Genomic DNA, 50,152 nt, shown 5'->3' on the forward strand with positions numbered 1-50,152 from the left:
ACCTTCCGCCACGGCCTTCAGTACTTCCAATCCATAGCACACGGCTGGAGCCTGCGAGATGTGTGAATCGCCTAGCCCACTACGTGGGGCGAGGAACCCAGGTTCTGAAAGGCGCCGGGCCGGCAAAGCCCTCAAAGCCCATCTAGCGGAAACTTCAAATACCGCCGGTCATTGGCTTCCGGTTCCGGCAGCCTCCCGCCATTCATGTTGACCTGCAACGCATGCAGGATCAACCGCGGCATCGGCAGCGTCCTGTCGCGAGCCTCGCGCAAGGCGACGAACTCGGTCTCGGTGCGCGCGGCGACAAGGTGGATATTGCTGGCCTTCTGCGCCGCCACCGTACTTTCCCATAAGGGCTCGCGGCCGCCTGCCTGATAGTCATGGCCGACAAAGACGCGCGTTTCGTCCGGCAATGCCAGGATGTCCTGGATCGAGCGCCAGAGCCGCGCGGCACTGCCGCCGGGAAAGTCCGTCCTCGCTGTGCCGCTGTCGGGCATGAACAGCGTGTCGTGGACGAAGGCGGCATCGCCGATGACATAGGTGATCGAGGCCAGCGTATGGCCAGGCGAGAACAGCACCTTGACCGGAAGCGTGCCGACCTTGAAGGTTTCGCCTTCACCAAACAGCCTGTCCCACTGCGAACCGTCGGCGGGAAAATCCGGCCAGTTGTAGATCGCCTTCCACAAATTCTGGACGTCGACGACCCTGTCGCCGATCGCTGTCGGCGCTCCGGTCTTCTCTCTCAAATAGTGCGCCGCCGAGAAATGGTCGGCATGCGGATGGGTGTCGAGGATCCATTCGACGCTCAGTCCCTGTTCGCTGACGAAGTCGAGCAGGACATCGGCATTCCTCGTTGCCGTAGCACCGGATTTCTCGTCGAAATCAAGGATCGGATCGATGATGGCGCATCGCTTCGTCGCCTGGTCGGCGACGACATACTGGATGGCCCCGGTCGGCTTGTCATAGAAGCCGCTGACCTGCGGCTTGGCCAAAGCTACGTCCAATTCCGGCTTCCCCAACTCTCGGTCGCCAGGAATGATTTTCTCTGACGACACCCGAGAGGAGCATGGTTGTCCGCTCGGGTGCGGCAGTCAAGTATCACTTGGCTCGCAAGGGCGAGAAGGCCAAAGATCGTTCCGAAGCGCCTGGGATCAGGCCGATGGCTGCTTGGTCTTCCGCAGATAGGGCAAAATGGTCTCGTAGGCGCCGAAGCGCTTGATCGCGTCTTCGTTGGAGACAGCAGCGGTGATGATAACGTCCTCGCCCTGCTTCCAATTCGCCGGTGTCGCCACCTGGTGCTTGGCGGTGAGCTGCATGGAATCGACCGCGCGCAGGATCTCATCGAAATTGCGCCCCGTGGTCATCGGGTAAGTCAGCACCAGCTTGATCTTCTTGTCAGGTCCGATGACGTAGACCGAGCGCACCGTGGCGTTGTCGGCGGGCGTGCGGCCCTCCGACGTCTCGCCGGCACCGCCTGGCAGCATGTCATAGAGCTTGGCGACCTTGAGGTCCTTGTCGCCGATCAGCGGATAGTTCACCGAATGGCCGGTCGCGGTCTTGATATCGGCCTGCCACTTGTCATGGCTCGCGACCGGATCGACGGAAATACCGATGATCTTGACGTTGCGTTTCTTGAATTCGCCTTCCAGCCCGGCCATCGTGCCAAGCTCGGTCGTGCAGACCGGCGTGAAATTCTTCGGGTGACTGAACAGGATCGCCCAGCCATCACCGATCCAGTCATGGAATTTGATCGTCCCTTGCGTTGTCTCGGCGCTGAAGTCCGGCGCAATGTCGTTGATACGAAGGCTCATGGCAAATCTCCCCTACAACAGATTCCGTCAGGAGCGAGGGCCACGGCAAACCATGCCGCCATCAAGGCATCCACGCTCCGGCGTCGCCGCATCTTAGCGCAAAAATCGTGACCGCGAGATAATATGAAACTCTTGTCGGCGGCAGAGCGAGCATTTTCATGCTGCCGGTCAAGCCAAAAGCGCAGGAAAGCCTTTTGGTTGAGCGAAGTGCCGCGCCGCTTCAGGTCTTGTTGACCGCGAGCGTCGCCGTCAGATCTTCCATGCGCTGCGCCAGCGCGCCAAGCGCGTTGGTCAGCACGCTATCGCTTTTGTCGGCCTTGGTCAGAGCCTCGTCGCGGGTCTTGCGCAGGGTCAGCACTTCGCTTTCCATGCCCTTGACGCGTTTCTGCAACTCCGAGAGTTCATCCATCACCATGATGCCGGCCATCACGGTCAGCCGCTGATCGCCGATCTCGCCGAACGAGTCCTTCAGGTGTGAAACATAGCGGTCGAAGCGCTCGGCGAGGTCGATCAGATGCTCTTCCTGGCCCTCGTCGCAGGCCATGCGATACTGCTTGCCGTCGATTGAAACCGTGACCTGTGCCATCGGGCCAGCTCCTATCTGTCCAACACGGCGCGGATGGTTTCCATGGCGGTCACCAAACGTCGCGAGACTTCCTTGTTGGCATCTTCCAGCCGTTCGGCACGCGCTTCGGAATTGTCGAGTTCCTGCGCCAGCCGCGAGCGATCGGCGTTCATCCGCTGCACCTCGGCCTCGGCTTCGGAGTAGTCGCGTTCATGCTCGAGCTTGGCCGCGACGGCGTTTTCCAGCCCCTCGATGGCTTTGCCCAGCCTCGCGATGACTTCCTTGAGTGTGGCTTCCCCGGTCATGGCCTTCGTCCTGTGCCCTGCCCATCACCGAATCGTTCACGTTCAGAACGCGTTATCTCTGAAACATTAGGCACCGGGTGAAGGCAACGTCAACAAAGCTCTCGCGACTGTCCCCCGCTAACGCTAATGTAGGTCCGCCGCCGGCATCACAAGACCGGCAAATGTGCACCCGATTTGTTGACTAAAAGCCCGCGCCTGCTATGTGTCGCGCACCCTTTTCAAGGGCTCTCCCAAGCCCCCAAACCCCCACTTCTGGAGGAACCATGACGTCGCGTGAACAACATGACCGGATGGCCAATGCGATCCGCTTTCTCTCCATGGACGCCGTCGAGAAGGCAAATTCCGGCCATCCCGGCCTGCCCATGGGCTGCGCCGATATCGCCACGGTGCTGTTCACGCGCTTCCTGAAATATGATCCCAGGGCCCCGCACTGGGCCGATCGCGACCGTTTCATCCTGTCGGCCGGCCATGGCTCGATGCTGCTCTATTCGCTGCTGCATCTGACCGGCTACGAAGACATGACCCTCGACCAGATCAAGCACTTCCGTCAGTTGGGCTCGAAGACCGCCGGCCATCCCGAATATGGCCATGCCGCCGGCATAGAGACGACGACGGGCCCGCTCGGCCAGGGTCTCGCCAATTCGGTCGGCTTCGCGCTCGGCGAGCGCATCGTGAACGCCGCCTTCGGCAACGATCTCGTCGATCATTACACCTATGTGCTGGCCGGCGACGGCTGCCTGATGGAAGGTGTTTCCCAGGAAGCCATCGCGCTTGCCGGCCATCTCAAGCTCAACAAGCTGATCGTCTTCTGGGACAACAACGACATCTCGATCGACGGCCCGGTCTCGCTGTCCGACAACACCGATCAGGTCGCTCGCTTCCAGGCCTCCGGTTGGAATGCCAGCCACATCGACGGCACCGATCCGGAAGCCATCGCTTATGCCATCGAAGCTGCCCGCCATTCCGACAAGCCGACGATGATCGCCTGCAAGACGACCATCGGCTTCGGCGCGCCAACCAAGGCTGGCACCAACAAGGCGCACGGCTCCCCCCTGGGCGCCGACGAAATCGCTGGAGCGCGCAAGTTCTTCAACTGGGATTCGCCGCCCTTCGAGATTCCAGCCGACATCCTCGACGCCTGGCGCACCGCCGGCAAGGCCGGCGTCAAGGCGCGTACAGACTGGGAAGGCCGCCTGGCCAAGGCCGATGCCAAGCTGAAGGCCGAGTTCGAGCGCCGCATCAGCGGCAAGCTGCCGTCCAATTTCGACGCCGTCATCGCTGATTACAAGAAGAAGCTGTCGGCCGACAAGCCGAAGGTCGCCACCCGCAAGTCTTCCGAGATGGCGCTGGAAGTCATCAACGGCGCCGTGCCCGAGACCATCGGCGGCTCCGCCGACCTGACCGGCTCCAACAACACCAAGACCAGCCAGACCAAGAACATCACGTCGGACGACTATGGCCAGCGCTATGTCCACTACGGCATCCGCGAGCATGGCATGGCGGCTGCGATCAACGGCCTGACGCTGCATGGCGGCCTCATCGCCTATGGCGGCACCTTCATGTGCTTCTCCGACTATGCCCGGCCGTCGATGCGGCTGGCCTCACTGATGGGCATCCGCTCGATCTTCGTCATGACCCATGATTCCATCGGTCTGGGCGAAGACGGCCCGACCCACCAGCCGGTCGAGCATCTGGCCGCATTGCGCGCCATTCCCAACCACAATGTCTTCCGCCCGGCCGACGCTGTGGAAACCGCCGAATGCTGGCAGATCGCCCTCGAGTCGGAAAAGACGCCGTCGACGCTGGCGCTGACACGCCAGAACCTGCCGACGGTACGCAACGAATTCGTTGCCAAGAACTTGAGCAGCCAGGGTGCCTATGAGCTGGCTGCCGCCAGCGGCGAGGCAGCGGTGACGATCTTCGCCACCGGCTCCGAGGTCGAGATCGCACTCGGCGCCCGCGACCTGCTGGAAAAGCACGGCCATCCGACCCGCGTCGTCTCGGTACCCTGCTTCGACCTGTTCGACCAGCAGAGCGACGACTACCGCAAGAAAACGATCGGCAACGCGCCAATCAAGATGGCGATCGAAGCCGGCATACGCCAGGGCTGGGATCATCTGATCGGCTCCGACGGCATCTTCGTCGGCATGACAGGCTTCGGCGCCTCGGGCACGATCGAGCAACTCTATCCGCATTTCGGCATTACCGCCGAAGCCGCGGCCAAGGCGGCGGAAGCCCGCCTGCATACCAAATAGGTTCAAGGTTCGGCGAAATCGCGTAAGGCGGTCTCGCCGGGCCGGCCCAACTTAATCGATTTAAATCCACGCCACCGCGGCTGGATTCTTTCTGCTTCCACAGCTATGAAACTGCGGACCCCTCATCCGCCCTCCAACTCCCAGGGAGAGAATTATGACCGTCAGAGTTGCCATCAACGGATTCGGCCGCATCGGCCGCAACATCCTGCGCGCCATCCATGAATCCGGCCGCAAGGACATCGACGTCGTCGCCGTCAACGACCTCGGCCCGGTCGAGACCAACGCGCACCTCTTGCGCTACGACAGCGTGCACGGCCGTTTCCCGCATGAAGTCTCGGTGTCCGGCGACCAGATCACCGTCGGCAAGGAGACGTTCAAGGTCACCGCCATCAAGGATCCGACGCAGCTGCCGTGGAAGGAACTGGGCATCGACATCGCGCTCGAATGCACCGGCATCTTCACCGCCCGCGACAAGGCGGCGGCACACCTGACCGCCGGCGCCAAGCGCGTCATCGTCTCGGCCCCGGCCGAAGGTGCCGACCTCACAGTCGTCTACGGCATCAACCACGATCAGCTGACCAAGGACCACATCGTCATCTCGAATGCCTCGTGCACCACCAACTGCCTGGCGCCGCTGGCAGCCGTGCTGCACGAGACGGTCGGCATCGAAAAGGGCATGATGACGACGATCCATTCCTACACCGGCGACCAGCCGACGCTGGACACCATGCACAAGGATCTCTACCGCGCCCGTGCCGCCGCCCTGTCGCAGATCCCGACCTCGACCGGTGCCGCCAAGGCCATCGGGCTGGTGCTGCCCGACCTGAAGGGCAAGCTCGACGGCATCTCGATCCGCGTGCCGACCCCGAACGTCTCGGTCGTCGACTTCAAGTTCATCGCCAGGCGTTCGACCACGGTGCAGGAGATCAACGACGCGGTGATCGCCGCCTCCAACGGCAAGCTGAAGGGCATTCTCGGCGTCACCCATCACCCGAATGTGTCGATCGACTTCAACCACGATCCGCGCTCTTCGATCATGGCGCTCGACCAGACCAAGGTGATGGACGGCAACTTCGTGTCGGTGCTGTCCTGGTACGACAATGAATGGGGGTTTTCCAACCGCATGGGCGACACATCGGTCGCCTTCGGCAAGACCATCGCCTGATCACAAAACTCTCTTTTCGAGACTTGGAACGCCCGGCTTTGCCCGGGCGTTTTTCATGAGCGCAGCTTGCGCCTTTCCAAATTGTGTCCTGGACGCCAAAACATCCAAAAATCAGCGGCATAGGCCAAAAAGCCACCCTGCCGCCTTGCACTGGTCACGTCTTCGCCCCACTCTCTCGCAAAGCAGGAGACAGACGAATTTGAGGGGCTGATTTCAGGATGGAGCATGCGATCTATCTCGTCACGCTGGTCGGCACAGCGCTTGTCGTCGCCGCCGCGTTTTCGAGCCTGATCGCCTTCCGCTTCGGCGCCCCTCTTCTGCTCCTGTTTCTCTGCATTGGCCTCGCCACCGGCACCGACGGACTCGGTATCCAGTTCGACAACGCCCGCATCGCTTATTTTGCCGGCTCACTGGCGCTGGCCGTCATCCTGTTCGATTCCGGTTTCGGCACGCCGCTCAACGCCTTGCGGCAGGCTGCAGGCCCGGCTTTGTCGCTGGCGACCTTCGGCGTGCTTGTCACCACCGGCCTGTTCGGCGTCGCCGCCCATTATCTGCTCGATCTCACCTGGCTGGAATCCTTCCTGCTCGGGGCTGCCGTCGCCTCCACAGATGCGGCGGCCGTGTTCTTCCTGTTGCGAGCCGGCGAGATCAATCTGCGCGAACGCGTGCGCTCGACGCTGGAGGTGGAATCCGGCACCAACGACCCGATCGCCATCTTCCTGACCATCACGCTGGTAGAAATCATCGCCGCCCACGCCAACCCCGAGACCAATGTTCTGGTCACCAGCCTGTTCCTCGGCTTCCTCCTCAACATGGGCCTCGGTGCAATCGTAGGCGTGCTGGGCGGTCTCGCCATCGTGCGCCTCGTCGACCGGCTCAATCTCGACCACGGCCTGCTGCCGATCTTCGTTTTGACCTTGTCGCTGATGGTGTTTGCAGCAGCCGGCGCCATTGGCGGCTCAGGCTTCCTGGCGGTGTATATCGCCGGCCTTATCGCCGGCAATTCCGACATCCGAGCCGTCACCATCCTCAAGCGCTTCCAGGACGGCATGTCGTGGCTGGCGCAGATCATCATGTTCCTCATCCTCGGCCTGTTCGCGACGCCGTCGCAGTTCCCGGCGATCATGGTGCCGGCGGTGCTGCTCGGCCTATTCCTGATGTTCGTGGCGCGGCCAGTCGCCGTCTGGCTCTGCCTGATCCCGTTCCGTCTGCCGCGCCCCGAAGTCGCCTTCATCTCGTGGGTCGGCTTGCGCGGCGCGGTGTCGATCCTGCTCGCCATCACCCCGCTGCTCGGCGGCCTGGAAAACGGCCGTGTCATCTTCAACACCGCCTTCATCATCGTGCTCGTATCGCTGGTCATCCAGGGCTGGACGGTCGGACCGCTGGCGCGCCGCCTCGGCCTGATCGTGCCGGCACGGCTCGGACCGCTGGACAAGGTCGAGCTGGAACTGCCGGGCTCGGCCCATCACGAGCTTCTCGCCTATCGCGTCGCACACGGCAGCCCGGTGGCGCGCGGCGAGCGCATCCCACGCTGGGCGCGACCCTCGCTGGTGTTGCGCGACGGCCGCTCGATGCGCTTCCAGGATATGGGCCGGCTCGCCGCCGGCGACCAGGTCTACATTTTCGTGCCGGACCGCTATCCGCGCCTGCTCGACAAGCTGTTCGCCAGCCGTGCCGTGGTCGATCCCGAGGACGCCGATTTCTTCGGTGCCTTCGCCGTCGATCCCGCGCGCTCAGCCGCCGAATTGGAAGCGGCCTATACGCCGGGCCTGGCCGAAGCGGAGCAAAAGCTCACCGTTGGCGCGCTGGTCACGGCGCGGCTCGGCGGCCATGCCGAATATGCCGACCGCGTCCTGCTCGGCCCGATAGAACTGATCGTCCGCGACGTCGACGACAAGGGCAAGATCATAGGCCTCGGTCTGTCTTTCGAGCCGACCGCGCCGGTGGCGCGGGTGCCGGTCTTCCTCAGCGCCGGCGAAATCGGCGACCGTCTTTCCGCCTTCATCCGCAACTGGCGCAAGCCGACCGAGACGCAGGAGACCGAGGCGCAGGCGGACGAAAAGCCGGCCCCGGAGCCAGCGCCGGAAAAGGCAGCAACCGAAAGCTGACAAAACCGCTATTGAGCGCTGCCATTCATCCGCCCCGCCGGCGCAAGATCGTACCCACTTCAAAATTTCGGTTCGAGCGCGCCCTAAGCCTTGCATCGTCACCGATGCGGGGTATGGTCCCCCGGTTTTTCGCGAAAGGAACCCGCATGGCCGCCTTCAAGACACTCGACGATATCGGCAACATCAGCGGCAAGCGCGTGCTGGTGCGCGTCGACCTCAACGTGCCTGTCACTGAGGGCAAAGTCACCGATGCCACCCGCATCGAACGCATCGCACCGACTATCGCCGAGCTATCGGCCAAGGGCGCCAAGGTCATCCTGCTCGCCCATTTCGGCCGGCCCAAGGATGGCCCCTCGCCCGAATTCTCGCTGGAGCCTATCGCCAGGGCGACAGCCGACGTGCTCGGCCGTCCCGTTGGTTTCGCCTCGGATTGCGTCGGCGACACGGCCGGAAGCGCTGTCGCCGCCATGAACAAGGGCGACGTGCTGCTGCTCGAAAACACCCGCTTCTACAAGGCCGAGGAGAAGAACGAGCCGGCCTTCACGGAAAAACTCGCCGCCAATGGCGATATTTTCGTCAACGACGCCTTCTCGGCCGCGCACCGCGCGCATTCTTCGACAGAGGGGCTGGCGCATCTGTTGCCGGCCTTCGCCGGCCGCACCATGCAGGCCGAGCTTGAGGCGCTGGAGAAGGGCCTGGGAAAACCGGTTCGTCCGGTCGTCGCCATTGTCGGCGGCGCCAAGGTCTCGACCAAGATCGATCTGTTGATGAACCTGGTGAAGAAGGTTGATGCCCTCGTCATCGGTGGCGGGATGGCCAACACCTTTCTTGCCGCGCGTGGCACCAATGTCGGCAAATCGCTGTGCGAGCATGATCTCGCCGCGACCGCCAAGCAGATCATGATCGAGGCGGCCGAGGCCGGCTGCGCCATCATCCTGCCGGTCGACGGCGTCGTCGCCAGGGAGTTCAAGGCGGGCGCGGCCTGCGAGACCGTCGCTATATCGGATGTGCCGGCCGACGGCATGATCCTCGATGTCGGCGCCAAAACCGTGACGGCCATTGGCGAATGGATCGACCGCGCCGCGACACTGGTCTGGAATGGCCCGCTCGGCGCCTTCGAGATCGCGCCCTTCGATCATGCGACGGTGGCAGCTGCCAAGCACGCGGCGTCGCGCACCAAGGCCGGCAAGCTGGTCTCGGTCGCCGGCGGTGGCGATACGGTGGCGGCGCTCAACCATGCCGGCGTCGCCGACGACTTCACCTATGTCTCGACCGCCGGCGGCGCTTTCCTGGAATGGATGGAAGGCAAGCCGCTGCCCGGCGTCGACGTCTTGAAGCGCTGAGGCTCCGAGGCGATCAACACTCGGAGAGCGAACAAGGCCGCCCGAGGCTTTCAATCGATTCGAGCTTTCCGATGCCATTCCTTTGGCGGTAGACTTCCGTTAAGCGCGGAACAACCGTTTCAGGAGAAGCAACAATGAGCGAACGTCTCGAAGACATTGCCGCTGCGATCGTCGCCGATGGCAAGGGCCTGCTGGCCGCCGACGAAAGTTCCGGCACCATCAAGAAGCGCTTCGACGTCATTGGCGTCGAATCGACCGCCGACAGCCGCCGCGATTACCGCGAGATGATGTTCCGCACCAGGGAAGCGATGACCCGCTACATCTCCGGCGTAATCCTCTATGATGAGACGATCCGCCAGAAGGCCGCCGACGGCACGCCGCTGGTCGACATCATCAAGGCGGCCGGCGCCATCCCCGGCATCAAGGTCGATGCCGGCGCCAGGCCGCTGGCCAGGTTTCCCGGCGACACCATCACCGAAGGCCTCGACGGCCTGCGCGAGCGCCTTGCCGACTACTACAAGCTCGGCGCCCGCTTCGCCAAATGGCGCGCGGTGATCGACATCGATATCGCCAAAGGCGTGCCTTCGGGGACCTCGATCGGCTCCAACGCCCATGCGCTCGCCCGCTATGCCGCCCTTTGCCAGGAAGCCGGCATCGTGCCGATCGTCGAGCCGGAGGTGCTGATGGATGGCGCCCACGACATCGACACCTGCTACGACATCTCGAAAGCAACGCTGATCAAACTTTATGACGAACTCCATGCGGCGCGCGTCGTGCTGGAAGGCACTATCCTGAAACCGAACATGGTGCTGGCCGGCAGGAAATCGGGCAAGGTGAGCAGCCCCGAAGAAGTCGCCGAAAAGACCATAAAACTGTTCCGCGAAACCGTGCCGGCAGCGGTGCCGGGCATCGCCTTCCTCTCCGGCGGCCAGGAGGACGAGGAGGCGACCGCCAACCTCAACGCCATCAACGCCATCGGGCCGCACCCGTGGAAGCTGACCTTCTCCTATGGTCGCGCGCTGCAGGCCGCGCCACAGAAAGCCTGGAGCGGCAAGGCCTCGAACGTCGCCGCCGGTCAGGCCGCCTTCACCCATCGCGCCCACATGAATCATTTGGCAGCGCTCGGAAAATGGAAGGCGAGCCTGGAACAGGCCGCCTGACCACAGTCCTTTCTTCCTCCTTCGAACCCGGGCCGATGCGCCCGGGTTTTTTGTTTGTGACTTGCCGGGCTTGGGGCGGAGCCTCTCCGTCCTTATTTCCTCTCGGGCGATGTCGGGTTGTGCTCATCCCGAACGTCCTTGGAATGACACTTCAGGGAGAGGTTCATGCATCGCAACAAGGTCGTTTCGCGCGAAGACTGGTTCCAGGCGCACAAGGCGCATCTGGCGCGCGAGAAGGAACTGACGCGGCTCCGCGAGCGGATCGCGGCTGAGCGGCGTGAATTGCCCTGGCTGAAGATCCGGAAGGACTATGTCTTCGAGACCGGGCAAGGGCCGAAGAGACTGGCCGACCTGTTTGCCGGCAACAGCCAGCTGATCGTCTATCACTTCATGTTCGGGCCGGGCTGCGTCAATCATTGCGAGGGCTGCTCATTCCTTGCCGACCATATCGACGGCGCCAATCAGCATCTGCGGCATCACGACGTGTCGCTGGTCGTGGTTTCGCGCGCCCCACTGGCGGAACTTCTGCCTTACAAGCAGCGCATGGGCTGGAAGTTCGACTGGGTGTCGTCCTATGCCTCGGATTTCAACTTCGACATGCAGGTCTCCTTCACCGACAAGCAGATCGCCGCCGGCGACACCACCTACAATTTCGAGACCCGTCCACGGACATCGAAGGAGCTTCCCGGCACCAGCGTTTTCTACCGGGACGAGACCGGCGACATCTTGCTCACCTTCATGTCGCGCGCCCGCGGCGGCGAGGCGCAGATCGGCGCCTACGACTATCTCGACATGACGCCGAAGGGCCGCAACGAGAACGGCCCCTATCACGGACTGATGGATTGGGTGCGGCTGCACGATGAATATCAGGGCAAGCAAGCGGGGCAGGCGAGTTGCTGCGATTGAAGAGCGTTCCCGTCGACCAAAACATGCGCTAAGGCTGCCGCTGATCGTTTAACGGTACTGCTATGCGCTTCCCGGCCCTACTCACCTGGCTCGCCTTCCCGGTCTATATTTGGCAAGGCCTCGGCGTGCGACGCCGCACCACGCGCATGCTGCCGGCGCAAGGGCCGGTCATGCACGAAATACCAGGCAAGGCGCCGGCGATCTCGCTTCTGGTGCTGGGCGATTCCTCCGCCGCTTCGGTCGGCATCGGCAATTCGGAAGACGGGCTTGCCGCGCAGCTCGCCGTGCTGATTTCACAAAGCACAGACCGCGCCGTGCGCTGGCGGGCGGCCGGCTTCAATTCGGCAACGTCGGGCCAGATACGCGACCATGTCCTGCCCAATCTGTCGGCCGAACCGTGGACGCATATCGTGCTGGCCATCGGCACCAACGACACCAAGAATTTTCATTCCGTGTCGCGCTTCAAGAAGGAGTTCGGTGGCCTGCTCTACGGCCTGCGCGCCAAATGGCCGGAAGCACGCGTGGTATGGTCGCCGGTGCTGGAGTTTACCCGGGCGCCGGCCATGCCGCCGCTGCTCGGAAAAATTCTTGAGATTCGCGCCACCGACATGAACCGGATGGGCGAACGCCTTTGCCTGGAGCGCGGCGCGGTGCCGGCGCCGCGCCTGCCGATCACCAATCCGGAAGCCGGCTTTGCCTCGGACGGCTTTCACGCCTCGGAAGCAGGCTACCGGGCCTGGGCCGAGCATCTGGTTGACCCGGTGCTTGGCAATTGGGCACCGACGACAAGTGCCGTCCTACGTCAAATGCCCGAGCACGGCCGCCAGTGAAATCGCGGCCATGGCGAGCAGTGCCAGCTTCCAGAAATCGCCGCGTCGCTTGAGGCCTGGCCAGCCGAGCGGCTTGATCAGTTGAATGACCATGAAACCGACGATGACAAGGGCGAGGAATTTCGTCATGCCGCCTTTGACCAGCAACGCGCCCTGCTGTCAAAACACGTCGTTCATTGCCTGAGAAAGAACGACGCCGCGATCCTAGGTCGGAACGCGGCGCCCGTCTGCGACTGGGAAAACGATCTACTTCAGCGGCTTGAGGCCAGCCTCGATCGAAGCCCGCTTCGGTTCGAGGAATGGCGGCAAGGCGAGGCTTTCCCCCAGTGTTTCCAGCGGCTCATCGGCGGTGAACCCCGGCCCGTCGGTTGCGATCTCGAACAGGATGCCATTCGGCTCGCGGAAGTAGAGCGAACGGAAATAATAGCGCTCGACCTCGCCGCTCGACGGCAGCCGGAACTCGGCCAGCCGCGCCGTCCATTGATGCAGCGTCTCCTGGTCCGGCGCCCTGAAGGCGACATGGTGAACCGCACCCGCGCCTTGCCGCGCCGGCGCCAGTCCCGGCTGCACCAGGACATGCAACTCCGCCGCCGGCCCGCCCTCTCCCATTTCGAAGACGTGAACCTGCCCCTCCGGCGAGACATAGTCGCGCGCCTTGCGCATGTTCATCACTTTGGTCACCACCGCTTCGGTGTTGGTGATGTCGGGAACGCTGATGACGATCGGCCCGAGCCCGCGTATCTGGTGCTCGACCGGTACCGGGCTTTGCGCCCAGGGATGGCTGCCGCCCTTGCCGCCATCGCTGACCAGGCGCAGACGCTGGCCCTCGGGATCTTCGAAGTCCAACGACGCATAACCGCCGATGTCGGCGACCTCTCCAGTTGCCAGGCCTTCATCGGTCAAGTGTTGCTTCCACCAGGCAAGGCTCTCCCGGCTGCCGACCCTGAGGCTGGTCCGCACGATGCTGTGCGTGCCGCGCCGCTCGCGGCCGACCGGCCAGTCGAAGAAGGTAAGGTCGGTGCCCGGCGTCGCTTCGCCGTCGGCATAGAAGAGGTGGTAGGCCGAGGTGTCGTCCTGGTTTACGGTCTTCTTGACCAGCCGCAGACCCAGCACCTTGGTGTAGAAATGAAGATTGCCAGGCGCATTGGCGGTGATGGCGGTCAGATGGTGGATACCTGTCAGTTGCAAGCTCATCGTCGTCTCCCTGCTGTTGGGGAAGAATTTTCTCCCTTCATATCAGACCTGCGGTCACCTCGCTGAAGGCCTCGTATTCCGACAGTCCGTCGCCGGACGCTGAACAGCGGCGCCGAAAACAACGTCGTCGCCATGAACAATCGGACGTCGCAAACCTGCCTTGAGGCACCGCTCGATGCGGCGAGAAGCGATGCCTTGCCTGCGGCGCGCGCACCGGCCGCAACTATTGTCTCGCGCCCTGACATCCTCCTGACAGACTGCTGTCAGGAGGGGTATGCGATAGTGCCTCTACACAGAGAGAGGAGACTTAGCCATGAACGGTTACACCATTCTGCGCGGCATGCAGCACTATGTCGGCAAGATCCGGACGATGCGCAACGAGATCCGCACCCAGCGGTTCATGAACTCGCTGCCGGCGGACATTCGCAAGGATATCGGCTGGCCCGACATGTACGCCGACCGTGGCTCTCGCGGCAATTGAAGCCAATTTTTCGACCCGGCGATTGGATGTGGGCGCGTCAACGCCCAGATAACAAGCAGGGTAACAGGTCGACACGCGGAGCGCGCTTATGCCCGAACAAAAGACAATCGGTTTCCTTTTCATCGAAGGCTTCGCTGACTGGGAGTATGGGCTGCTGGCGGCCTCGGCGGTCGAATGGTTCGGCGCCCGTGCCGTGTCGCTCACGCCTGATGGCAAGCAGGTGACGGGCATTAGCGGCTTTCGGCTGATCCCTGATCGCGCAACAGGCGCCGGCGAGAATGCCGATCTCTATGCCATTGCCGTCATTGGTTCCGACCGGTGGACGGGCAAGGCACCGCCTGATGTAGGCGACCTGCTTGCCGCCATTGCATCGCGCGGCGGCGTGGTCGGCGGCATCTGCGCCGGCACGCTGGCGCTGGCCCGAGCCGGCCTTTTCGAGAAGGCCAGGCATACCAGCAATGGCCGCGAGTGGATCAAGGGTCATGAAGCCGGTTATGCCGGTGCCGAGAACTACGAGGATGTGCCGCATGCCGTAGCCGACGGCAACATCGTTTCCGCACCGGGCTCGGCACCAGGCACCTTCGCACTCGCCTTTCTGAAGGCGCTCTACCCCGAAAGAGGCAGCGATCTCGCACAGATGCGGACGCTGTTCGCCAAGGAGTACGCTGAAGCCTCCTGACAGTATGCTGTCAGGAGGGGCGTGCAATGGTGCCAGCTTCGGACACTGCGCATTGGCGTTAAAGGACGATCGATGAAGAGTTGGAACGACAGACTGAGCACACCAGGCATCAACGGCGTGAGGCCGACGCCGCGCACGATGGCCGATGTCGTCGAAGGCCAGCCTATGCTGGTGCCGACGGCGCGCCAGGTCGATGATTTCATCCGCTCGATTCCCGAAGGCGTCGAGATGGATATGCGTGCGCTGCGTACAGCACTTGCCATAGAGCATGGCGCCGAAGTGACATGCCCGGTCACCATAGGCTATCATCTGCGCACTGTTGCCGAAGCCGCCAACGAGGACCTCCAGCGCGGTATGACGCTGAGTGGCGTGGCACCATTCTGGCGCGTGCTCGATGCGAAAACACCGACGACGAAGAAACTGTCCTTCGGCGCGGAGTTCGTCGCCGCGCAGCGCAAGCGCGAAGGGCTGAAGCCATGATACATGCCGCCCAAAAGTGTTCTGCGGTTTTGGGATAGCGGCATGCGCGAAAACACGATGCATGCCACCCAGAGGTGGACCGGTTTCGGGCGACATGCATAGAGACAACGCCGAGGGACCATACGATGCGCCGCGCCGACAGGCTCTTCCAGATCGTGCAGCATCTGCGCGGTGGCCGACTGGTCACTGCCCAGAAGCTCGGCACGTGGCTCGAAGTTTCCGAGCGAACCATCTATCGCGACATTGCCGATTTGCAGTCGACCGGAGTGCCGATCGACGGCGAGGCCGGCGTTGGCTATATGATGAGGGAGGGTTTCGACCTTCCGCCGCTGATGTTCACGCGTGACGAGATCGTCGCGCTGGTCGCCGGCGCCCGCATGGTGCGCGCCTTTGGCGGTGCCGCCATGGCGAGGGCCGCCGACGAGGCGCTGGTCAAGATCGGCGCCGTATTGCCCGATGCCGAGAAAGACCGCATCGCCCGCACTGAGATCCACACACCGATGTGGGTGGTCAGCGACGCTGCTCGCGAGGCGATTGACCTGATCGAGCGCGCGGTCGAAAAACGGCAGGTGCTGACCATCGACTATTCCGACGAGGCCGGCCGCGGCACCGCCCGCGATATCCGCCCGCTCGGCCTGTGGTTTTGGGGCAAGGTGTGGACGCTGGTCGCCTGGTGCGAGATGCGCGACGATTTTCGCGCCTTCCGCATCGATCGCATCGCCTCCGTGGTCATCGCTGGCCGCATCTTCAAGCCCGAGCGCGGCAAGCAGCTTGCCGACTTCTACCGCGCGGTGGAGCGCAGCGAAGATTATGGCATGGCGCCGGATCGCGCGGCGCGCAGCTGAGTTGTTGACCCAATAAAAAGCCCGCTCGAAGCGGGCTTTTTATTAGAATGTCAGACAACCTCACTCGTCGTCGTCATTGTCCGTGTTCTTCGACTTCAAGGCCGAAAGCTTGGCGAACACGGCGTTGGCGTCGAGTTCGGCATCCTCGTCCTTGGGCTTCTCGGGAGCCGGCACCAGCCGCTCGGTCAAGGCCGCCGGCAGCAGCGTGTCGCCGACCGGCTGCGCCTGTTCGCGGCCGCGCGAGGCGCGATTGACTTCCATGTCGAGGTCGATCTGCGAGGCAAGGCCCAACGTGACAGGATCCATCGGCTGCAGATTGGCCGAATTCCAGTGCTTGCGCTCACGGATCTGTTCGATCGTCGACTTGGTGGTGCCGACGAGGCGCGAGATCTGCGCGTCCTTGAGCTCGGGATGGTTGCGCACCAGCCACAGAATCGCGTTCGGCCGGTCCTGGCGCTTCGACAGCGGCGTGTAGCGCGGCCCCTTGCGCTTGGATTCGGGCACCCGGACCTTGGGGTCCGAAAGCTTCAGGCGCTGGTTCGGGTCCTTCTCGGCACGGGCGATCTCGTCGCGGGTCAGCTGTCCGGTCATGATCGGGTCCATGCCCTTGATGCCTTGCGCCGATTCACCGTCGGCGATTGCCTTGACCTCGAGCGGATGCAGCCCGCAGAACTGCGCGATCTGCTCGAAGGAAAGTGCGGTATTGTCGACCAGCCAGACAGCGGTCGCCTTGGGCATCAGCAGCGTATTGGCCATTTTACAAATCCTTCTCGTTCGCCCGCGTTCCCGCGCGGGCGGTGGTTTAGAGCCACCAAAATGGGAAATTCGCGGTCTGTATAACCGCTCTCGGGTCGTTTCGCAACGTTTTTGGAAGCAATCGGCCGGACTGCGCTTGCGCCATTGCCGCAAGCCAAACTGAGTAGGCGCATCATCCCGATGCCTTGTGGAAAGCTGAGGTCAACCCCTGATTGCCGTCGAACCATATTCGGTCGTTGCCGGCCCCAAAACGACAAAACCCGCCGGACTGGGTCCAGCGGGCTCGGAACCGCGACAAAAGTCGTCTGGTGCGGCTCTGGCTTCCACGTCTGGTCCGCCGGAGCGGACCAGACGTGGCTTTAGATAGCCCTGCGGGCGATCTTTTCGATGTCGGCGCGGTTGATGCCGAGATCGCTGAGTTGACGTGCGTTGAGACGGTTCAGTTCGCGGACGGTCTCGGTGTACATACGCCAGTTACGGAAAGCGCGGATCGGGTTCATGGTAGTCCTCCAAAATGATGTTCGTTTCGATGGTGCTCAAATAGGCGTCATCGATGAGGACTTGAATGGCTGATTTTGCATAGCAATGATGCAAATGCTGCATTGCAGCATTAAGCTTCTGTTCATCTTGTAGGCAGCCACGGGCGCGGACCTCGCTCGCCCGGCCTGCAGGCCGGCCGAGTATCGATACGGCCTAGCCGACGTCGAGCACGATCTTGCCGATATGTTCGCCGTCTTCCATCCGCTCATGCGCCCGCCAGGCTTCGCTGAGCGGGAAGATCATGTCCATGACAGGAGCAACCTTGCGCGTGCCGAGCAACGGCCACACCTGCGCTTCCAGCGCCGCCGCGATCGCCGCCTTGAACTCGACGGTGCGTGGCCTCAGCGTCGACCCGGTGTGGGTAAGCCGCTTGACCATGATCTTCGAAAAATCCGCGCTTGCGACAGCACCGGCCTGCACGGCGATCTGGACGATCCGGCCCTCAACCGCAGCAGCCTCGTAGTTGCGCCCCACATAGTCGCCGCCGACCATGTCGAGGATGACATTGGCGCCCTTGCCGCCCGTCGCCTCCTTGACTGCGGCGACGAAATCCGCCTCGCGATAGTTGATCGCCCGGTCTGCGCCGAGCTTCAGGCAGGCGTCGCATTTCTCCTTGCTGCCGGCGGTGGTGATGACATAGGCGCCAAAGGCCGAGGCAAGCTGGATTGCTGTCGTGCCGATGCCGGACGAGCCGCCATGGACGAGCAGCGTCTCGCCTTTCTTGAGGCCGCCACGCTCGAACACATTGTGCCAGACGGTGAAGTAGTTTTCCGGCACAGCCGCGGCTTCGGTATGGGTGAAGCCGGCGGGCAACGGCAGCACGCTGCCGGCATGAACCTTGACATATTCGGCATAGCCGCCGCCCGGCGTCAGCGCGCAGACGCGGTCGCCGATACGCCAGCGCGATATGTCGTCGCCAAGGGCGGCCACTTCGCCCGATGCCTCGAGGCCCGGCAGGTCCGATGCGCCGGGCGGTGCCGGATACGCACCCTTGCGCTGCTGGATATCGGGCCGATTGACGCCGGCGGCATGCACCTTGATCAGGATCTCGCCGGGCCCGGGCTGCGGCACGTCGCGCGTTTCCGGCTTCAGCACCCGTGGACCGCCAGGCTCCGAGATCGCGATGGCCGTCATTCTTGCCGGAATCTTCTGTCCGCTCGCCATGAGATTTCCCGTCTTTCCTCGCCGTTATCCGATCGGCTGTTTGCATCGACGCCCCTGCCCTATGTATGCTGATTGCCAAATCAGGCAAATGGCCAATCTGGTCTTGGCGGAGGAGGAGCGACGATGGCGATCTTCGACGACGAACCCAAGAAGAAGGCGCGCCCGCACGAGATCGGGCAGGACCTGTCACTGCTTTCCGTCAGCGACTTGACCGAGCGGATCGGCATCCTGCGCGACGAAATCGCCCGCCTGGAAGCCGAACTCAAGGCCAAGGACACCACCAAATCCGCGGCCGAAGCACTGTTCCGCCGCGGATAGAAGCGCGGGCGCAAAGCCCGCCGCCGAAAAGCCCGAATGCGACTGTCTTCAGACCCAGCGTCCCCGCCAAACCTGAGCCGGATCAAACAATGTTCGCAACCTACAGACCGATCCTCTCGCTGCTTCGCGGCACCGCTTTCCTGCTCGCGGCATCTGGATTGCATGGGCTGCTCTTGCCCCTGCGCGGTCAACTGGAAGGTTTCTCGACCGCATCGCTCGGCCTGATGGGCACGGCGTGGGCCGGCGGCTTCGTCACTGGCTGCTTCTTCGCACCGCGCATCGTGCGCCGCGCAGGCCACGTGCGCGCATTTGGCGCCTTTGCCGCATCCGGCGCCATCGTGGCGCTGCTCACCGGGTTGATCATCGACGAATATGTCTGGATCCTGCTGCGCGCCTTCACAGGCTTCACCATGGCCGGTGCCTTCATGGTCATCGAAAGCTGGCTGAACGAGAAGGCCACCAACGAGAACCGCGGCACCGTCTTCGGCCTCTACATGATGGTCACTTATGCCTCGATCATGGGCGGGCAGATGATCGTTGCCGGCGGCGACGTGAAGTCGGCGTCGCTGTTCATGATCACCGGCATCCTGTTTTGCCTCTCGCTCATTCCAACCGCGGTCTCAAGCGCTTCCCACCCCAAGCCGCTGCAGGATGTCTCGCTCGACGTCAAAGGCCTTTATGTCAATTCGCCGGTATCGGCGGTCGCCTGCGTGTTGATCGGCATCGCCAACGGCGCCTGGGGCACGCTTGGCGCGGTCTACGGCGCCCGCATCGGCATTTCCACGGCCGAGATCGCCCTGATGATGAGCCTTGTGGTCGTTGCCGGTGCGGCCATGCAGCTTCCGGCCGGGCGCCTCTCGGACAAGACCGACCGGCGCTTCGTGCTGGCCGGTGCGGCTTTCGGCGCCGCCTTGTTCGCGCTCATGATCTTTCTGTTCGAGCCACGCTCCAGCATCTTCGTCATCGTCTTCAGTGCGGCCTATGGCGCCTTCGCCTACACGCTCTATTCGATTGCCGTGGCGCATGCCAACGACCACGCGCGCTCGGAGGATTTCGTCAAGGTATCTGGCGGGCTGTTGCTGCTCTACGGCTTCGGCACGATGATTGGACCCTTGCTCGCCGCCGCTTTGATGGGCTGGATGCGCCCGGAAGGTCTGTTCCTGGCGACCGCCTTGGCGCATCTCTGCCTGGCGGGCTACACGCTGCTGCGCATCAGCCGCCGCGCGCCGGTGCCGATCGGGGATCGTGACGCCTTCAAGACGCAGCCGGCCGACCGTTCGGTGACCCCTGAAGCATTGCGGCTTGATCCCAGAAGAAAAGCAGAAGCAGACGGTTGAGATTCGAAAGGCTTTGCCGCACTAATACAGGCATGATGTTTTCCGACGCCTTCATGGCGATTGCCGATCCCAACCGGCGCCATCTTCTGGAAGAACTTCGCCGCGGCCCGAAAACCGTCACCGAACTGGCCGCCGGCTTGCCGGTCTCGCGCCCAGCCGTGTCGCAGCATCTGAAAGTGCTGCTCGATGCCGGCCTGGTCCACGCCAAACCGGAAGGAACAAGGCGCGTCTATACGGTGAGCGGCACTGGCTTCCTCAAACTCAACATCTGGCTCGATCAGTTCTGGGAAGCCTGAGCTTCTCAGTGTCATTGCCAGCGGCTCGGTCAGTTGACCGACCGTATCGGCGAGCGTCTGGGGCGAGATCGTGCAGCATCCCGATCAGCCATTATTGGAGGGAAAGAACTTGAAGTAGGGCTGCGCTTCCTCGACAACCCGGGCAAAGCAAGGCCGCTGCAGAAGCCGGTCATGGTAGTGTTTCACGGTCGGGTATTTGTCGCCTAGCGGCTCGACCTTGTTGGCATAGAACAGCGCCGGGGACGCCGCGCAATCGGCCATGGTGAAGGTGTCGCCCATCGCCCACGTCTTCGACTGCATGTCCTGCTCGATGATGGCGTAGGAATTGCGCAGCTGGCCGCGAGCCTGCTCGACGCCGAACGGGTCGGTCTTGTCTTGCGGCCGCAACCGGTCGCCGACGATTTTCTGCATCGGCTCCTGCACATAGAAGTCATAGAAGCGATCGGCTTGGCGAACTGCCAGCGCCAGGTCGATGTCGGCGGGAACGAGGTCGACCGGCCCCGGATAGTGCGCGGCCAGATATTCGACAACGATGGTCGATTCCAGCACCGTGCGGTCGCGCGCATCGTCGCGCAGCGCCGGCATCTTGCCGGCCGGCGAAATCTGCAGGAAGGCCTCGCGCGACTCCGCCTTGCCGAGATCGACGATGACAGGCGTGAACGGCGTCGCGTTCTCATACAGGGCGATCAACGGCTTCCAGCAGAATGAGGCCAGCGGATGGAAATGAAGCGTCAGGGACATTTTTTGCTCATCTGTTTCGTGGTTTATCGGTGGCCGGCGCCGTGCTGCTCATCAAGGGTCAGACACTGCGGCAAGCATAGCCCGTCAAGGCCCGCTTGCCGCTTCAAGCGGCATGGGCCTGGGCAACGATGCCCGCGACAATCACATCCCAGTCGTCCGGGTGCAGCTCGTGGCCGCCACCTTCGATCCGGAAAATTTTCGCGCCGGTGACCGCCTCGGCCAGCGCCTCGCCATGTTCGACCGGAAAGATCGGGTCAGCCATGCCGTGGATGACCAGCAGCGGCGCCGCGATCTCGTGCAGGCGGCCCTTCCAGGCGTCGCCGCCCTTGAGCATGAAATGGTTGGTCGCGCTCAGGAAGCCGCCGGAGCGGTCGTGATCCTGCTCGACAAAGGCACGCATCCGGGCCTCGTCGAATGGATGTGCGATGCTGGCGATCGCCCGCGCATCCCTGACGATGAAGTCGACCACCTGACCACGGTCCGACCAATCGACTTTGGCGCCCTCGGCCGAGTGTTCCGTATAGGCTTCGGTCGTCCCGGGAAGGTCGGATGTGTCGATTCCCACGGGCGAGCTGCTGATGACGGTCAGCGACGCGACACGGGACGGGTGTTTCAACGCCACAAGCTGCGCGATCATGCCGCCCATCGACATGCCGACGACATTCGCCTTGCCGATGCTGTGGTCGTCGAGAACGCGCATTGCATCGTCGGCCATGTCATCGAACGTGTAGGGCGGCTCTCCCGACTTGTATTTGGTCGAACGGCCGGTGTCGCGATTGTCATAGCGGATCACGAACAGGTCGGCACCGGCCAGTTTCCGGCAGAACGCCTCCGGCCACCACAGCATCGAAGCCATCGCTCCCATGATCAGCAACAGCGGCGGGTTCGCCGGATCGCCAAAGGTTTCGGATATTATTTCGGGGCGTTCGGTCGTCGTCACGGCGGCCTCCTCTCCTGCAATACCGATTGCATTTTGCAATCGGTTGCACGATAATAAAACCGATACGATAATGCAACCGGTTTTGGAGAAAAATCTCATGAGCATGGATCGCCGGTCCGGGTGCCCAATCAACCTGTCGCTGGAAGTGTTCGGCGACCGTTGGAGCCTGATCATCCTTCGCGACATGATCTTCGGCGGCAGGCGTCATTTTCGCGAGCTGCTCAACGGATCGATGGAAGGCATCGCCTCCAACATCCTCGCCGACCGGCTGAAGCGGCTGATGGAACTGGGCATGCTGACCAAGGCCGACGACCCCTCGCACAAGCAGAAGGCGATCTACAGCCTGACCGAGATGGCGATCACGCTGGTGCCGATCCTGGCCCATCTCGGCTCCTGGGGCCGCGTCTGGCTGCCGGTCAGCGACGAATTGTCGATCCGCGCCGAACTTCTGGAAAAGGGCGGACAGCCGATGTGGGACAAATTCATGGACGAGTTGCGCCATGAACATCTCGGCATGCCGCTCGATACTGCAGCGGGTCCTTCTGTCCGCGCGACCTTGCAGGCCGCCTATGAGGCCGTGGTTGCCAGCAAGGCCCCCGCCGCCAGCACATCCGCGTAATTAACTTATTTTCCCGTTTTGGGGCCGACTCTGCTAGAAGAGGCGGAAAATCACATTTACGGGATTGGATAAGGTCTTGGTTGAAAACTCTCGGGATGCTGCCCGCGCGCGCGCCGACCTGCGTTTCAAGAAGCAGGAAGAGGCGGCAACCGTCCGCCAGAAGGCGATGGCCGAATACGTCGCCGAGAGCGACGCCCGCCAGGCCAAGACCAACAAGCTGCGGGCGCTGCGTCTCGCTAAGGAAGCCGAAGACCTAGCCAATGCGCCGGCGGCACCCGCCAAGAAGCCGACCCGCGCCAAGAAAAAATAGCAGCCACCCCTTGAGCCATAAGCGCTAATGCCTGTCCTGATGGCATCGGTGAAAGCTGCTTCCATCCCGCCCCTTCACGCGAAGCAATTTCAACCGAAACGGGGATGTTATCTCGCCCGTCGACGGTCGATGATCGACGCGTTTTCAAACAGGAGACTGCCATGACCGCACTGCCGCTCGAAAAAGCCAGGCAAATCATCGATGCCGCCTTTGCCAAGGGCGCCGATCTCAAGCTCAAGCCGCTCGGCGTTTCGGTGCTTGATGCCGGCGGGCATCTGGTCGCCTTCCAGCGCCAGGACGGCGCCTCGTTCCTGCGCCCGCAAATGTCGGCCGGCAAGGCCTACGGTGCGCTCGCCATCGGCATGGGCTCGCGCAAAGTCGAGGCCTTCGCCAAGGAGCGCCCGCACCTGGTGGCCGGCATCTCGGACGTCTCGGGCGGACGCGTGCTGCCGGTGGTCGGCGGCGTGCTGATCCGCGACAAGGCCGGAGCCATCATCGGCGCCGTCGGCATCTCAGGCGACACGTCGGACAATGACGAAGCCGCGGCGATCGCCGGCATCGAGGCCGCCGGCTTCATCCCCGATCCGGGCTGAATCCTCTCCACTTTGGTCATCACTGGGCGAAGCAGGAGCGAAGCTCCGTCGCGGAGGCCCTGGGATAACGAAGCGATGCGCGTTTCTGCCAATCGCTTCGCTGAGGAACTAATTCAGATTGATGTCTCGGCTGGCCGATCGCATCGACACCGCGAATCCGGCCAGCACATCGAACAGCGCGATGACCATCAGCGTGAAGAAGACGGAATGGGCCGCGCCCTTCACCAGCAGGAACTCGACCAGGAAGGCCACGAACACCAGCGTCGACAGAAGATGGTCCATGATCGAGGCGTTGGTCGTGCGCACCGACTTCGCCATTTCGAGGAACAGGAAGATCAGCCCGATCAGTATCATCAGGTCGCCCAGCGTCATCGAGAACACGCCGCCCGACATCATGCTGAAGGAGAAGACCTCGCTCGCCCACGGATCGTCACCGCTGCCGAAAATTCCCAGCAGTCCGAGGTTGTAGAGCACGAAAGGCACGATCAGCAGCGGAATGGCACCGAACATCTGGCGTCTCCATGTGGGGGCGATCCTTTGTAGAATGCGCCATAGCCACGTCGTCAAGATGTTTCGCCATCGGCGCTGAACACGGTCGAAGACCGCACGCAACAACCATGTCAGCCGGTTGCCGGCCGAAGGATTTGCAACGCCGGCGGTGCACGCCTGCGCTGCCGGCCCGCCCAAACGCAAAAGGACCAGCCACCGGCCGGTCCTTTTGGAAATTCAAACCTTTGAAAAAGCTGGTCTCAGCTTTCCTTGGGGGTCAACACCTGGCGACCGCGATACATGCCGGTCTTCAGGTCGATATGGTGCGGACGGCGCATTTCGCCGGAATTCTTGTCCTCGACATAGGTCGGGGCCTTGAGGGCGTCGGCCGAGCGGCGCATGCCGCGCTTGGACGGAGAGGTTTTTCGTTTCGGAACGGCCATGGATATGCTCCACTACATGGTCAAAAGCCCCGCCCGCCCTCGTGAAAGGGCCATGTCGGGGCCTAAATCTGAGAAAGTCGGGTGCCTATACACGCCCTGTGCCGTTTTGGCCAGCACTGGCGCGAATTTTTTTGGATCGGCTAGCGGAGACAACCGACATAGGCGCCGGAGCGGCCGGCGCGCCGCTCGATCAGATTGGCGAGCCGCCTCAAGCCAGGCCCGGGTTTGGCCGGATTGCGGGCGATCGGATTTGGCAAGGAGACCGCAAGCAAGGCGGCCTGCCGTCGCGACAGCTGTTTTGCCGAAACGCCGAAATGGTGCTGTGCCGCAGCCTCGATGCCGTAGATGCCCGGCCCCCACTCGGCGATGTTGAGGTAGATTTCCATAATGCGCCGTTTCGACATCACCGCATCGAAATAGACGGCCAGCGGCAATTCGACCACCTTGCGCACCGAGCCCAGCGGCCGCGACCAGAGAAACAGGTTCTTGACCGTCTGCATGGTGATGGTCGAGGCGCCGCGCGTTGCTTCGCCGGCCAGCGCGTCGTCGACGACGCCCCGCAATTCGCCGAGATCGACGCCACGATGAAAGCAGAACTGCCCGTCCTCCGACATGATGACGGAATTGGCCAGCACCGGCGACACGCCGTCGATCGACACCCAGCGGCGGTCGTAACCGGAGAACGTCGCCAGGTCCTTCAGCATCAGCGTCGAGACAGGATGCACGAAGAATGGCAGGTACAGAAACGTCAGCACGACCGGAATCAAAGCCAGCACCGCGGCCACGACGATGCCGCGCCGGACCCAGCGCTTGAGACCACGGCGGTTTACGCCCCGCGATCTCGTCGCCATGTCCAGTCTTTCGGTTTCATGATCGACGATCGGTTCCGCCAAGCCGCCCAACCCGTGCTTCTCCCTGCCCCGGCATAATGGCGCTTGGCTTCTTGCGCAACGTCTGAGTGTCGGCTACCGGTCCGGGCCATGACGAATGACGACCAAATGGCGTTCGAAATGGCGCTGATCAGACGGGCAGCCGCCGTCGAGGTGCTGCTGCGGCGGCTGCTCGACGACCGTGCGCTTTCGGGCGAGATCGCGCGGCCTGAGCGTTTGATGGCGGCGATGCGGCACGGCGTGCTGAACGGCGGCAAGCGCCTGCGCCCTTTCCTGGTCATGGAAAGTGCCGCCCTTTTTTCCGCCGATGGCGAGGCGGCACTGCGCGTCGCCGCAGCCCTTGAATGCGTGCATTGCTATTCGCTGATACACGACGATCTGCCAGCCATGGACGACGACGATCTGCGCCGTGGCCAGCCGACCGTGCACAGAGCCTTCGACGAGGCGACCGCTATCCTGGCCGGCGACGCCTTGCTGACGCTGGCCTTCGACATCATTGCTGGCGAGGCGACCGCCCTGCCGGCGGAGCGGCGGGCGGCCCTGGTGTTGGCGCTGGCCCGCGCCGCCGGGGCAGGCGGCATGGTCGGCGGCCAGAAGCTCGACCTCGAGGCCGAACAGACGCCGCCGGACGAGGCCGGCATCATCCGGCTGCAGGCGATGAAGACCGGCACGCTGATCCGTTTCGCCTGCGAGGCAGGTGCTCTCATCGCCGGTGCACCAGCCGATGACCGCGAGCGGCTGGCCGAATTCGGCTCGGCGATCGGTCTTGCCTTCCAGCTTGCCGACGACCTGCTCGATTTGACCGCCGATGCCAGCCAGATGGGCAAGGCGACCGGCAAGGACGCCGCCGCCGGCAAGGCGACGCTGGTGGCCTTGCATGGTGCGAATTGGGCACGCGGCCAGCTTCACGGCCTCGTCGAACAGGCCCATGCACTGCTTGAGCCCTATGGCGACGATGCCCAATTGCTGAAGGAAGCGGCGACGTTCGTGGCGGCGCGTAACAGCTGAGGTTGTGCCAGCCGGAACATCGAGCTGATCGACGCACACACGCCCCAGGGCCGGTTCTGAAATAGAGCTTGAGCGGAAGCCTGCCGAGGCAGAGGATCGACATCGCTTTGCCACCGCACGCGGTGCGGATAGAGTTGGAGGGATGCCATGTCGACCACCGACAAGCTGTTCACCGGTTCCATTCCCGAAGTCTACGACCGGGCGATGGTGCCGCTGATCTTCGAGCCCTATGCGCAGGATCTGGCGGAGAGAGTGTCGAAGCTCGGGCCGCAATCGGTGCTCGAAGTGGCGGCGGGCACCGGTGTGGTGACGCGTGCGCTGGCAGCAAAATTGCCGGCGCAAACACGCATCGTGGCCACCGACCTTAACCAGCCGATGCTCGACCACGCGCGCACGCGGATGGCGGACGATCCTCGTATCATCTGGCAGCAGGTCGACGCCCAGGCACTCCCCTTCGAGGACGCCCGGTTCGACGCCGTGGTCTGCCAATTTGGCGCGATGTTCTTCCCCGATCGGGTGGGCGCCTACGGACAAGCGCGGCGGGTGATGCGGCCGGGCGGGCATTTCCTGTTCAACGTCTGGGGTGCCATCGAAGACAACGAGTTCGCCGAGGAAGTGACGCGGGCACTCGGCCATTTCTTTCCGGCCGATCCGCCTCGCTTCATGGCGAGGACGCCGCATGGCTATCACGATGCAGACGCCATCCGCGCCGACCTGCATGCCGCCGGCGTCCGGGACATCACCATAGAGCCGCTGGATGCCGTCAGCGCCGCTTCCTCGCCATATGAGGCGGCCGCGGCCTATTGCCAGGGCACGCCCCTGCGGGCTGAGATCGAGGCGCGCGGCGGCTCGCTGGAGGAGGCGACGCGATACGTGGCAAATGCCCTTGGGAAACGGTTCGGGGAAGGCTCGGTGAGTGGCCGCATCCGCGCCCTCGTCGTGGAAGCGGCCTAGGCGTGGTGTCCATCCGGCGGCTCGCATGGCCTGCCAACCCGCACGAACGAAATTTTAATGTAAATGAAGCGTAATCCCGGCCATTAAAATGGTGCGTATGTGTTGGGGTTGCGCATGCCTGAATATTCGTCCTTCATCCGGTCGGTCCGGATCCGCTATATTTCAGGGTTGCTGATCTTCGCGCTGGCTTCCGCCGGTATCGTGATTGCGCTTGACCGCGTCAATTCCTTTCGCCGCGACATCGATGCGCTGAGCAGCAATCTCGTCATCTTCACCCGCGACCTGCGCAACGCGACCAGCTTTGCCGAGACGACCGGCACCGCCTGGCGGGCGGAGACACGCGATGCCCTGACCACATCGGCGCGCGGCCATTCGGAGCGTCTGACCGGCGAGATCGAGACGCTGACCGCCCAGCTTGCGGCGATCAAGCCGCGGCTGTCGATCAAGACCGTCAACGAACTCCAGTCCGCTTCCGTCAACGGCGATCTGTTCTGGTCGCCGCGCGACATGGTGCGCAATTTCAACCTGATGTCGGTGGCGCAGAAGGTCGACGAGTGGAGCTATCGCGAAATCCGCAACCAGAACGATCTGTTCGCCCAACCGATGCTGGTCCGCGTCCGCACCGCCATGGACGATGAGCGCCATCTGGCCGATGCCTCCAGCGACAGGCTGTTGTTGTGGGCGAGCGGCATCCTGTTCGCGGCACTTGCCATCGTCGCCTTCTGGATCTTCCGCCCGATGGAAGTGGCAATCCGCCGCGCCTTTGCCGAATCCGCCGAATCCCTGTTCAAGGCCGAGGCCGCCGACCGCGCCAAATCGGAATTCCTGGCCAATATGAGCCACGAAATCCGCACGCCGATGAACGGCGTGCTCGGCATGGCCGAACTGCTGGCCAAGACCGATTTGACGGCGCGCCAGAAGACCTTCACCGACGTCATCGTCAAATCCGGCAACGCACTGCTCACCATCATCAACGACATCCTCGATTTCTCGAAGATCAATGCCGGCCAGCTCACCCTCGACCCCGCTCCCTTCCGTCTCTCCGAGGCGGTCGAGGATGTTGCGACGCTGGTCTCGGCGCGCGTCGCCGAAAAGAACCTCGAACTGATCGTGCGGGTCGACCCGCGCCTGCCGGCCCATGTCGTCGGCGACGCCGGCCGGTTCCGGCAGATTATCACCAACCTGCTCGGCAATGCCGTGAAGTTCACCGAGAAGGGTCATGTGCTGATCGATGTCGGCGGCGAAATCGTCAACGACGTGGTCCAGCTCAAGGTCCGCGTCGAAGACACCGGCATCGGCATACCGGCCGAGAAACTGCAGAATGTATTCGAGAAATTCGCGCAGGTGGACGGCTCGTCCACCCGCCGTCATGAGGGCACAGGGCTGGGCCTCGCCATCGCCGCCCGCCTCGTCGACCTGATGGCAGGCAAGATCGGCGTCGAGAGCGAGATCGGTCGCGGCTCGGTGTTCTGGTTCGCTGTGCCGCTGCCCGCGCATCAGGCCGCGGCGCGCGACGAGATCGTGCCGGTCGACGTCACCGGCGCGCGCGTGCTGGTCATCGACGACAATCCGGTCAACCGCGAAATCCTGCTCGAGCAGCTCAGGAGCTGGAGCTTCGATTGCGCCGCCGCCGAAAGCGGCGCCGTCGGCCTGGCCTTCCTTGACCGCGCCTTCCAGCTCGGCGCCGCAGTCGACTGCATCATCCTCGACTACCAGATGCCGGGCATGAACGGCGCCGACGTCGCCAGAGCCATTGCGTCCGACAGCCGGCTGTCCTCCATCCCGGTGGTGTTGCTGACCTCGGTCGACCAGGTCGATTTCGGCAAGATGATCATCGACTTCGGCATATCAGCACACCTGACCAAGCCGGCGCGCTCCGCGGTGCTGCTCGGCACGGTCATCTCGGTGATCCAGAAGGCCCGCTCGCAGGTCGGCAAGGCGCGGTTCGTCCGCGAACCGATCGTGCAGGCTGCCCCGGCAGCGCCGCCCGCCTTCACCGTCATCCGCGGCCCGGCAATGCCGGTCGCGGCAGCGCCGGAATCGACAACCGCGCCGAACGGACCGATCGACATCCTCATTGCCGAGGACAATGACGTGAACCAGCTGGTGTTCGGCCAGATCCTCAACGGGTTGGGCTTGAGCTACCGCATTGCCGGCAACGGCCGCACGGCGGTGGAGATGTACCGGGCGCTGCGCCCCAAGCTGATCCTGATGGACGTCTCGATGCCGGAAATGAACGGCTACGAGGCGACCCGCGCCATCCGGGCCATGGAGACCTCGACGGGCACGCACATACCGATCATCGGCGTCACCGCGCACGCGCTGAAGGGTGATCGCGACAAGTGCATCGAATCAGGCATGGACGACTATCTGCCGAAGCCCGTTTCGCCCGACCGCCTCGGCACCAAGATCGGCACCTGGCTCAGCGAAACGGTCGTGGCGAAGATGGCGTAAGGCCCGGCTGCCGGATCAGCGCAGCCGGCCTATGGGAATGATCTCCGGCGAGGTGTCGACATAGGCTTCGCCCTGCCAGTCGCCCAGCCATTGCTCGACCAGCAGGCCGGCCTCATCAAGCATCGCTGCGAGGTCATCCTTTGCCGGAAACGCGATTTTCGATTCGGCACCCAGAACCTGCCTGCCTCCCGGAATCTCGTAGAAGGTCGAATAGGTGACGACGCTGGTGGCGGGATCGTGTTCGACATCATTCCAGGCCTTGACGGTCCCGAGGCCGGGATGCGCCACCATCCGTTCGGAGCGCTGCGGCGTCCATTCCAGCCACTCCTTCATGGCGGGGTTTCGCGTGTCGAAGATGAAGCGTCCCCCGGGAACAAGATGCTCAGCAATGGTGCGCAGCACCGCGCTCTGATCCTCACCTGTCAGAAACACCTGGAACGCATGCCCGGTCAGTAGGACCAGATCGAAGCGCCGTCCAAGGCGAACGGTTCGTGCGTCGGCCTCGACCCAGTCGACCTTGTGCCCGCCGGCCCTATGCCGCGCGACGTCAAGCATCGCCGATGCGGGATCAACGCCGGTGACACTGTGCCCGGCGGCCAGTTCGGCAGCCAGTTGTCCGGTGCCGCAGCCGAGATCCAGGACCGAGCCGCCATTTTTGGCAAGGCCGATGCAGTAGTTAAGATCGGTACGGCCCTGGTTCTCGATGTCGTAGAACTGGACGAGGTCGGGATCACTGTAGAGAAGATCTGTCATGGCGGCCCCCTATAATCCAAATCTTTGCTGGATGCGACGGGCGCAATCGAGTGGCGTGAGGACGCTGGTGTCCACTTCGAGGTCGTAATCTATGCCCTTGTGCACGCGTTCATATTGCCAACGCGCCAGCCCCGGCATGCGGTCGCCCCGCCGAGCTTCACGCGCTTCCAGCACTTTCAGTGGCGCCCGGACGCCAACGACATGGAAATCGAAACCCGTCAGCAGTTCGAGATAGTCTGATACTTCGCCATTGCAGAGCACATCGTCGACGATGAGATTGTTGCCTTGCCCGGCCATCGCCGCGATGGCGTGGCGCATACCGCGCAAGGTTCGCGCGCCAACCGACCCGGTCCTGATCACGACCGCCGGCTTGCCGTCCTGTTTGATCGTTTCATAGGAAAAACCATCCGTGTGGTCCTGCAAGGCATCGGGCAGCATCGCGATGAAAATGTCCATCTCGACGTGCAGGAAGGGCTCGGCGGTGATTGTCTGCAAGGCCCTGGCGATCGAAGACTTGCCGGCACTGCCGACGCCGTTGAGCAAGATGATCCTGGCTTTCACCTACAGCTCCCTCTCTCAGACAAGACATTATGCCGGCGGGGTCAAATTACCGGTTGCGCACCACCACGCATGCCCCACCGATGCTTTGCAATTTCTGGCAGATGACATTGGCATCGGCGCGATGGTCGACACCGATCCTGACCGCGTAGATGCCGCGCCGGCCGATTGGCGTGCGCACCCGGCTGACCACCGGATCGTGCCCGTTGAGCAGGGCCGGGAACCGGCTCCTTACCCTGAGCCACTGGTTGATCGCGGCACTGCGGCGGAAATTGCCGGCCACCTGGATGCCCCATGGCTTTATGTTGATCGAAGCCATGGCCACCGTCCGCGACATGATCACCGGCAGTTTTCGGCAAGCGACGGCAAAATCCGTCTTTGCGTCGAGCGGCTCGACTTTTCCGGCATAGGCCCGGTCCGTGAACTTGTCGGCTGGTTCGCCCATGATGTCTAAGACATAGCTTTCGGTCTCCATCGGCAGGAATCCCCCGGAGCTGAGCCAGCGCGACACCCGGCTCTCGCCGGCATTGTAGGCGGCGGCGGCCAGGCCGAGATTGCCGTAGCCGGTTTTCATTTCGGCGAGATATCTAGCCGAAGCCGGAATCGCCTGGTTGATGTCGAAGGAATTGGCAAGCCCGCGCATCTTGGCGGTGCCCGGCATGAACTGGGCAATGCCTTCGGCACCGACCGGACTGACGGCGTTGGGATCGAAACGGCTTTCCTTCCAGATCAGCCGGGCGAAGAAATCCCTGGACAGGCCGTTCTGGTCGGCATGCGCCTGGATCAGATTGCAGACTTTGTCGATCAGCCGCTGCTTGGCGGATTGCGGCGGATCGGCCTGCAGAAGGGTCGACCAGGTCAGCCCGTACAGCAGGATCAGCGCTGCCCAAAGGAAACGCTGCATCGGTTCTACTCGGCCGCGGCCTTGCCGCGACCGAACCGTTGCTCGATATAGTCGGCGACCATTTTCTCGAAATCCGCGGCGATCGACGGCCCGCGCAGCGTCGCCGCCTTTTTGCCGTCGACGAAGACAGGCGCCGTCGGCATTTCGCCCGTGCCGGGCAGCGAAATGCCGATATCGGCATGCTTGGACTCGCCAGGGCCGTTGACGATGCAACCCATCACCGCGACCTTGAGGTTCTCGACGCCGGGGTATTTGTCGCGCCACACGGGCATGTTCTTCCTGAGATCGGCCTGGATGTTCTGGGCGAGCTCCTGAAACACGGTGGAGGTGGTGCGGCCGCAGCCGGGACAAGCGGCAACAATCGGCACGAACTGCCTGAACCCCATGGTCTGCAGCAATTCCTGCGACACCTGCACCTCGCGCGTGCGGTCGCCGTTCGGCTCCGGTGTCAGCGAGATGCGGATCGTGTCGCCGATGCCTTGCTGGAGCAGGATGCCCATGGCGGCCGACGAAGCGACGATGCCCTTCGAGCCCATGCCAGCTTCGGTCAGGCCGAGATGCAGCGCGTGGTTGGAGCGCGTGGCGAGCTCGGTATAGACGGCGATCAGGTCCTGCACGCCGCTGACCTTGGCCGACAGGATGATTTTCTCGCGGCCAAGGCCGATCTCTTCCGCCATCTCGGCCGACAGGATCGCCGACTGCACGATCGCCTCGCGCATCACCTCCTGCGCCGTCAGCGGGAAACCCTTGTCCTGGTTGTCGTCCATCAGCCGGGTCAAAAGCTCCTGGTCGAGCGAGCCCCAGTTGACACCGATGCGCACCGGCTTGTCATGCTTGATCGCCATCCCGACGATATCGGCGAACTGGCGGTCCTTCTTGTCCTTGAAGCCGACATTGCCCGGATTGATGCGGTATTTGGCCAGCGCCTCGGCGCAGGCCGGATGATCGGCCAAAAGCTTGTGGCCGATATAGTGGAAATCGCCAACCAGCGGCACGTTGATACCAAGCCGCTGAAGCCGCTCATGAATGCGCGGCACGGCGGCGGCGCTCTCGTCGCGATCGACGGTGATGCGCACGATCTCCGACCCGGCCCGATGCAGGGCTGCGACCTGCGCAACCGTCTGGTCGATATCGGCCGTATCGGTGTTGGTCATCGACTGGACGACAACGGGCGCACCGCCGCCGACGACCACGCCGCCGACATCGACGCCGACCGACGTGCGGCGGGGGAAAGGAGAGGAAAAATATCCGGTCATGCCGGCAGCCTTTTGTCTCTGGAGCATCTTGTGTCCTGCATGGACGCACAACGACGCCCCGGGCCGATGCGCTGAGGTCCGGGCATGAGGTGGAGGAGCAAAGATGGCTTGTCAATGGCGACAGGTCGCCACTGGCCGGAATCGGTCCGCCGCCAGAGGCCAGGAAACAATCGATGATCTGGCGAAACGGGCGACGGCCGAAGCGGAAATTGAGCCGGTGCAAGTCCAGCTTCGGCTGACAGACCCGTGCTGGAAATCAAAACCCTCCACACCGGCGGCGTGGTGCCGCCGGGAAAAGAGGCCGCGGATATTGGGCAGCTATGTCAGGAGGGTATCAATGCGTGGTCGGTTTGCCTCTTAGTTTTTCAATCTCGTCCTTGAGTGCCAGCTTGCGTCGCTTGAGATTCACGATTTCGAGGTCGTCGACCGATGGATGATTCATCGCGTCATCGATTTCACGCTCGATGTCGCCGTGTTTCCGCTGCAACTCATCAAGATGGGATGCAAGAGACATGATTGGTTCTCCCTTTCATGGTTTTCCTCGATTGCAACCGTCACGGCGCGTCCACCGCAGGTTCGCTTCTGTGACGGCACGGTGACAGTGTGTCACCTTCCGCGGGCGATGTCGAATGATCCGTGGTAGCATTCCACGACACTTTGAAATGTGATATGGGCTGCACGCCGGTGACAAAACACCCGGCCCCGCCCAATCAGGCCCAGCTTTGGGCGCCGCAGACGTGCAGACGGTAGAGAATGTCCGATCAGGAACAGGCCGATATTCGCCTTGAATTTTCCCGCCTGAAGCAGGAACACGCCGATTTCGATGCCGCCATCAACGCGATGATCGCCATGGCCTGCGATCCGCTGCAGATCCAGCGCATGAAGAAGAAGAAGCTGTTCCTCAAGGACCGGCTGATGGCACTGGAAGACAAGATCATTCCCGACATCATTGCGTGAGTTGGCATTCGCTCGCCCGCGCGCTACCCGGCGATCGAAAGCTTTGCGGCACGATCACGCAGCAGGCCGATGAGTTCGCCGGTCCGCTCCTCGGACGTATCGATGGGGACCACCAGGCACATCGTCGCCTCGACCTTGCCCGGCGCTGAAAACACCGGTGCGGCAAGGCACTTCGTATAGGCATCGACAAGGCCCGAAGTGACGCAATAGCCGGTGACCTGCGCTTTTGCGATGTCGGCGACGAAATCGTCAAGCCGCAGTTTGCGCCCGTCGGGCAGCACGAGGTCGTCGTTTGACACCATGTCTTCGATCTCAGCCTTCTCCAGCCCCGCCAGAAGCAGCCGCCCCGAGGCTGTCCAGGGCAGCGGTATCTGCAAGCCGGTGGCGGAACTGATGCGGAACGGTCTGGTGCCGGGACTCGCATGGACGATCGTATAGCGGCCGCTCTGCAGCATGCACAGTTCAGAAGTCTCGCCGGTCTCGCGCGACAGATTGTCGACCTCCTGGCGCCCCCGCCTCAACAGGTCGTTGCCCCGCACATAGTCCATTCCGTAGAGATAGAGCTTCTTGCCGAAATAGACGCGATTGCCGTCGCCTTCCATTTCCAGCAGTCCCGCATCGACCAGCGACCGCACCAGCGTATAGGTCGTCGAGCGGGGCGCGTTCACGCCCTTGGCTAGGTCGCCAATGCCGATCGCGCGCTGGGTCGTGTGAAGAAACTCCAGAATCTCGAGCACCCGGTTGAGCCCCTTTTCACGGGAGCCCGAAATCTTCTCGCCGGCTGAAAGTGCCGAGGCATTGCCATCTTGCATTGTTGATTCCCGGTGTTAGTATCTGTCCTGTACAGGATACACGCGTCTCTTGTAAGAGACAATCGCTTCGGCGTCACTGACGCGTGTATTGCCTGTGCAAGGGGAACACAAACGAAAGGAGGTCGCCGTGAACGACACATCCGGAAGACGTGATTTTCTGAAATTGGGAATGGCGGGACTGGCGACGGCCGGCGTCGTGGGGGCGGCGGTAGCCGTCGATGCCCAGAAGGCCGCTGCCCAGGCAGCACCCGACAGCCTGCTGCGCACCGTGCTCGATCGCGGCAAGCTGATCGTCGGCACCGGCAGCACCAACGCGCCGTGGCACTTCGAGAACGATGCCGGCGAACTCGTCGGCATGGACATCACCATGGGGCGCATTCTTGCCAAGGGCCTTTTCGACGATCCGACCAAGGTCGAGTTCGTGATGCAGGATCCGGCACAGCGCATCCCCAACGTCACCACCAACAAGGTCGACATCACCATTCAGTTCATGACGATGAGCGCCCAGCGCTCGCAGCTGGTCAATTTTTCCCGGCCTTACTACGTCGAGGGCGTCGCCCTGCTGAGCCTTCCGACCGCCGAGAACAAGACCTTCGACAAGCTGCTTGCCGGCGGCTCGGCGACACGCGTCTCCATCCTGCAGAATGTCGATGCCGAGGCGCAGGTGCATTCGGTGCTGCCCGAGTGCCAGGTTATGCAGATCGATACCCAGGCCAACGTGCTGCAGGCACTGGAATCGAAACGCGTCGACGCCGCTGCCGTCGATCTGTCCACGGTGCGCTGGCTCGCCTCGCGCAATCCGGACAGATATTTCGACGCCGGCAAGAGCTGGCTGAGCATGCTTTATGGCGCGGCACTCCGGCAAGGCGACCTTGACTGGCTGACCTTCGTCAACTCGACCTTCACCATCGCCATGTTCGGCCACGAAAACGCACTCTACGATGCCGCCTTCAAGGACTATTTCGGACAGGAGCCGCCGGCGCGCCATCCCGGCTTCCCAGCCATCTGACCTGCCGGGCGGAAGGGCGTATCCAGCGCCCTTCCGCCTCCCTAGAGCAATTCCAGGAAAAGTGTGAAACGGTTTTCCGTCCGGAATTGCGTCAAAACAAAGAGTTAGAGCGGGTCGCCGTTTCCGTGAAACGGTGAACTGCTCTAAGCCTGCGGCACTGAGGCGGACGCATGGGCTATGCCCTTAATTTCAACCTGATCTGGCGGCACTTCGACAAGCTGTGGGGAGGACTGCTGCTCAGTCTCGAGCTCGCCGTCATATCGATCGCCATCGGCACCGTCATCGGCCTGGTTCTGGCGGTCTGGTACGTGTCTGCCGGACGCATCGTGCGCACCATCATCGCCGCCTACGTCGAATTCATCCGCAACGTGCCGCTGATCCTGCTCGTCTACCTCGTCTTCTACGGCCTGCCGACAGTCGTCGACATCGCCTACAGCGCGCCGACCTCATTCGTCGTCACGCTGTCGCTCTATAGCGGCGCCTATCTGGTCGAGGTGTTTCGCTCCGGGCTCGAAGCCGTTCCGCGCGGACAGCTGGACGCCGGCAAGGCAATCGGCCTGACGCCCTGGCAAAGGCTGCTCAACGTGCGCCTGCCGACCATGCTGCGCATCACCTTGCCGGCATTGTCCAACACCTTCATATCGCTGTTCAAGGACACCTCCGTCGCCTCGGTCATTTCGGTGCCGGAGCTGACCTATGGCGCCCAGTGGATCAACTTCAACACCTTCCGCATCGTCGAGGTCTATCTCGTGGTCACGGCGATGTATCTGGTGACCGGCTACATCTTGCTTTTTGCGCTTCGGCTTGTCGAGCGCCGGTTCAGGGCGGCGCGCTGACATGCTGACCCAGATCGCCTATGCCTTGCCTTTCCTCGCCCAGGGCTTTGCCCTGACACTGTGGGTATCCCTGCTGGTCGTGGTGTTTTCTCTGATCGCCGGCGTGATCATGGGCGTCGGTCTGGTCTATGGCCCCGTGCCGTTGCAATGGGCCGTGCGCATCTTCAGCGACACCATCCGCGGTATCCCGATCCTGGTGCTCATCTTCTTTGTCTATTACGGACTGCCGGCCGTCGGGCTTCATCTGCCGTCGTTCTGGGCCGCCGTGCTGGCGCTGACCCTGTTCAAGACGGCGCAGGTCGTCGAATATCTCAGGGGTGCGGTCGGCTCCATTCCGAAGGGTCAGTCCGAGGCGGCAATGGCTATCGGACTGACCTTTCGCCAGCGCCTGGCCTACGTCATCTTCCCGCAGGCGTTCAGGCGCTTCCTGCCGCCCTGGATCAACGGCGTCACCGATGCGGTCAAGGGCAGCGCGCTGGTATCGCTGCTCGGCATCACCGACCTGATGCAGGCCATCAACCAGGTCATCGGCCGCACCTACGAGGCCATGCCGCTCTATATTCTCGGCGCGCTCATCTACTTCGCGGTCAACTATGCCCTTTCGCTCGCCAGCCGGCGGCTCGAACGGCGTTTCTCCTTCATCCGGGAATAGCAATGTCCACAAGTCCGAAAAACACCCCGGCCCTTCTCGACGTTCAGGACGTTTCCAAAGCCTTTGGGACCGTCCAGGTCCTGCGTTCGGTCAGCCTGCAGGTGGCGAAGGGGGAGGTGGTGACGGTCATCGGCCCCTCCGGCAGCGGCAAAACCACGCTGCTGCGTTGCGTCAATTTTCTCGAAAGCTATGACAGTGGTTCGATTCGCATCGACGGCAAGGAGGTCGGTTTTCGCGAAGCCGGAACCCGCCAGCGTCGCAGCGAACGCGATCTCGCCGCGATGCGCGCCGAGACCGGCATGGTGTTCCAGAGCTTCAACCTCTTTCCGCACCTGACAGCCGCCGGCAACATCATGCTTGGCCTCACCAAGGTGCGCGGCAAGAGCAACGCCGAAGCGCGCACCATCGCCGAACACTGGCTCGGCCGGGTCGGCCTCGCCCACAAGGCCGACAGCCTGCCCGCCGAACTGTCCGGCGGCCAGCAGCAGCGCGTCGGCATTGCCCGCGCCGTGGCCATGGGGCCGAAGATCCTGCTTCTCGACGAGATAACCTCCGCGCTCGACCCGGAACTGGTCGGCGAGGTGCTTGAGGTCGTGCGCAGCCTGGCCGAGGACGGCATGACGATGGTCATGGTCACGCACGAAATGGCCTTTGCCCGAGATGCCTCGAGCCGCATCATCTTCATGGCCGATGGCGGCGTCAGCGCGGCCGGTCCACCCGCCGAAATCCTGGCAGCCGACACCGACAATGAGCGCCTGCGCACCTTCCTGGCACGCTTCCGCGCCTCGCATTTCTAGAACGGGACAGCCAACGCTGTCGCAAGGAGCCTTCTTTCATGACGCCTTATATCCGGCTCGCCGCGTTGGGCCTGACGCTGCCCGAGCCGCCGACCCCGATCGCCAACTTCGTCACCCATGCCGAAAGCGGCCGGCTGATCTTCCTGTCCGGCCAGGGGCCGCTGCGCACCGATGGCACACTGTTCACCGGCAAGGTAGGAGACGATGTCACCGTCGAGCAGGCCTATGGCCATGCCCGCCTCACCGGCCTCAACCTGCTCGCCGTCATGCACGCAGCCACCGGCGATCTTGGCCGGATCGTGCGCATCGTCAAGCTGCTCGGCTTCGTCAACGCCATACCGACCTTCAGCGACCATCCGAAAGTGGTCAATGGCTGTTCCGACCTGTTTGCCGATGTGTTCGACAGAATCGGCGGCCATGCCCGCTCGGCGATCGGCGTCGGCTCCTTGCCTGGAAACATCACCGTTGAAATCGAGGCGGTTGTCGAGATCGCCGCCTGACCTTTAGAAGAATGGAATCCGAGAGATGAAAACTACTTCCACCGACGGCTCCAACACCACCATCCGCGAACGGCTCGGCCTTCGCCCGATCATCAATGTCTCCGGCACGATGACCGCGCTCGGCGCGTCGATCATTGTCCCCGAAGCGATCAGCGCCATGGCGGAAATGGCCTCGCAATGGGTGGAAATGGATGACCTGCAACGTGCCGCAAGCACGATCGTCGCGCGCCTGACCGGCGGCGAGGCCGGTTTCATCACTGCCTGCTGCGCCAGCGGCATCACCATGGCGATCGCCGGTGCGATGACGGGGACCAATCTGCTCGCCATCGAGCGGCTGCCTGATAACACGGAAGGCCTCAAGTCGGAGGTCATCGTCCAGCTCGGCCACATCGTCAACTATGGTGCGCCGATCGACCAGTCGGTCCGGCTGGCGGGCGCCAGGGTCGTGCCGGCCGGCACGGTCAGCGTGACGCAGGACTATCATGTGCGCGACGCGATCAACGACCGCACGGCGGCGGGCCTCTATGTCGTTGCGCACCACACCGTGCAGTATGGCATGCTGTCGCTGGAGGAATTCTGCGAGATCTGCCACGCCAGGGGTGTCCCGGTGATCGTGGATGCGGCTTCAGAGTATGATCTGCGCGACTTCCTCGCGCGCGGCGCCGACATTGTCATCTACAGCGGCCACAAATTCCTGAGCGGGCCGACCAGCGGCATCGTCACCGGCCGCAAGGATCTGGTTCGCGCCGCTTATCTGCAGAACCGCGGCGTCGCTCGCGCCATGAAGGTCGGCAAGGAAAGCATCGCCGGCACCATGGCCGCACTGGAAGCCTGGGAAAAGCGCGACCATGCCGGCATCCGCCGCCGCGAAGACGCCGCGCTCAACCTGTGGAAGGACACGTTGCACGGGCTGCCGGGCGTCATCGCGCAGATCATCCCGGATCCGACCGCCAACCCTCTGGATCGGCTTCAGATTTTTGTACTGCCCGAAAGCCGGTTCACGGCGGCCGGTCTCACCTCGGCATTGGCGACGGGCTCGCCGCCGATTATCGTGCGCAACCACGAGGTGGAGCGCGGCCATTTCTTCCTCGACCCCTGCAATCTTCATCCCGGCGAGGCCGAGATCGTCGCCGAACGGTTGCGCGCCATATTGACCGCCAAGGACCGCCCGGCCGATGCGATGAAAGTCTCCCGCAAGGATTCGTCCGGCGTCTTACGCTGGCCAGATTGAACACCCGGCGAATCGCGACCTGAAATGCGCCGGCCGTAACCAGCACGCGCCATCATGCGCCTACTGCCCTGACGGGCTCTCCAGGGCACCGGCCAGGAAACTGCCGGCTCCCTCTGCGCGCCCTGGCGGGTCCAGCTTGGCGGCTGCTTCACAACTTTTCAACAATAACTTTACAAATATCTATATTTGTGTGAAGTCATGGCGATAAAGGATCGCTCATGACAGCCAACCGTTTCGCCACGCGCCTGAATTCCTTTGCCTCGCGGCCGCAGGCAGAATGGCCTGATCTCATCGGCAAGCCGTCGCTGCTGCAGATGGCGGCGCGCGCCGCCAAGGTCGAGGGGCTTACCGATCTCGATCTCAACTTTCCTGACCACGTCGGTGAAAAGCCCGCGGAAATCACCCTGAAACTGAGCGATCTTGGGCTTTCCATCAATGGCTTTGCCATGCGCTACTACTCCAACCCTGCCTTCAAGCTCGGCGCCTTCACCAATCCGGATCCGGCGGTGCGCCGCGAGGCCATCGACCTGACCAAGGCCGGCATTGATGCCGTGCGTGAGGCCGGCGCCAGCCTGATGACGCTGTGGCTCGGCCAGGATGGCTTCGACTACGCCTTCCAGGCCGACTATTCGACGCTTTGGCAACACGAAATTGATGGGATTCGTGAAGTTGCGGCACATGATCCCGACTGTCAGATCAGCCTTGAATACAAACCGAACGAACCACGCTCCTACAGCCTGATGCCGGATGCGGCGACGACCTTGCTGGCGATCCGCGATGTCGGCCTGCCCAATCTCGGCGTCACGCTCGATTTCGCTCATGTGCTCTACGCCGACGAACAGCCGGCCTTTGCCGCAGCCCTGGTGGCGCGTCACAGCAAGCTGCTCGGCGTGCACCTGAACGACGGCTACGCCAAGCGCGACGACGGCCTGATGGTCGGCGCGGTGCACACGCTGCAGACCATCGAGCTGCTCAGGCAGATTCGCCGCGACGGTTACGCCGGCGCCATCTATTTCGACACGTTCCCCGATATGACCGGGCTCGATCCGGTGCGCGAGTGCGAAGTCAACATCGCCACCGTCAAGCGCATGCTGCGCGTCGTCGACCGGCTGGAGCAGGACAATCGCCTGTCCGCCGCCATGGACAGCCAGGACGCGGTGACGTCGCAGGCCATCATCCAGGAAATCATGCTCGGACCGGACAGCTGAGGCGCGGTCGGGCCATCACCGTTTTCAACAAGGCCAGATCTTTTAACCAGGGAGGAATACAATGAAACTTCTGCTTGCTGCCGCTACCGCCGCACTGATGGCGCTCTCGATCGGCTCTGCCTTTGCCGCCGACCTCGCGCCGCTCAATTCCGACACGGAAAAGGACCGCATCGACTGGTCGCAGGTCGAGGCTAAATTCGGCGCGTTCCCCAAGCTGCCCGAAGGCACCAAGGCAGGCGCGGTCTCCAAGACGCTGACCAATGAATACTGGCGCTCGCTGGGCGAGGGCTACACGGCATTCGGCGCCAAGGTCGGCGTTCCCGTCGTCTATCAGGCAGCGCAGAGCGAGGGCGACCAGCTCGGCCAGCTCACCATCGCCGAAGGCCTGGTGACGCAGGGCTATAACGTGCTGCTCGTCTCGCCGCAGACGGATGCCAATCTGCAGCCGATCATGGAGCAGGCCAAGGCCGCCAACGTGCCGGTGGTCAACGTCAATGACGCCGTCATCCCGCAGGCCGAGCACTATGTCGGCAATGTCCAACGCGACAATGGCGTGCGCGTCGCCAAATGGTTCATCAAGAATCGTCCGAATGGCGGCAAGGTCGCCATCGTCGAAGGCCAGGCCGGCGTCTATGCCGCCGTGCAGCGCACCGACGGCTTCAAGTCGACCATCACCGAGGAAGGCAAGTTCGAGGTCGTCGCCAGCGTTCCCGGCAACTGGGATCGCCAGACCTCCTATGACGCGGCCACCAACATCCTGCAGCAGCACCCCGACCTGGTCGGCTTCTATGCCAACAATGACGGCATGGCGCTGGGCATCGTCGAGGCGGTCAAGGCCGCCGGCCTGCAGGACAAGGTTGCGGTCTTCGGCACCGACGGCATTTCCGACGCCTATGCCTCGATCCGCGCCGGCGAACTGACCGGCACGGTCGACAGCTTCCCGGTGCTGACCGGCGAAGTGGCGTTGGAAACAGCTCTGCGTCTCGTCGCGGGACAGAAGCTGCCGCGCGTTGTCGCCACGCCGCAGGCGCTGATCACCAAGGACAATGCCGACCGCTATTCCGGCACCGGCGCGCGCAAGGCCCTGCTCGAGGACGCGGCAGCGGGCCAATAAGGCTAATCGGCGGGTGCCGGCCAGAGCAATTCGCTGCCGGCCGGCACTCTTGCCCGGAGATAGAACCCGATGTCACCCCGGCTGCAATTCAAGGGCATTTCCAAGCTGTTTCCGGCCGTACGGGCGCTCCACGAGGTGTCACTCTCGGTCGGGGCCGGTGAAATCCACGGCCTGCTCGGCGAAAACGGCGCCGGCAAGTCGACGCTGCTGCGCGTCCTGTCTGGCGTCTACAGGCCGACAGCGGGAAGCATCCTCATCGACGGCAAGCCGGTTACACTCGCCAACCCGGTCGCCGCACGCGCTGCGGGCGTCGCCATGATCCATCAGGAATTGCAGCAGGTACCGCGCCTCAGCGTCGCCCAGAACATGTTCCTCGGCCATCCGCTGACGCGCGGCGGTATCTTCGTCGCCCGGCGCGAGCAAGAGCGCCGTGCTGCGGATGCTCTTGCGGCCATTGATCCCTCCATCGATCCGGCGGCACCCCTTGGTACCCTGAAGGTGGCGCAGCGGCAGATCGTCGAGATCGCTCGCGCGCTGCTCGATCGCGCCCGCATCGTCGCCATGGACGAGCCGACATCGAGCCTGACGCCGAAAGAATTCGAACGGCTGGCGCAAGTCATCACCGGCCTCGCCCGCGACGGCGTCGCGGTCGTCTATGTCTCGCACAAGCTGGACGAGGTGTTCGGTATCTGCCGGCGCGCCACCATCATGCGCGATGGCGTCGTCGTCGATTCCGTCGATCTGAAAGACCAGTCGGAGAAAGCGGTCGTGGCGATGATGGTCGGCCGCGAACTGGCGCAGGAACACCATAATTCCCATGCCACGAACAAGGTCATGCTGAGCGCGCGTGGCCTCTCTTCGGCGACGAAGGTGCGCAACGTGTCGTTCAATCTGCATCGCGGCGAGGTGCTGGGCATTGCCGGCCTGGTCGGTTCCGGCCGCACTGAACTTTTGCGGCTCTTGGCCGGCGCCGATCGCGCCACGGCCGGGACGATTGCAATCGACGGCAAGGCGGCGCGCTTCGCCAGCCCGCGCGATGCGATTGCCGCCGGCGTCGGACTGGTGCCGGAGGAGCGCAAACGCGAAGGCATCGTGCCGCTGCGCTCGATCACCAGCAACATGGCGTTGGCCTCGATGGGTGTGTTCGCATCGCGCGGTCTCATCGATCACGCCAGGTTGAAACACGTGGCCGTCGAGAAGATGAGCCGTGTCAACCTGCGGCCGTTTCTGCTCGACCGGCCGATTCGCCTGTTCAGCGGCGGCAACCAGCAGAAGGCGATCATCGGCCGCTGGCTGGCGGCGGGAACCCGCATCCTCTTGTTCGACGAACCGACGCGCGGCATCGACGCCGGCGCCAAGGCGGAGATCTATCATCTGATCGAGGAACTCGCCGCCGAAGGCCATGCCGTGATCGTCGTCTCCTCCGAGCTCCCCGAAGTGATACGGCTTGCCGACCGCGTGCTGGTCATGCGCGACGGCACGATCGCGGCCGAACTCCACAGAGACGATATCAGCGAACAGGCGATCGCGGCGCACGCCATCCCGCAAACGCAAACGCCGGCCGCGCAGCAGGCAAGGCAGAGGTGACGGATATGTCGGATACCACTCTGGTGCGGCCGCGGGCCGAATTCCTGCGCGGTGTTTCCATGCGCGACGCCGGCACGCTGATCGGCCTTGTCGTGATCCTGGCCGTATTCGGCGCGCTGGTGTCCGGCTTCTTCGCCGAGCGCAACCTGATCAACATCCTGCAGCAGTCGAGCATCAATGCCTGTCTCGCACTCGGCATGACGCTGGTCATCATCTCCGGCGGCATCGACCTGTCGGTCGGGCCGACGGCGGCACTCTCGGCCGTCATCTCGGCCTCTATGATGGTCGCCGGCGTGCCGTTTCCGCTGGCCATCGCCGCCGGCTTCGCCATTGGCCTTGCCTGCGGCCTCGTCAACGGCGTGCTCGTCGCCTATGTCGGGCTGCAGCCCTTCATCGTCACATTGGGGACGCTCAGCACCTACCGGGCGCTGGCACTGATCTACACCGGCGGCAATCCGGTTCTGGGCCTGCCCGCGGGGTTCCGCGCCATCTTGAACGGATCGCTGTTTGGATTGCCTCTGGCGGTCGTCATCGTTGCCTGCGTGGCTGTCGTCGCCTGGGTCGTTTTGAAGAAGACGCCCTTCGGCGAATATCTGCTTGCCGTCGGCGGCAACGAGGAGGCGGCCTACATCGCCGGCGTGCCGATTGCCCGCACCAAGATCGCCGCCTACATGATCTCAGGCCTGCTGGCAGCGCTTGCCGCGCAGATCCTGATCGGCCGGCTCGGCGCCGCCGAGCCCATCCTCGGCAATCTCTGGGAACTCGACGCCATCGCGGCTGCCGCCATCGGCGGCGCCTCGCTGATGGGCGGCAAGGGCAGCATCGTCGGCACCATCCTGGGCGCTATCATCCTCGGCGCCATGCGCAACGGTTTGACGCTGATGAACGTCCAGTCCTTCTATCAGCTTTTGGCAACTGGTCTTATAATCCTCGCCGCGATGCTTATCGATCGCGTGACGAGGGGGCGTGGATGACCTTGAGCGGGCTGGACCTGAAAGCGGTAGGACCGCGCATCCGCATGATGATGCCGCATCTCACCCCGTTGGAGGCGAAGGTGGTGGAAACCGTCTTCGGCCGGCGCGGCTTCGACGAGAGCATTCCGCTGAAGCAGATCGCCGAAGAGTCTGGCGTGTCCGAGGCGATGGTGGTCAAGATCGCCAAGAAGCTAGGCTTTTCCGGCTATCGCGACTTCCGCACCGCCGTCTATGAATACAGTCGCCTGCCGACCGCCGAGATGCATCAGGAACTGTCGTCCGACGACAGTTCGGCCGAGATCGTGCAGAAGGTGTTCCGCACCTCCATCCAGGCACTGGAGGAGACGCTGGCGATCCTCGATATCGAGGATTTCGACCGCGCCGCCGATCTTCTCTACCGTGCGAAGAGCCGGGATTTTTATGGCGTCGGCGGCTCGGCGCAGATTGCCCGCGATGTCTCGCACAAGTTTCTGCGCATCGGCATCCGCGCATCGGTCTACGACGATTCGCACATGATGCTGATGTCGGCCTCGCTGCTCGGCGGCGACGACATCGCCGTCGGCTTCTCGCATTCGGGCAACACGTCGGCCGTCATCGACGCCATCCAGCTGGCCCGCAAGAACGGTGCCCGCACGCTGGCCATCACCAATTACGACAACTCGCCGCTGGCTGCGGTCGCCGACATCGTGCTTTGCTCGACCGCGCAAGGGTCGCCGCTGATGGGCGAGAACGCAGCGGCGCGCATTGCCCAGCTCAACATCCTCGACGCGCTGTTCGTGGCGGTAGCGCAGCGCGATTATCAGGCGGCGGAGCGCAACCTCGGCCGCACCATGTCGGCGGTGACATCGAAACGAAAAGACCGGGGCTCATGACGACATCGCCGCTGGTCACCGTGTTCGGCAGCTTGCACTACGACATCATGGTCGACGCGCCCGACCGCCCACGCAAGGGCGAGACGGTGACCGGCCATGCCTGGCACCCGAAATGCGGCGGCAAGGGCGGCAACCAGGCTGTTTCGGCGGCGCGGGCCGGCGTGCGCGCGGCGATGATCGGCGCCGTCGGCGACGATGATTTCGGGCGGGCGTTGCTGGCCAATCTCGATCGCGCGGTGGTCGACCACCGCTTCGTGCGGGTGGCCGCTGGTGCCGGCTCCGGCATGAGCGTGGCGATCTTCGACGCGGGCGGCGACTATGGCGCGGTGATCGTCTCAGGCAGCAATCTGACACTGGGCCATGCCGACATTGCCTCTGCTTCCGGTGTGATGGCCCAAACGGCAGTGCTTTTGTTACAGAACGAAGTGCCGGAAGCCGGCAACATTGCCGCCGCACGCGCCGTCAAAGCACGGGGCGGCCGCGTCGTGCTCAACGCGGCCCCCGCGCGCAAACTCTCCGACGAGTTGATCGCCCTGGTCGACATATTGGTGGTCAACGCAATCGAGGCGGAATTCCTGGCTGGCACAGCAGTGGTCGAGACGCTGGACGGGGCCGCACAAGCCGCACGGCTGCTGGCCGATCTTTATCCGGTGGCAATTGTCACGGCGGGCGGCGAGGGCGTCGCCTGTTGCGATCGGAGCGGCGAGGCCTTTGCTCTGTCCGCCATCCCGGTCAAGGTCGCCAGCACGCATGGCGCCGGCGATGAATTCGTTGGCGCGCTGGCCGCGGGACTTGCCCGTGGGCAGGCCATGCGGGCGGCCATCACCGCCGCCAACGCGGCTTCGGCCTTGCTTGTCTCTACGCCGGAGGCCGAGCGCAACGGCATCTGATGGCCTGATTCAACTTTGCCAAAGAGCCGCGGCGGCCGCCTATCCTTGCGGCTTGGCGCGAATTCCGCTAAGGCGCGCCTTTGTCGCCGGGGAACACGGACTTGGACGATCAACGCGCCGACGTCGCCATCATCATGGGCAGCCAGTCCGACTGGGCGACGATGCGCCATGCCGCCGAAACGCTGGAAGCACTCGGCATCCCGCACAAGCGGCTGATCATCTCCGCGCATCGCACGCCGGACCGGCTCTATGATTTCGCCAAGGGCGCCAAGGCAGCGGGTTATCAGGTAATCATAGCCGGCGCCGGCGGTGCGGCGCACCTGCCCGGCATGACGGCGGCGATGACGCCGTTGCCGGTGTTCGGCGTGCCGGTGGAATCGAAAGCGCTTTCCGGGCAGGATTCGCTGCTGTCCATTGTCCAGATGCCGGCCGGCATTCCCGTGGGCACGCTGGCCATCGGCAAGGCTGGCGCCGCCAACGCAGCCCTTCTGGCCGCTGCCGTGCTGGCCCTGAACGATGACAGCCTTGCCGTCCGTCTCGATGCCTGGCGCGCCGCGCAGACCGCCAAGGTCGCGACCGAACCGACGGATACGCCGTGAGCCTGCCCGCCGGATCGACCATTGGCATCATTGGCGGCGGCCAGCTCGGCCGCATGCTGGCTGTTGCTGCCGCCCGCCTCGGCTACCGCACCGTGGTGCTGGAGCCGCAAGCGGATTGCCCGGCCGCACAGGTCGCCAACCGGCAGATAACAGCCGCCTATGACGACAAGGCTGCCCTTGCCGAACTGGCAGCGTCGAGTTCCGTCGTCACCTACGAGTTCGAGAACGTTCCGGTCGCGGCGGCCAGCGCGCTGGCCGCCAAGGTTCCGGTCTATCCGCCGGCGCGTGCGCTGGAAGTGGCGCAAGACCGGGTGGGCGAAAAAACATTCCTCAACGGCATCGGCATTGCCACCGCCGATTTCCACGCCGTCGACAATGATGACGAGCTGACGGCGGCGCTCAAGGCGTTCGACGGCAGCGGCATCCTGAAGACGCGCCGCATGGGCTATGACGGCAAGGGCCAGCGCGTCTTCCGCAACATGGAAGTCGGCGGCTTCGCCGGCACCTGCGAGGCGATGGGCAATGTGCCGCTGATCCTGGAGTCCTTCGTGCCGTTCGAGCGCGAGATCTCGGTGATCGCGGCGCGTGGGCTGGACGGTGCGGTCGTCGCCTACGATCCAGCCGAGAATATCCATCGCAACGGCATTCTCCACACATCGACCTTGCCGGCCCGCGTAAGGCTCGAAACGGCGCAAGCCGCACGAACGGCGGCATCGAAGGTCCTGTCGGCGCTGGACTATGTCGGCGTCATCGGTGTCGAGTTCTTCGTACTGGCGGACGGCTCGCTGCTGGCCAACGAGATCGCGCCGCGCGTGCACAATTCCGGCCATTGGACGGAAGCCGCCTGTATCGTTTCGCAGTTCGAGCAGCATATCCGCGCCATCGCCGGCCTGCCGCTCGGCAGCCCGGACCGCCACTCCGACTGCGTGATGGAGAACCTGATCGGCGACGATGTGCTGCGCGTCCCTGAGCTTCTCGCCGAGCCCGATCTGATGCTGCATCTCTACGGCAAGGCCGAAGCGCGGCCCGGCCGCAAGATGGGTCATTTCACTCGGATCAGCCGTCGCGCCTCATAAGGTTGCCTACTGCACGTCGTCGCTCTCGTCCTGCCCTGGATTGGCGCAACTCACATCACCTTCCTCGCAATTGGCCGCGGCAGCGAGCTGCTTGACGCGATCATTGGTCAATCTGGTCAGGCATTGCGAAACTTCCATCGAATGGATCGATCCGCCTTCGCTGGCGGCGGTGGAATGCGCGCACTCGGCATCGCGAAAAGCGATCCAGGCGCGTTGCGCCACCTGCAGCAATCTCTTGCCGCCGGCATCATCCGAGCTGGTGAGATCCTGATAGGCCTTGTTAAGCTTGGCGTCGGCCGCCTGATAGTCTTCGCCGGCACAGATGTTCATCATCTGCTGGCTGTCGTCGCTGCGGTCGCATTCCTGCGCGCGCGCAACCGAAGCTGCCGCCAGCAGGACAAGGCAGGCGGACACGAACATTCGGCGCATGGTTCTCTCCAAATCACTTCAAGGCGACCGCATCATCCCAGCCGGCCCAGGGCCGCGCAATGCCGCCAGACCGACATGGCGGATAATTGATGACAGGGACGATTCACAGCCGCTATGGAGCACGCTTGCGGTTGACAGGGACAAGGCTCCTCGTTTATGAGCCTCCCACAGTTCAAAGGCGCGTCTTCTGGCGCGCCTTAAAATTTCGACCCGGACCGGGTCCACACCGACAGGCAAGACCATGAAGATCAAGAATTCGCTCAAGGCGCTGAAGGCGCGTCACCGCGACAACCAGCTGGTTCGCCGCAAGGGCCGCGTCTACATCATCAACAAGACCGCCCCGCGCTACAAGGCACGCCAGGGCTGAGTTTTCGGGCAGGAGGCTGTTGCCTCCGCCCATTTGATGCTTGTTGCCGCCTGCCGGCCTTTCACGCCAAATTCAGTTTGACGTTCCGTCGCCTGGGACTAGAGTCCGGCGATGCGGATTCTTTTTGCATTTTTGACATCTCTGCTTGTTTCCGGCGTCATTTATGGCCCGGCATGGGCGGATGATGCTGTCGCGCCGCCGGCCACTCAGGACGCGCCGCCCGCCGCATCGACGAAACAAGCCCGCCTCGATCAGCTGTTCAGCGACCTGAAACGCGAGCGCAACGAAAAGGCAGCCGAGCGCATCGCCGGCAACATCTGGGGCGAGTGGTCGCAATCCGGCAGCGCCTCGATCGACCTGATGATGCAATGGTCGCAAAAAGCCGTCGAGGGCCAGAAGTTCGACGTCGCGCTCGATTTCCTCGACCAGGTGGTGACTTTGCAGCCGACTTATGCCGAAGGCTGGAACCGGCGTGCCACCGTCCATTTCATGATGAAGAACTACGGCAAGTCGATGTCCGACATCGACCATACGCTGCAGCTCGAGCCGCGCCACTTCGGTGCGCTGTCCGGCCTGGCGCAGATCATGGCGCTGACCGGCCACAAGCAATCGGCGCTCGAGGCCTGGCAAAAGGTGCTGGCCATCTATCCGATGATGCGCAGCGCCCAGGACCAGGTCGGCACGATTTCGGAGGAACTTGCCGGTGAAGGCATTTGATTGCTCTAGGGGAGTAGGGGAATAAGGCAGTAGGGGCAGATTGTACCTGCGGAACACACCCCTACTCCCCCACTC

57 protein-coding genes and 1 pseudogene are annotated in these 50,152 nt (G+C 63.2%); 37 read left to right on the top strand and 21 right to left on the bottom strand.

Annotation, left to right across the window (positions count from 1 at the left end; translation table 11 throughout):
• Window positions 1-131: 131 nt before the first annotated feature.
• The 4 genes from EOA13_RS28390 to EOA13_RS28405 form a co-directional block, all read right to left on the bottom strand.
• Window positions 132-1,004 (bottom strand): MBL fold metallo-hydrolase, encoded by an 873-nt coding sequence (locus tag EOA13_RS28390; RefSeq protein WP_127296836.1) that lies wholly within the window; start codon window positions 1,002-1,004, stop codon window positions 132-134.
• Window positions 1,005-1,151: 147 nt separating this feature from the next.
• Entirely contained in the window at window positions 1,152-1,811 is a 660-nt protein-coding gene (locus tag EOA13_RS28395; protein ID WP_127296837.1) for a peroxiredoxin, read from the bottom strand.
• 220 nt (window positions 1,812-2,031) lie between these two features.
• A complete protein-coding gene (locus EOA13_RS28400; protein ID WP_127296838.1) occupies window positions 2,032-2,397 on the bottom strand; it encodes a cell division protein ZapA in 366 nt (121 codons plus the stop codon).
• Window positions 2,398-2,408: 11 nt separating this feature from the next.
• Window positions 2,409-2,681: a DUF4164 domain-containing protein gene (locus tag EOA13_RS28405; RefSeq protein WP_013529251.1), complete on the bottom strand. Its 273-nt coding sequence runs from the start codon at window positions 2,679-2,681 to the stop codon at window positions 2,409-2,411.
• A 263-nt stretch (window positions 2,682-2,944) separates the two neighbouring features.
• On the opposite strand from EOA13_RS28405, the gene tkt reads away from it, so the two are divergent.
• The 7 genes from tkt to EOA13_RS28440 all read left to right on the top strand — a co-directional run bounded on the left by tkt (window position 2,945) and on the right by EOA13_RS28440 (window position 12,448).
• A complete protein-coding gene (tkt, locus tag EOA13_RS28410) occupies window positions 2,945-4,936 on the top strand; it encodes a transketolase (protein ID WP_127296839.1) in 1,992 nt (663 codons plus the stop codon).
• 154 nt (window positions 4,937-5,090) lie between these two features.
• Complete coding sequence (gene gap, locus EOA13_RS28415; RefSeq protein WP_127296840.1) at window positions 5,091-6,101, top strand: type I glyceraldehyde-3-phosphate dehydrogenase; 1,011 nt, start codon at window positions 5,091-5,093, stop codon at window positions 6,099-6,101.
• A 218-nt stretch (window positions 6,102-6,319) separates the two neighbouring features.
• Window positions 6,320-8,209, top strand: coding sequence for a potassium/proton antiporter (locus EOA13_RS28420; RefSeq protein ID WP_127296841.1), 1,890 nt, complete (start codon window positions 6,320-6,322; stop codon window positions 8,207-8,209).
• 146 nt (window positions 8,210-8,355) lie between these two features.
• A complete protein-coding gene (locus EOA13_RS28425) occupies window positions 8,356-9,552 on the top strand; it encodes a phosphoglycerate kinase (protein WP_127296842.1) in 1,197 nt (398 codons plus the stop codon).
• 134 nt (window positions 9,553-9,686) lie between these two features.
• A complete protein-coding gene (locus EOA13_RS28430; protein ID WP_127296843.1) occupies window positions 9,687-10,712 on the top strand; it encodes a class I fructose-bisphosphate aldolase in 1,026 nt (341 codons plus the stop codon).
• A 165-nt stretch (window positions 10,713-10,877) separates the two neighbouring features.
• Entirely contained in the window at window positions 10,878-11,618 is a 741-nt protein-coding gene (locus EOA13_RS28435) for a thioredoxin family protein (protein WP_127296844.1), read from the top strand.
• 62 nt (window positions 11,619-11,680) lie between these two features.
• Window positions 11,681-12,448: an SGNH/GDSL hydrolase family protein gene (locus tag EOA13_RS28440; RefSeq protein ID WP_127296845.1), complete on the top strand. Its 768-nt coding sequence runs from the start codon at window positions 11,681-11,683 to the stop codon at window positions 12,446-12,448.
• Here the strand turns inward: EOA13_RS28440 and EOA13_RS28445 are convergent.
• On the bottom strand, window positions 12,416-12,595 hold the full coding sequence (locus EOA13_RS28445) for a hypothetical protein (protein ID WP_032899099.1): 180 nt from the start codon (window positions 12,593-12,595) through the stop codon (window positions 12,416-12,418). The genes EOA13_RS28440 and EOA13_RS28445 overlap by 33 nt on opposite strands.
• Window positions 12,596-12,694: 99 nt before the next feature.
• Window positions 12,695-13,642: a ring-cleaving dioxygenase gene (locus EOA13_RS28450; RefSeq protein ID WP_127296846.1), complete on the bottom strand. Its 948-nt coding sequence runs from the start codon at window positions 13,640-13,642 to the stop codon at window positions 12,695-12,697.
• A 313-nt stretch (window positions 13,643-13,955) separates the two neighbouring features.
• Here EOA13_RS28450 and EOA13_RS28455 point away from each other — a divergent pair, with 313 nt between their 5' ends.
• From EOA13_RS28455 to EOA13_RS28470, 4 genes are all read left to right on the top strand, one after another.
• A complete protein-coding gene (locus tag EOA13_RS28455; RefSeq protein WP_023810960.1) occupies window positions 13,956-14,123 on the top strand; it encodes a hypothetical protein in 168 nt (55 codons plus the stop codon).
• 88 nt (window positions 14,124-14,211) lie between these two features.
• Window positions 14,212-14,802 carry a DJ-1/PfpI family protein gene (locus tag EOA13_RS28460; protein WP_023810959.1) on the top strand — a complete coding sequence of 197 codons (591 nt, stop codon included), beginning with the start codon at window positions 14,212-14,214 and terminating at the stop codon, window positions 14,800-14,802.
• Between the two features lie 72 nt (window positions 14,803-14,874).
• Entirely contained in the window at window positions 14,875-15,282 is a 408-nt protein-coding gene (locus tag EOA13_RS28465) for a hypothetical protein (RefSeq protein WP_023810958.1), read from the top strand.
• Window positions 15,283-15,407: 125 nt separating this feature from the next.
• Window positions 15,408-16,127: a YafY family protein gene (locus EOA13_RS28470; RefSeq protein WP_013529238.1), complete on the top strand. Its 720-nt coding sequence runs from the start codon at window positions 15,408-15,410 to the stop codon at window positions 16,125-16,127.
• A gap of 60 nt (window positions 16,128-16,187) precedes the next feature.
• Here EOA13_RS28470 and EOA13_RS28475 read toward each other — a convergent pair whose 3' ends face one another.
• The 3 genes from EOA13_RS28475 to EOA13_RS28485 all read right to left on the bottom strand — a co-directional run bounded on the left by EOA13_RS28475 (window position 16,188) and on the right by EOA13_RS28485 (window position 18,587).
• A complete protein-coding gene (locus EOA13_RS28475) occupies window positions 16,188-16,883 on the bottom strand; it encodes a DUF1013 domain-containing protein (RefSeq protein WP_023810957.1) in 696 nt (231 codons plus the stop codon).
• Between the two features lie 359 nt (window positions 16,884-17,242).
• On the bottom strand, window positions 17,243-17,383 hold the full coding sequence (locus EOA13_RS28480) for a DUF1127 domain-containing protein (RefSeq protein ID WP_013529236.1): 141 nt from the start codon (window positions 17,381-17,383) through the stop codon (window positions 17,243-17,245).
• A 193-nt stretch (window positions 17,384-17,576) separates the two neighbouring features.
• Entirely contained in the window at window positions 17,577-18,587 is a 1,011-nt protein-coding gene (locus EOA13_RS28485; RefSeq protein WP_127296847.1) for an NAD(P)H-quinone oxidoreductase, read from the bottom strand.
• Window positions 18,588-18,710: 123 nt separating this feature from the next.
• Between EOA13_RS28485 and EOA13_RS28490 the strand changes: the two genes are divergently transcribed.
• From EOA13_RS28490 to EOA13_RS28500, 3 genes and pseudogenes are all read left to right on the top strand, one after another.
• The gene (locus EOA13_RS28490; protein ID WP_023810953.1) at window positions 18,711-18,905 is read left to right on the top strand and encodes a DUF1192 domain-containing protein; all 195 of its coding nucleotides are present in this window, start codon (window positions 18,711-18,713) and stop codon (window positions 18,903-18,905) included.
• Between the two features lie 74 nt (window positions 18,906-18,979).
• Window positions 18,980-20,242, top strand: a pseudogene (locus EOA13_RS28495) (MFS transporter); the annotation flags it as partial.
• Window positions 20,243-20,274: 32 nt separating this feature from the next.
• The gene (locus EOA13_RS28500) at window positions 20,275-20,538 is read left to right on the top strand and encodes a metalloregulator ArsR/SmtB family transcription factor (protein ID WP_013529232.1); all 264 of its coding nucleotides are present in this window, start codon (window positions 20,275-20,277) and stop codon (window positions 20,536-20,538) included.
• Window positions 20,539-20,622: 84 nt separating this feature from the next.
• Here the strand turns inward: EOA13_RS28500 and EOA13_RS28505 are convergent, their stop codons facing one another.
• Both EOA13_RS28505 and EOA13_RS28510 read right to left on the bottom strand, forming a co-directional pair.
• Complete coding sequence (locus EOA13_RS28505; protein ID WP_127296849.1) at window positions 20,623-21,279, bottom strand: glutathione S-transferase family protein; 657 nt, start codon at window positions 21,277-21,279, stop codon at window positions 20,623-20,625.
• A 103-nt stretch (window positions 21,280-21,382) separates the two neighbouring features.
• Window positions 21,383-22,219, bottom strand: coding sequence for an alpha/beta hydrolase (locus EOA13_RS28510; RefSeq protein WP_127296876.1), 837 nt, complete (start codon window positions 22,217-22,219; stop codon window positions 21,383-21,385).
• Window positions 22,220-22,316: 97 nt separating this feature from the next.
• On the opposite strand from EOA13_RS28510, the gene EOA13_RS28515 reads away from it, so the two are divergent.
• The 3 genes from EOA13_RS28515 (at window position 22,317) to EOA13_RS28525 (ending at window position 23,741) form a co-directional block, all read left to right on the top strand.
• Window positions 22,317-22,838, top strand: a complete 522-nt coding sequence (locus EOA13_RS28515) for a helix-turn-helix domain-containing protein (protein ID WP_127296850.1) — start codon at window positions 22,317-22,319, stop codon at window positions 22,836-22,838.
• Window positions 22,839-22,914: 76 nt separating this feature from the next.
• Complete coding sequence (locus EOA13_RS28520) at window positions 22,915-23,148, top strand: hypothetical protein (RefSeq protein ID WP_127296851.1); 234 nt, start codon at window positions 22,915-22,917, stop codon at window positions 23,146-23,148.
• Window positions 23,149-23,309: 161 nt separating this feature from the next.
• On the top strand, window positions 23,310-23,741 hold the full coding sequence (locus tag EOA13_RS28525) for a heme-binding protein (protein ID WP_127296852.1): 432 nt from the start codon (window positions 23,310-23,312) through the stop codon (window positions 23,739-23,741).
• A 108-nt stretch (window positions 23,742-23,849) separates the two neighbouring features.
• On the opposite strand, the gene EOA13_RS28530 is transcribed toward EOA13_RS28525, so the two are convergent.
• The 3 genes from EOA13_RS28530 to EOA13_RS28540 all read right to left on the bottom strand — a co-directional run bounded on the left by EOA13_RS28530 (window position 23,850) and on the right by EOA13_RS28540 (window position 25,575).
• Window positions 23,850-24,251 carry a hypothetical protein gene (locus EOA13_RS28530; RefSeq protein WP_127296853.1) on the bottom strand — a complete coding sequence of 134 codons (402 nt, stop codon included), beginning with the start codon at window positions 24,249-24,251 and terminating at the stop codon, window positions 23,850-23,852.
• Between the two features lie 239 nt (window positions 24,252-24,490).
• Window positions 24,491-24,673, bottom strand: coding sequence for a 50S ribosomal protein L32 (gene rpmF / locus EOA13_RS28535; protein WP_008834724.1), 183 nt, complete (start codon window positions 24,671-24,673; stop codon window positions 24,491-24,493).
• A gap of 140 nt (window positions 24,674-24,813) precedes the next feature.
• Window positions 24,814-25,575 carry a transglycosylase domain-containing protein gene (locus tag EOA13_RS28540; RefSeq protein ID WP_127296854.1) on the bottom strand — a complete coding sequence of 254 codons (762 nt, stop codon included), beginning with the start codon at window positions 25,573-25,575 and terminating at the stop codon, window positions 24,814-24,816.
• A 78-nt stretch (window positions 25,576-25,653) separates the two neighbouring features.
• On the opposite strand from EOA13_RS28540, the gene EOA13_RS28545 reads away from it, so the two are divergent.
• From EOA13_RS28545 to EOA13_RS28555, 3 genes are all read left to right on the top strand, one after another.
• Window positions 25,654-26,571, top strand: coding sequence for a polyprenyl synthetase family protein (locus tag EOA13_RS28545; protein WP_127296855.1), 918 nt, complete (start codon window positions 25,654-25,656; stop codon window positions 26,569-26,571).
• A gap of 147 nt (window positions 26,572-26,718) precedes the next feature.
• Window positions 26,719-27,525, top strand: coding sequence for a class I SAM-dependent methyltransferase (locus EOA13_RS28550; RefSeq protein ID WP_127296856.1), 807 nt, complete (start codon window positions 26,719-26,721; stop codon window positions 27,523-27,525).
• 114 nt (window positions 27,526-27,639) lie between these two features.
• A complete protein-coding gene (locus tag EOA13_RS28555) occupies window positions 27,640-29,979 on the top strand; it encodes a response regulator (protein WP_127296857.1) in 2,340 nt (779 codons plus the stop codon).
• A gap of 15 nt (window positions 29,980-29,994) precedes the next feature.
• Here the strand turns inward: EOA13_RS28555 and EOA13_RS28560 are convergent, their stop codons facing one another.
• The 5 genes from EOA13_RS28560 to EOA13_RS28580 all read right to left on the bottom strand — a co-directional run bounded on the left by EOA13_RS28560 (window position 29,995) and on the right by EOA13_RS28580 (window position 33,964).
• Window positions 29,995-30,732, bottom strand: coding sequence for a class I SAM-dependent methyltransferase (locus EOA13_RS28560; RefSeq protein WP_127296858.1), 738 nt, complete (start codon window positions 30,730-30,732; stop codon window positions 29,995-29,997).
• A gap of 9 nt (window positions 30,733-30,741) precedes the next feature.
• A complete protein-coding gene (locus EOA13_RS28565) occupies window positions 30,742-31,293 on the bottom strand; it encodes an AAA family ATPase (RefSeq protein ID WP_127296859.1) in 552 nt (183 codons plus the stop codon).
• A 46-nt stretch (window positions 31,294-31,339) separates the two neighbouring features.
• Window positions 31,340-32,194 carry a lytic transglycosylase domain-containing protein gene (locus EOA13_RS28570; protein WP_127296860.1) on the bottom strand — a complete coding sequence of 285 codons (855 nt, stop codon included), beginning with the start codon at window positions 32,192-32,194 and terminating at the stop codon, window positions 31,340-31,342.
• A gap of 5 nt (window positions 32,195-32,199) precedes the next feature.
• The gene (ispG, locus tag EOA13_RS28575; protein WP_164780392.1) at window positions 32,200-33,450 is read right to left on the bottom strand and encodes a flavodoxin-dependent (E)-4-hydroxy-3-methylbut-2-enyl-diphosphate synthase; all 1,251 of its coding nucleotides are present in this window, start codon (window positions 33,448-33,450) and stop codon (window positions 32,200-32,202) included.
• 334 nt (window positions 33,451-33,784) lie between these two features.
• Entirely contained in the window at window positions 33,785-33,964 is a 180-nt protein-coding gene (locus EOA13_RS28580) for a YdcH family protein (protein ID WP_013529217.1), read from the bottom strand.
• Between the two features lie 239 nt (window positions 33,965-34,203).
• On the opposite strand from EOA13_RS28580, the gene EOA13_RS28585 reads away from it, so the two are divergent.
• A complete protein-coding gene (locus tag EOA13_RS28585; protein ID WP_013529216.1) occupies window positions 34,204-34,407 on the top strand; it encodes a DUF465 domain-containing protein in 204 nt (67 codons plus the stop codon).
• Between the two features lie 23 nt (window positions 34,408-34,430).
• Here the strand turns inward: EOA13_RS28585 and EOA13_RS28590 are convergent, their stop codons facing one another.
• Window positions 34,431-35,219, bottom strand: a complete 789-nt coding sequence (locus tag EOA13_RS28590; protein WP_127296862.1) for an IclR family transcriptional regulator — start codon at window positions 35,217-35,219, stop codon at window positions 34,431-34,433.
• Between the two features lie 127 nt (window positions 35,220-35,346).
• Between EOA13_RS28590 and EOA13_RS28595 the strand changes: the two genes are divergently transcribed.
• The 14 genes from EOA13_RS28595 (at window position 35,347) to EOA13_RS28660 (ending at window position 48,564) form a co-directional block, all read left to right on the top strand.
• A complete protein-coding gene (locus tag EOA13_RS28595) occupies window positions 35,347-36,228 on the top strand; it encodes a transporter substrate-binding domain-containing protein (RefSeq protein ID WP_127296863.1) in 882 nt (293 codons plus the stop codon).
• 170 nt (window positions 36,229-36,398) lie between these two features.
• Complete coding sequence (locus EOA13_RS28600; RefSeq protein ID WP_023810937.1) at window positions 36,399-37,064, top strand: amino acid ABC transporter permease; 666 nt, start codon at window positions 36,399-36,401, stop codon at window positions 37,062-37,064.
• 1 nt (window position 37,065) lies between these two features.
• Entirely contained in the window at window positions 37,066-37,716 is a 651-nt protein-coding gene (locus EOA13_RS28605) for an amino acid ABC transporter permease (RefSeq protein ID WP_127296864.1), read from the top strand.
• Between the two features lie 2 nt (window positions 37,717-37,718).
• A complete protein-coding gene (locus EOA13_RS28610; RefSeq protein ID WP_127272345.1) occupies window positions 37,719-38,513 on the top strand; it encodes an amino acid ABC transporter ATP-binding protein in 795 nt (264 codons plus the stop codon).
• A 38-nt stretch (window positions 38,514-38,551) separates the two neighbouring features.
• Entirely contained in the window at window positions 38,552-39,013 is a 462-nt protein-coding gene (locus EOA13_RS28615; protein ID WP_023810934.1) for a RidA family protein, read from the top strand.
• A gap of 25 nt (window positions 39,014-39,038) precedes the next feature.
• Entirely contained in the window at window positions 39,039-40,244 is a 1,206-nt protein-coding gene (locus EOA13_RS28620; protein WP_127296865.1) for an aminotransferase class V-fold PLP-dependent enzyme, read from the top strand.
• 218 nt (window positions 40,245-40,462) lie between these two features.
• The gene (locus EOA13_RS28625; RefSeq protein WP_127296866.1) at window positions 40,463-41,452 is read left to right on the top strand and encodes a TIM barrel protein; all 990 of its coding nucleotides are present in this window, start codon (window positions 40,463-40,465) and stop codon (window positions 41,450-41,452) included.
• Between the two features lie 61 nt (window positions 41,453-41,513).
• Window positions 41,514-42,566: a substrate-binding domain-containing protein gene (locus EOA13_RS28630; protein ID WP_127296867.1), complete on the top strand. Its 1,053-nt coding sequence runs from the start codon at window positions 41,514-41,516 to the stop codon at window positions 42,564-42,566.
• Window positions 42,567-42,635: 69 nt separating this feature from the next.
• Window positions 42,636-44,153 carry a sugar ABC transporter ATP-binding protein gene (locus tag EOA13_RS28635; RefSeq protein ID WP_127296868.1) on the top strand — a complete coding sequence of 506 codons (1,518 nt, stop codon included), beginning with the start codon at window positions 42,636-42,638 and terminating at the stop codon, window positions 44,151-44,153.
• Window positions 44,154-44,158: 5 nt separating this feature from the next.
• A complete protein-coding gene (locus EOA13_RS28640) occupies window positions 44,159-45,127 on the top strand; it encodes an ABC transporter permease (RefSeq protein WP_127296869.1) in 969 nt (322 codons plus the stop codon).
• Window positions 45,124-45,999, top strand: a complete 876-nt coding sequence (locus tag EOA13_RS28645) for a MurR/RpiR family transcriptional regulator (RefSeq protein WP_127296870.1) — start codon at window positions 45,124-45,126, stop codon at window positions 45,997-45,999. The genes EOA13_RS28640 and EOA13_RS28645 overlap by 4 nt, the downstream gene beginning before the upstream one ends.
• The gene (locus tag EOA13_RS28650) at window positions 45,996-46,889 is read left to right on the top strand and encodes a ribokinase (protein ID WP_127296871.1); all 894 of its coding nucleotides are present in this window, start codon (window positions 45,996-45,998) and stop codon (window positions 46,887-46,889) included. The genes EOA13_RS28645 and EOA13_RS28650 overlap by 4 nt, the downstream gene beginning before the upstream one ends.
• Before the next feature lie 101 nt (window positions 46,890-46,990).
• On the top strand, window positions 46,991-47,488 hold the full coding sequence (gene purE / locus EOA13_RS28655; RefSeq protein ID WP_127296872.1) for a 5-(carboxyamino)imidazole ribonucleotide mutase: 498 nt from the start codon (window positions 46,991-46,993) through the stop codon (window positions 47,486-47,488).
• The gene (locus EOA13_RS28660; RefSeq protein ID WP_127296873.1) at window positions 47,485-48,564 is read left to right on the top strand and encodes a 5-(carboxyamino)imidazole ribonucleotide synthase; all 1,080 of its coding nucleotides are present in this window, start codon (window positions 47,485-47,487) and stop codon (window positions 48,562-48,564) included. The genes purE and EOA13_RS28660 overlap by 4 nt, the downstream gene beginning before the upstream one ends.
• Window positions 48,565-48,570: 6 nt before the next feature.
• On the opposite strand, the gene EOA13_RS28665 is transcribed toward EOA13_RS28660, so the two are convergent.
• Complete coding sequence (locus EOA13_RS28665) at window positions 48,571-48,993, bottom strand: lysozyme inhibitor LprI family protein (protein ID WP_127296874.1); 423 nt, start codon at window positions 48,991-48,993, stop codon at window positions 48,571-48,573.
• A gap of 241 nt (window positions 48,994-49,234) precedes the next feature.
• Here EOA13_RS28665 and ykgO point away from each other — a divergent pair, with 241 nt between their 5' ends.
• Window positions 49,235-49,360 (top strand): type B 50S ribosomal protein L36, encoded by a 126-nt coding sequence (gene ykgO, locus EOA13_RS28670; RefSeq protein WP_006327841.1) that lies wholly within the window; start codon window positions 49,235-49,237, stop codon window positions 49,358-49,360.
• A gap of 111 nt (window positions 49,361-49,471) precedes the next feature.
• Window positions 49,472-50,077 (top strand): hypothetical protein, encoded by a 606-nt coding sequence (locus tag EOA13_RS28675; protein ID WP_127296875.1) that lies wholly within the window; start codon window positions 49,472-49,474, stop codon window positions 50,075-50,077.
• Window positions 50,078-50,152: the final 75 nt, after the last annotated feature.

The sequence above is a fragment of the Mesorhizobium sp. M7A.F.Ca.US.011.01.1.1 genome (assembly GCF_003998295.1).
Lineage (GTDB): Bacteria > Pseudomonadota > Alphaproteobacteria > Rhizobiales > Rhizobiaceae > Mesorhizobium.

Bases quoted from the DNA above. Each gene is read 5' to 3' on its own strand.
- EOA13_RS28395 (WP_127296837.1), bottom strand. From the start codon at position 1,811: ATGAGCCTTCGTATCAACGACATTGCGCCGGACTTCAGCGCCGAGACA.
- EOA13_RS28400 (WP_127296838.1), bottom strand. From the start codon at position 2,397: ATGGCACAGGTCACGGTTTCAATCGACGGCAAGCAGTATCGCATGGCC.
- EOA13_RS28405 (WP_013529251.1), bottom strand. From the start codon at position 2,681: ATGACCGGGGAAGCCACACTCAAGGAAGTCATCGCGAGGCTGGGCAAA.
- tkt (WP_127296839.1), top strand. From the start codon at position 2,945: ATGACGTCGCGTGAACAACATGACCGGATGGCCAATGCGATCCGCTTT.
- gap (WP_127296840.1), top strand. From the start codon at position 5,091: ATGACCGTCAGAGTTGCCATCAACGGATTCGGCCGCATCGGCCGCAAC.
- EOA13_RS28420 (WP_127296841.1), top strand. From the start codon at position 6,320: ATGGAGCATGCGATCTATCTCGTCACGCTGGTCGGCACAGCGCTTGTC.
- EOA13_RS28425 (WP_127296842.1), top strand. From the start codon at position 8,356: ATGGCCGCCTTCAAGACACTCGACGATATCGGCAACATCAGCGGCAAG.
- EOA13_RS28430 (WP_127296843.1), top strand. From the start codon at position 9,687: ATGAGCGAACGTCTCGAAGACATTGCCGCTGCGATCGTCGCCGATGGC.
- EOA13_RS28435 (WP_127296844.1), top strand. From the start codon at position 10,878: ATGCATCGCAACAAGGTCGTTTCGCGCGAAGACTGGTTCCAGGCGCAC.
- EOA13_RS28440 (WP_127296845.1), top strand. From the start codon at position 11,681: ATGCGCTTCCCGGCCCTACTCACCTGGCTCGCCTTCCCGGTCTATATT.
- EOA13_RS28450 (WP_127296846.1), bottom strand. From the start codon at position 13,642: ATGAGCTTGCAACTGACAGGTATCCACCATCTGACCGCCATCACCGCC.
- EOA13_RS28455 (WP_023810960.1), top strand. From the start codon at position 13,956: ATGAACGGTTACACCATTCTGCGCGGCATGCAGCACTATGTCGGCAAG.
- EOA13_RS28460 (WP_023810959.1), top strand. From the start codon at position 14,212: ATGCCCGAACAAAAGACAATCGGTTTCCTTTTCATCGAAGGCTTCGCT.
- EOA13_RS28465 (WP_023810958.1), top strand. From the start codon at position 14,875: ATGAAGAGTTGGAACGACAGACTGAGCACACCAGGCATCAACGGCGTG.
- EOA13_RS28470 (WP_013529238.1), top strand. From the start codon at position 15,408: ATGCGCCGCGCCGACAGGCTCTTCCAGATCGTGCAGCATCTGCGCGGT.
- EOA13_RS28475 (WP_023810957.1), bottom strand. From the start codon at position 16,883: ATGGCCAATACGCTGCTGATGCCCAAGGCGACCGCTGTCTGGCTGGTC.
- EOA13_RS28480 (WP_013529236.1), bottom strand. From the start codon at position 17,383: ATGAACCCGATCCGCGCTTTCCGTAACTGGCGTATGTACACCGAGACC.
- EOA13_RS28485 (WP_127296847.1), bottom strand. From the start codon at position 18,587: ATGGCGAGCGGACAGAAGATTCCGGCAAGAATGACGGCCATCGCGATC.
- EOA13_RS28490 (WP_023810953.1), top strand. From the start codon at position 18,711: ATGGCGATCTTCGACGACGAACCCAAGAAGAAGGCGCGCCCGCACGAG.
- EOA13_RS28500 (WP_013529232.1), top strand. From the start codon at position 20,275: ATGATGTTTTCCGACGCCTTCATGGCGATTGCCGATCCCAACCGGCGC.
- EOA13_RS28505 (WP_127296849.1), bottom strand. From the start codon at position 21,279: ATGTCCCTGACGCTTCATTTCCATCCGCTGGCCTCATTCTGCTGGAAG.
- EOA13_RS28515 (WP_127296850.1), top strand. From the start codon at position 22,317: ATGAGCATGGATCGCCGGTCCGGGTGCCCAATCAACCTGTCGCTGGAA.
- EOA13_RS28525 (WP_127296852.1), top strand. From the start codon at position 23,310: ATGACCGCACTGCCGCTCGAAAAAGCCAGGCAAATCATCGATGCCGCC.
- EOA13_RS28530 (WP_127296853.1), bottom strand. From the start codon at position 24,251: ATGTTCGGTGCCATTCCGCTGCTGATCGTGCCTTTCGTGCTCTACAAC.
- rpmF (WP_008834724.1), bottom strand. From the start codon at position 24,673: ATGGCCGTTCCGAAACGAAAAACCTCTCCGTCCAAGCGCGGCATGCGC.
- EOA13_RS28545 (WP_127296855.1), top strand. From the start codon at position 25,654: ATGACGAATGACGACCAAATGGCGTTCGAAATGGCGCTGATCAGACGG.
- EOA13_RS28550 (WP_127296856.1), top strand. From the start codon at position 26,719: ATGTCGACCACCGACAAGCTGTTCACCGGTTCCATTCCCGAAGTCTAC.
- EOA13_RS28555 (WP_127296857.1), top strand. From the start codon at position 27,640: ATGCCTGAATATTCGTCCTTCATCCGGTCGGTCCGGATCCGCTATATT.
- EOA13_RS28560 (WP_127296858.1), bottom strand. From the start codon at position 30,732: ATGACAGATCTTCTCTACAGTGATCCCGACCTCGTCCAGTTCTACGAC.
- EOA13_RS28570 (WP_127296860.1), bottom strand. From the start codon at position 32,194: ATGCAGCGTTTCCTTTGGGCAGCGCTGATCCTGCTGTACGGGCTGACC.
- ispG (WP_164780392.1), bottom strand. From the start codon at position 33,450: ATGACCGGATATTTTTCCTCTCCTTTCCCCCGCCGCACGTCGGTCGGC.
- EOA13_RS28580 (WP_013529217.1), bottom strand. From the start codon at position 33,964: ATGTCTCTTGCATCCCATCTTGATGAGTTGCAGCGGAAACACGGCGAC.
- EOA13_RS28585 (WP_013529216.1), top strand. From the start codon at position 34,204: ATGTCCGATCAGGAACAGGCCGATATTCGCCTTGAATTTTCCCGCCTG.
- EOA13_RS28590 (WP_127296862.1), bottom strand. From the start codon at position 35,219: ATGCAAGATGGCAATGCCTCGGCACTTTCAGCCGGCGAGAAGATTTCG.
- EOA13_RS28600 (WP_023810937.1), top strand. From the start codon at position 36,399: ATGGGCTATGCCCTTAATTTCAACCTGATCTGGCGGCACTTCGACAAG.
- EOA13_RS28605 (WP_127296864.1), top strand. From the start codon at position 37,066: ATGCTGACCCAGATCGCCTATGCCTTGCCTTTCCTCGCCCAGGGCTTT.
- EOA13_RS28610 (WP_127272345.1), top strand. From the start codon at position 37,719: ATGTCCACAAGTCCGAAAAACACCCCGGCCCTTCTCGACGTTCAGGAC.
- EOA13_RS28615 (WP_023810934.1), top strand. From the start codon at position 38,552: ATGACGCCTTATATCCGGCTCGCCGCGTTGGGCCTGACGCTGCCCGAG.
- EOA13_RS28620 (WP_127296865.1), top strand. From the start codon at position 39,039: ATGAAAACTACTTCCACCGACGGCTCCAACACCACCATCCGCGAACGG.
- EOA13_RS28625 (WP_127296866.1), top strand. From the start codon at position 40,463: ATGACAGCCAACCGTTTCGCCACGCGCCTGAATTCCTTTGCCTCGCGG.
- EOA13_RS28630 (WP_127296867.1), top strand. From the start codon at position 41,514: ATGAAACTTCTGCTTGCTGCCGCTACCGCCGCACTGATGGCGCTCTCG.
- EOA13_RS28635 (WP_127296868.1), top strand. From the start codon at position 42,636: ATGTCACCCCGGCTGCAATTCAAGGGCATTTCCAAGCTGTTTCCGGCC.
- EOA13_RS28640 (WP_127296869.1), top strand. From the start codon at position 44,159: ATGTCGGATACCACTCTGGTGCGGCCGCGGGCCGAATTCCTGCGCGGT.
- EOA13_RS28645 (WP_127296870.1), top strand. From the start codon at position 45,124: ATGACCTTGAGCGGGCTGGACCTGAAAGCGGTAGGACCGCGCATCCGC.
- EOA13_RS28650 (WP_127296871.1), top strand. From the start codon at position 45,996: ATGACGACATCGCCGCTGGTCACCGTGTTCGGCAGCTTGCACTACGAC.
- EOA13_RS28665 (WP_127296874.1), bottom strand. From the start codon at position 48,993: ATGCGCCGAATGTTCGTGTCCGCCTGCCTTGTCCTGCTGGCGGCAGCT.
- ykgO (WP_006327841.1), top strand. From the start codon at position 49,235: ATGAAGATCAAGAATTCGCTCAAGGCGCTGAAGGCGCGTCACCGCGAC.
- EOA13_RS28675 (WP_127296875.1), top strand. From the start codon at position 49,472: ATGCGGATTCTTTTTGCATTTTTGACATCTCTGCTTGTTTCCGGCGTC.